Below are 57,671 nucleotides of genomic sequence, written 5' to 3' on the forward strand. Positions count from 1 at the left end.
ATTAATGAAGGTCGACACATAAGGACGATAGTCTTCAGCCAGCAGAAGGAGCAGCTCTTCCATATATTGATCGGCTGTCAGATCAGTCGGCAATTTGTCCAAGGCCTCCTGAACATTCTGTTCATCAAAGTCGGAACCGGCAAAACGCCCCGGCGGTTTCATTAATAATTGTTCATCCGTTAATACAATTTGCGGTTTGCTTTGTTTCGAATCCGGGTCATCCGGAATAGTTGAAATATTCTCTGCCTGTTTGTTATCCTGACCGGACTCTGCCGGCTTCTGAGTGTTTGGATTATTTTTTGGCGATTCGTTACTCTGACTCGAATCCGACGAGTTCTGAGTGTTTGCATTATTCTTTTCTGGTTCGTTGCTGCAACCGGCAAGGAATACGATCATGATTAAAACGATGAAGGTCGAACTTCTTATCATTAACTTACCTCCGATTAGCCTTTGATGGCTGCTAGCATACCTTACATTTCTTGAAATATTTTAATGAGTTCTTCAATAGCAATCTTACCGTCTCCCTTGTAAGAAGAGCCGTGCATAACAGCAAGTGTTTTAGGGTTTAGATCTGCTAGTTTACGCAGCATCTGCTCTGTGTGCAAGGTATAGGGAATATAGTTGGAAAACGGACCTTGTGAGTTTTGTAACACTACTTTAAACCGATCAATTAAACTAGCCTCAGTGACTGGTTCCACATCGCCGTTTTGATGGAACAAGTCAGACGTGAAGAGCGTCCGCGTGGTCTCTTCAAACAGGAATCCTGCATCCCACCCATGCGGGAGATGGGGTGTGCGCAAGTAAAGGAAGCTTTTCTTCCCCGTACTGAATACCTCGTTGTCCTGAAGCGGACGAATAGGTCTGATAGCGAACTCCCCATTTACCGCCGCCCCAACAATCCCGATTATAGCCTCAGCTTGAGGTGCAATTGTGAGCCATTCATTGAGTGAGCCACACTCATCCGACTCGAAATGACTGTAACTAATCCAGCGTAATTGATTAAGATCAATTAGACTAGCAACTGCTTGACTGAACTGAGAAAAAAGTGATTTAGGGCCTGTATGGTACAAAAGAGGCTCCTCGTCTCGGACTAAAAATGCATTGTACTGGAATCCGGATTCCGTTGAGAAGATTGAAAGACGAAATACATCAGACTCAATTTCATCGATACGCACCATAAGAGTTCTCCTTTTTTCTTACAGATTATTTTACTGGTTTGTTTATGTTCATTCGTACCTTAGGACGGTAAAAGGCCGCGGTCGGCTGGATGAAGTACGACCTTGCTGGTGATTAAACTATCGTACTTAAGAGCTCCGCAGTAAAAGATTGTTTACTAATTGTTCTGGAGCTTCACTTTCAATTACGATTTTGTTAAATTCATGCTCTTTCAAACCAAGAATGACTACTTTACTGGCATCACGATAAGATAACAAATATTTCTTTCCATCAATGACGAAAACCCCAGCTTTATAATTTAACGCAGAAATGCCGGTTTTTCTTATAGCGGTCAAGGGAAACTCGAAAGCTCCCACTTGCAATTCATCGATCGAAGTGTAAGGAATTTCTATTCTGCTTCTCAAATTAGTAACTGCTGCCCAACTTGAAAAATTCAAGATTAAGGCGCGATCACCTAATATAACTTGAATACTCATTTTTCGTATCCTCCTCTTATGCTTTTATGTCCGTGTTAATACCAAAATCATCAATGACGCCTCCTTATTCCTGTGATTTTTGTGGAATGAACATACCTGCAAAGATGCGGGTAGTACGCTGTGGCGTCGGTTCGTTATTGATCGCCTTTTCAATATATTTATTAATCGAGTCAACGAGCTCTTGAAATTCTTCATCCGTCAGATGCATAGGCGAAAACCAATAACTGAATCCATCTTCCTTGTATTGTTTCGGAGGATTCTCTGTGAGATAAGAGGTCGCAAGCTGAAGCAAATTAGCATGGTATACGGAAAAATATCGCAAATGATCTTCCTGTGAAGTCACGTCGACTTCCTTTTCAGGAACCTGTAAATTATCCTTCTTTACCGAAAATACCCGTTCTGCCGTTCCCTTCACTTTTTTCGTATCGACGACTTCGATCATATCCGCCTCGATCAAAAGATTTATGTGACGATATAGTGTTGCTTGAGGAACATCGCCAAGCTCTTCTAAAAGTTGTGCGGTCGTCAGCGGTTTGCCCAGCAGTAATTGTTGTATAATCCGCATTCGTATCGGGTGAAGCAGTAGATCCGCCCTTTTTGACATTGTATTATCCCCTATATTATCATTTTATATAACGATAATAATATAGGTTCTTTAAAATTTCAACATTTTGCACATGATTATGGGAAATTGCTCATTGAGCCGCTGGAGCTGATCATACAGTTGCTGCGCCTCCCGCTAGCACAGCCGCGCCGGCCGGGATACCTTCTATTCTTGATCGGCTCTTCTTTCCTGTGCATGGAGCGCTATTCAATTTTTGCTGAATCATGCTGCTTTTGCTTTCCCTGTAATGCAGCGCACCGAAAAAAGCCTGCTCCATGCAGTATTACACTGCTAAAGCAGGCTTCTTTTTATTGAACAGCGGGAACTATTTTACAAACACGACATTTTGCTCGCGCAAACGGCTGTGCAACTGCTCGATCTCTACTTCCTTCATGGCGCATTCATCTTTAATGGCAATTGCCGCCGCAATGCCGGCCGCTTGGCCGAGCGCATAACAGGTCGGCTGGACGCGCATGGAGGACATGGCGACATGCGTTGCCGAAATTGCCCTTCCAGCTACAAGCAAATTGTCCACTTTATCCGTCAGCATACAGCGATACGGAATATCATAGCCGCTTACGGCACGCTCATCGGTCGTCCCTTTGCCGTCCGGGCTGTGAATGTCAATCTCGTAGTTGGTCTGCGCCACGACATCGGCAAACCGTCTGCCCCCGACGACGTCCTCCTCTGTCAAGGTATACAACCCTTCAATCTGGTTCGTCTCCCGTACGCCGACTTGCCCTGCAATATGGGAGATAGTATAGGTTTCAAAGCCGTTGTTTTGCAGGTAATACGCGATGGAAAACACCTGGCGGAGCGACTCCGTCTCGGCATAGTTAATATCTTCAATCCTGGCCCCGTTCCCCTTTACGCGGGACATATTGACAAGCAGGGTGCCATCCTGATTTTTCTCCCAAAACAGGTGCCGGCCCTGCGGCAAATCGGCCTTTTCCTTATATTCGTAGCAGCCCTCCGGCAGGACAGCCTTTACCTTGCGCCCTGTATTTTGCATCATAAACATGAGCGTCATCGGCTGTGTCATCCCGTCGCCCTCGCGCCCGGAATGGTACGGCACTCCCGCATCAATGGCCGCCTTGGCATCGCCCGTACAATCGATAAACTGCTTCGCCTCAAAGGCTCGCAGCCCTTCGCGGGTCGAGACAATGACCGCTTTAATCCGGTTGCCCTCTTTAACCGTCCCGGCAAAATCAGCATGAAAGCAAACGTGTACATTTTCCTTTTTCATCTTTTCATTCAAATAATACCGAAGCGCAAACGGCGAATATTGCGGCGCAATCGACTCGTCATGATGCTCAGGCAAATATTCGGCCAAAACTTCGCCTATCATCTCGCGGTAAATGCCCGTCACATTACCGATCGGCATAAAAATACTGACATTGCCCAGCGTTCCCATCCCGCCCAACTGGCCGGATTTCTCCAGCAAAATCACCTTTTGGCCGCTGCGCGCCGCGCTGATGGCCGCCGCCGTCCCCGCCGGTCCGCCGCCAATGACAACAATATCTGCCGATGCGTGCACCTTCACTTGGCGCTCAAACGAATACTCTGCGTGCTGCATCATATGCGTTCCTCCTCCAGCTGTTGAAATTAGCTTTATTCTAGCTTAAAATACAAGTAATTTTTAGTTTCAAATTACTTCAAAATTAAAATGAAGAGGATTAAAAAGATGCGCAAGAAGAAGGAAGTCACTCTGCACCATATTGCTGAAGAGCTGAAGCTTAGCCTGCATACCGTGTCCAAAGCATTAAGAGGACTGCCCGGGATGTCCGAGTCCACCCGGCGGCAGGTGTTCGAAACAGCACGCAGGCTGGGCTACAAAACAAAGGAACAGGAGCTGAGCGTCGGTTATGAAAAGCTGCCCCTGCTGTCTACGAAGCAAAGGCGCTTCACCATGATTATGACGCAAGAGACGCCGTTTTTTCGAGTTCAATTTCAAGGGCTTCAGGAAAGAATGCAGGAATGGGGACATACAATGACCGCCACTTTCCTTCCTCCGCTAAACACGGAGATGCAAAGCTGGCTTGCCGGCATTGATCTGGAATACTACGACGGCGTAATTATTCCCCCCGCAATTCAGGAGGAAATTGAACGGCTTTTGCTGCAGCTGCCGTTACCGAAGGTGTTGATCAATTATCCGCCCCCGCTCGCGAATGTAGACAGCGTCATCTGGGATGTGCTGACAGCCGTTCACCAATCTGTCCACTACCTGCATGCCATGGGGCATGAACGCATTTTATATATTGGGGATATTTATCGGCACCGCGGATTCCGGCTGCGCTGGCAAGCTTTTTGTGAAGCAATGGGGAGAATCGGTATCGTACCGCAGCCGGAACAGCACATGACCGTCTACGCGCTCCCGTCGGAGCAATGGATGAGCGAACTTCAGCATAAGCTGATCCACGGCAAATACAGCGCTATCCTGTGTGCCGTACAGCAGGATTTAAGCGCCGTCATGTACGCCTTGCAAAAGATCAATCTGAACATTCCCGAGCATATCTCGCTTGTTAGTGTGGAGGATATGGAAAACAAGCGCTTCCCTCAGCTTTCCCGCCCCCTGCTCCTTATGCAGGAAGCTGGCAGACGGGCAGCGGAAAGGTTGCTTTGGCGAATCGCCAATCCGCACGAGCCGTTCGAGTATACTCGTCTGCAGGGCACCTTTTTCCCGGGATCAACGGTGCAGCCGTATCGGTAAAGTTACGGAGCGCTTCGTGATGGTTGTTGCGCATCCACGACCGCCGCGGAGGTCCTAACATTCGGAAAAGCCGCCGTACAGGGACATCGGTCCCAGCATGGCGGCTTCTGGCTTTTATTGCTTATTCAAATAGTTATAAATGGCTTGCGCTGCTTCAGCACGATTAACAGAGACTTTCGGCACAAAATTGTTATTGCCTCGTCCGGCCATAATGCCCATCTCCGTCAAAACTTGGGTCGCTTCTTTTGCCCATGAGGAAATTTGCGCGTCATCGGCATAGCTATATGATAAAGCGGACTGAAGAGGTTGCTTTCTCTGCCATTCCAAAGCTCTCCTCAGCATAACCGCCATCTCCTCGCGCGTAATTGCAGCATGAGGAGCAAAGTGATCGTTTCCTTGACCCTTGACCAATCCGGCCTGAGCAACAGCATTGACTGCGCCTGCAAACCACGCATCAGAGCTTACGTCTGTAAATCTGCTGCTTCCTTTCTCTTCAAGCCCCAGCACTCTTGCAAGCATCGCCGCGAATTCAGCGCGTGTAATCTCACGTGCAGGCGCAAACGCTGTGGCTGAAGTGCCTTTAATAATCTGTCTGGCAGCAAGCTCTCGAATAGCTTCCACCGCCCATTGGACCTTGGATAGATCATCGAATTTCTTCACAAATATCAACCCCGCAATCTGTCCTCCCTCGAACAATTGGACAGAGAGCCGCTCGTCAGATACCTCTTCATTCAAGTAGACAAGCTCACCATCTGGTCCAAAGCGATAAATATGATAGTTGGCCAGCTTCTCCTGTGCGACTGGCAATGAAAGCACCAGCGGAGCTTTAAACGGCGTCGCCGCCGCTTGCTCTTTATCGCCATTAGTCCATTTTACCAGCACTTCCCACACTTGTTCCGGTAATGAAATATCGGCGTTTTGCTTGTTGGCGGCAAGCGAAACAAGACTTTGGCCTTCCTCCTTCGCCGCTGCTCTCAGTTCGACCGTCAGATTATCGGAATCGGCTGCCTCGCCGGACTTCAGCAACTCATCTATCCATTTCTGACTAAGCGTCAGCTGCGCATCGCCCTGCTCAATTGTAAGCGGCGTATTCTGCTGTCGCAACTGCTGAAGAAGCTCAAGCGCGATGATTGCCTTTTCCTGCCCTTCTGCAAACGTAATTTTGGGCTGCTTCGACGCAATATCCTGCGCCTTTACCACATATTCGCTTGCTGTCGATCCTGTTCCTTGACTGTTTCCCGCAATCCCGCCGTTAGTCGACGTTGGCGGTACATCGACCGGGTCTACTGTAACAGCCCACTTCGCATGCGCCGTCATGTTGCCCATGATCGCCGCTTCAAAGTCGAACGCGGTGGCATATGTTCCGTCCGTGAACCAGCCCTGGAACGTATAGCCCGCTTTCGTCGGGTCGGCTGGCTTCTTTACTTTGCTACCGTGGATTACAATTTGATCCGGAACCGCCGTGCCGCCATGTGTAACAAAGCTCACCTTATAGCTCGCAGGGCTGTTTGCTTCCCACTTCGCATGCGCCGTCGCGTTACCCATGATCGCCGCTTCAAAGTCGAAGGCGGTGGCATACGTTCCGTCCGTGTACCAGCCCTGGAATGTATAGCCCGCTTTCGTCGGGTCGGCTGGCTTCGTTGCTTTGCTGCCATGGCTAACGGTTTGATCCGGCACCGCCGTGCCGCCATAGGTAACAAAGCTCACCTTATAGCTCGCAGGGCTATTTCCTTCCCACTTCGCATGCGCTGTCGCATTGCCTGTGATCGCCGCATCAAAGTCGAACGCGGCGGCATATGTTCCGTCCGTGAACCAGCCCTGGAACGTATAGCCCGCTTTTGTCGGGTCGGCTGGCTTTGTTGCTTTGCTGCCGTGGCTTACGATTTGATCCGGAACCGCCGTGCCGCCGTCGGAATTGAAGCTGACTGTATAGCTGTTCACTACGGGCAGCCCCTTCATCTCAAAGGCAACATAGTTGGCTGTCGAAGCGCCGTCCATAATACCGTTGTCTGTCAAGCTTAATGCCGCCCCGCTGGTCCGTTCTACCAGGTTGAGATGGACCGTAATACCAATCTTTTTGCCCGCTTCAGCAGTTATGCCTATTGTTGTCCAAGGAATAGCCATCTCGACCTGATAACCATCTGCCGTACGCGTGCTTTTTTGAATAATGCCTTGTGTCAGGTCAGCATCCGGCAAGCCATTATAATAAATTTCAGGATCGTCAACCCGAATCGTATATTGATGCGTTCTGCTATCGCGCACCCCCTGAACAAATTCACTATCCACAAACAATTCGACGCTTGTTTCTTCCCATACCGGACGCGTCTTCGGCACATGAATATTGCCATCCTTCACGTCGAAGGCTGCATACAAATATTCAGGGCTCCACAGCAATCCCAATCTGCCGCCGCTGTTTTCATCCAGCAAATTGCCAAAGGCTTTATAGCCGATGTTCCAATTGGTATGCCAAGCTGTTTCATCAGCTTTACCATCGATATTCATTGCGTTGCTTTCAACAGCGTCAATCTGGTAAACCGTTTTTTGTTTAACGAATTTTTTTGGCAACCACGATGAGGAAGATACAGCATCCTGCGAGCTATCTTCTGTCAAAGCAAGCTTTCCTGCCGCCGGCAAGCTTGCATCATTGACATCCTTATCATTCACATGCGCAGTGAGACCAATGATATTGTCTAGTACCGGGTCAATATCCAGCGATCGCCAAGGAATCGCAATTTCCATGTTATAACCGTCTGCGGTTGCAGCATAGCTGTACTTGATCTTTTCATTCGCTCTCGGTGTCACCCGATAAATATGCACTTGCGGATCGTTCACTCTAAATACATATCTGACTGTGTGGTCATCGTAGGTTCCTTGTTTGCCTGTTCCATCCACATATATTTCCAAAGAATCGTCATCCCACGGATTGGCCGCACCGGAGTTCACAACATGGTTATCTTTAACTGATGCCGCTACAAATAAATACTCATCATTGTAGTGATATGAGATTGCAGCTTCATTATCAGTAACGCCCGTTTTATAGGTTAGCGGCGAGCGTGCTTTCCATATTTGTTCGTTCAAATTTCCATCCACATAAGGAATAACCTGAGTAAATGGAAGATCGTACTGCTTCATCGCTTCCGTATCAACGCCTAGCAAATGCAGGTCACTAATGTACAATTCCGCTTCCTGACTACCCGGTAATGTATAAACGACTATAGAAGCTATATGGTGAATATCATTTTTTACTTCCGACAAATTAAACGATAAATGATTCTCCCCGGGTGCTATGGTTCTAATCCGATGATCGGAAGCGGCACCGTTCTGGTCATAAAATTTAATAAACATATCTTTAGGTTCATTGGCCGCATTGTAAACGTCCAGTTCAATTGTCTCTGCCCATTTGAAATCTTTCAGATCTTCCCTTACAGGAATGCGAATGCCAGGATAGCTATCCGGAATGTTCGCAGGGATCTTCACTTTCAGCGCATTGCCGTCTCCTGTTGCATGATCCTCTGTAATACCTAATATCGAAGCGCCATACACAGTCGTGATGCCGCTGATCGACTGCTGATCCGGGAAATCGTGAATGACCTGTTTCCGCATAATCGGCTGCAGTACGCGAGATTTTACAAAGACCCGCTTCGTGATAGCAAGCTCGTGCGTCCCTTGCTTCAGTTGAATCTGCACCTCATTCGTACCCAAACCGAAATCCATCGTGTAACTATAACGATCGCTCACTTGATTACCAGATATTTCCATCCCAGTAATTACTTCCTGATTAATGGAAACTTCTGTCCCTTTAGCCGCATATACAACAACTTCTTTTTTAGACAGTTCGTTGGGCTGATCCTTAATAACGACTAGCGCTTGCGGGTCCTTCGCCAGTTCTTCGATAAAATCCGCGATTTCACTTCTTACCTGCTGCAAATCCTGTGCACTCTTTGTAAATGATTTAACATTTGTGAATAAGCGGTCATAATAAGGCTGGATCAGCTCTTTAGCCGATACCGTTACCCCTAATTGCTGCGCTGCCTCATTAATGCGTTCCTCCAACAGCCACAAATATTCATAGTCCTGATTGCCGTCGCGTATCGTCTGCAGCCGTAATGTAGCAATTGGGCTGTCCATGCCGTATTTAAATCCTGGATATAACAAAAATCCGTCCCCATTGGCTCCCGGGAAGGCCAACGGATCGTTCCATACATCGCGCGACTTATAAGGCCAGGAGCCGGTCCATTTTCCATAAATATTAACCGACCAATATAAATTCCCCTCAATATTGTAAGAATGCTGCATCCAAGGTACAAGTCTTGCACTGATAAGATCATCGTCAATATGATAGGTCGGGTATGGATTAGCCGGCAAGACACAGCCATACCACCATATATTGCCCCCGTTTGCTTTAAACTGTTGTACCTGCTGCAAATAATCCTGACTTTCAAAATCGCGGAATAAAGGCGTGAATGTATTAACGTCATCCATTAATTCAGGGGTAAGACCAGTCGTTACCAAATGTCTAAGTGCAGGATCGATAGCTTTAATTTGCTGGCTGCGCAGCTTTACCTTAGGGAACATTGCTGCCGAGGGCTCATCGATTTCCGCTCCCAAATAATAATAAGCTTTGTCCAGCAGTCCCTTAGCCTTCAATCCGTCGACAAGTTGCTTCGCTCTGCCGCTTTCAAAATCGCCTATCGTATAAGGAAGGTTATAGGCAGAAACACGCGGATCATTGATATAGGGCTCAGCATCCGTAATGTATTGGTCGTAATCGTCTGCCGGGATCGGCAGGCTCGTTGGAGTCACATGATAGTTTAATAGAAACTCATAGTAGTTTTTCATGACATCCCAATATGCTGATGATCCCTCTGCCAATCCCGGGTAGCCGTAAGAAAGCATCCCGCCCCATATCGCAAATGCCGTTTGTGCATGATTCTGTTCCGGAAGCGCGAAATCTCTAACTTTTACGTTAATAGGCACCTGATCCGTATTGCCATTAGCCGTAATCGAGATGGTTCCTGAATACAGTCCGGCAGGCGTATTCTCTTCTGTTTTAACCGTAAACCAAATCGCCTGATTGTTGCCGCTTTGTACTTGAATGGACCCATGCACGTTCATATAAGGCCCAATCGGAATTAAAGCATCCGGATACCAGCCAGGCTCATGCGCGTTGTTAGACTTAGTAGTCGTTTTGATATAATGCTGCACAAGCACCTCAACTTGGCTGGCAGGTATCGTTGCACTGCCGGAGGTTAAATCCGAAATTACAGCTTCCGTTATGTCGACAAATCCGCCGTTGGCTGTGAGCAGAACCTGGCCGCTTTGATATTCGCGCTTCGCCATCTCCAAATTTACGGTATTCGAAGAAAGAGGTACGGCATCGCGCATAATATTCATTGTGCTAGGTGCTGTCCAAATGCGGTATGTCCCTTCTGTCGGCTCGGGATCAGCGTTTAACTGAACGAACGACGCATCATCAAAATAAACCTTCCCGGTTCCGTACGCCACCATTAAATAGGGTTTTACATGAACAACTCCTTGTGCAGGCTGGAAGCGGTAAACAAAGCGCTGCCAATCGCCGGTAAACTCTTCCTTCTCCATCTTGATACTTGGACCGTTAATCCATGCATTGTTGCTATCATAACAGTCCAATGCCAGCACCGGACGACCGGTCATTTCCAAATCAGCTACTTTAAGCCAGACAGAGAACTCATACTCTTCCGCATCGCTAACCGATTCTCCTTGCGTATACTCCCAGTTCGGCCAACCTTCTCCTGTTGAATGATCAATAAAAGCACTATACGTGCCTGAATGCTTTTCTTGATCGCTCACGCCAAAATCTGTTCCAAGTTGGCCGGCTGAATGTGTCCATCCAGCAGGCTGGCCCCCAAACACCATTTCGAAGCCTGCATTACTAAACCCATTTTCAGTTGGTGCCGCTGCCGCTGCCGTCGTCTCCCCAATTCCGAAAATAACCGGCATGAATAAACATAAAATAAGCAATTGCAAAGCCCGCCGTTTGCTTACACTTCTCCATTTTTTCATTCAGGTTCACATCTCCTTTAATTTATATAAAGCGCTTACAGAATCTTCGCAAAGCAACTGAAAAGTTGCTTTTTGTCATTCTCTGTTCATCCCTTCGTCGCCCCCATCGTAGCGCCTTCCATGATCCTTCTCTGGAACAGGATATAGAATATAATGGAAGGGACCATGACGATCATCACGCCTGCAAACATCGTCACCCAATCCGACGTATATTGCATCTTCATATTCGCCTGATACATATTGACCCCGATCGTGTACTTTGCAGGATCGGACAAATAAATAAACGGGCCGAGGAAGTTATTGTACAGACCGAGAAACTTAAAAATCGCCACCGTTACGATTCCCGGCGTGGACAGCGGTACAATGATTTTCCAGAACGTCTGGAACAGCGTTGCACCGTCTATGTGAGCACTTTCCTCCAGGTCCTTGGGCAAAGAAGACATAAAACCGCCGAGCAGCATGAGGAAAAATACGTTCTCCCCGAAACTGTCCAGTATGACTAGCCCTGTCAGGCTGTTCGTCAGACTGAGGGACTTCATCAGCACATATTGCGGCACAAGCGCGTTAATGCCCGGCAGGAACAGCGACAGCATGATAAGCCCCCAGATGAATTGCCTGCCCTTGAACTTCATGCGGGTCAGTGCATAGGCGTTAAGTGTAGTAAGAAACGTACCCAGCACCAAGCTTGCGCCTACGTAGTAGAGGGTGTTTAACAAGGATTGGCCGATGTCGTATTCGTTCCAAGCTTTCGTGTAATTGCTCCAGTTCATCTTTGATGGCAGCGCCCAAATGTTTTGGAAAAAGTCTGCGTTCGTCCTAAACGATTGATATAAAATCCATACAACCGGAAACAAAATGGATAGCGCCCATAAAAATAAGATCAGTCTCCATAAACTGTCCGCCAGTGTTCTCTTTTCCGTCATTCCACCCCTCCTCCTTTCTCATGCTAGAACTCTATGTCCTTCTCCGGGTAAATTTTATCGATGATCAGTTTCGAGCCAACCAGGATGACGAACAGCAGCATGCCTATAGCGGACGCATACCCGTAGCTGTGCGATTCCTTGCCAAAAGCAAGATTGAACATGTACAATCCTGCGACGTCCGTCGAGCCTTCCGGGCCGCCATTTGTCAGAATCATGATGATCTCGAAGCCCTTCAGCGTGCCAAGAACGACGAACACGACACATACCCTTATGACATTGCGAATAAGCGGGATCGTAATCCGGAACAGAATGGTCATCGGTCTGGCGCCTTCAAGGTGCGCCGCTTCGTATAGCGATTTTGGAATCGCGCTCATCGCATTAATGAAGATAACGACGTAGAGGCCAACCCCGCCCCATACCATCGGTATGACGAGCGCCCAGATTGCCGTTCTCGAATCGCCCAACCAGTAAAAATCATTCATATTCAACCCGAACAGCTCAAGAAAGCCGTTCAGCAAACCAAATGTACCGTCGAAGATGAACGACCACAGTAACGCTACGACGACCGTGGAAAGCACGTTCGTAAAAAAGTAAACGACTTTATAGAAGGCGTTCTCCCGATACGATTTGTTGTTAAGCAAATAGGCAAGCAACAGCGATACGAACATCGTCAAAGCGGGCACAACAACGATATAAATCAGATTGTGATACAGTGCGCGCCAGATGAAATGATCCTTAAACAAGTAAGCATAGTTATCGAGGCCGGCAAATTTAGCATCCGTCAATCCATCCCATTCCAAAAAGGAGTAGTACACAGACATCACATTCGGGTACAAGGTAAACAAAATATATCCCAGCAAAGACGGCGCAATCGCGATAAGCAGAAACATAGCCTTCTGCCTAGCGGCTTTTCCGGATCCTTGCCCATTCCGCGAAAGCGGTGTTTGACTGGCATTCAACTCGCATAATCCCCCTTCAAGATAAAATCAAATGAACGGGAGGAATAATGCTTCCTCCCGAACGCACTTCTCCTCCGCGTATCAATCGCGGCAAGCTTGAGCTTTGCCTACGGCTTTGGACGATCCTTCGCGATCGCGGCTTGCTTCAGTTTCTCAGCCTCTTCCAAGACGGGAGCCGGATCTTTCTTGCCTGTAGCCACAGCTGTAATTAGCTCGCTTAGCATCTTGTCGGCGGCACCGCTCTCCGTACTGGTAAGACCGAAGTTGCGGCGATAGGAAATGTATTGAACGTTATGCTTCGAAGAATAGTCCATGACGGCCGATTGAGCCGGCTGAAGCTTCGCTGTACGAGCCGGATCGTCTCCGAAATCAAGACGTGCAGGGTAAGCTCCCGCATCAGATGCGATCGTCGTCTGAATTTCGAAATCGTACAAGCTTATCAGAAATTCTTTTGCCCATTTCTTATTGAGATCAGGTTTGTTTTTCCATATCATGAAGCCGAAGTCCCCGACTCCGGAGTTGACGAAGATCGTCTGGTCAGCATCATTCGTGGCCGGCACAGCCATGAATCCCCAGGTGAAGCCTTCCGGCGTCGCATCCTTCATCTCGTTTCCTACCCAGTCTCCGGTCGAAACAAGCGCAGCCTTATGCTGAAGCACCTGCATTTGCGATTGTGTATGGTTGAGGGCTGCTACTCCGGCAGGAAAATAACCTTTCTTGCCGAAGTCGAAAATCCGGTTCCAAGCCTCTTTGTTTTCCGGTGTCGTGAACTGCGGCCCGGTATAGCTGCGGAAGTTTTGGATATACTCGTCGAGTTTGCCCTCCGACTTCGCCAGGCCGAATTGCAGGGTGTTAAATACATAGTCGGTCAAATATCCTGCATAAACCCCGGGAAACGTAATCGGGATCACACCGTCAGCTTTGATCTGATCAAGCAGCCCGACGAACTCATCCCACGTTGCCGGGCTTTTGTTCCACCCCTTCTCGTCAAACAACTTCTGATCGAAGAACAGTCCTGCTGTAAAGCCGGCAACCGGCAATATGGACGTATAACTGAGGGTGGCGGCCGATTCATACGCATCGTCCGAGATGACGGAACGCAACGTCTTGCCGGGTTCCCCCGGAAGCTCGCGATTCCATAAATCGTCCAGCGGTTCTACTTTGCCTGTCGCGACCATTCTTTCCCGCTGTCCTGCGCCGGAAAAACGCGGAAAGAAGAGATCGAACATGTCATTATCGTCGCCCGCAGCGATCTTCGGCTCAAGAATTGTCTCCAATGCAGGGGACGCCATGATATCGAAGGTGACATTCGGATATTTTTCCGTAAACTTCTTGACCGCAAAATCCATCCAGGCACGTCCTGAACCAGCTTCCCAGAAGCCTACCTTAAGCGTCACTTTCTCATCCTTTGGCAAACCATTTTCAGGATAGACGCCGTCTGATTCTGGGGAAGCGTTTACCGAGTTGTCCGGACTTGGCGGCGGCGTGTCTGTGCCTTCCGACGGTTTGCTGACGTTGCTTCCGCATCCAGCTAACATCGAGACAACCATAATTGAAGAAACCAACAATCCATGTACCTTTTTCATTGCCATTGACCCTCCTTAATGATTTCTTTCAGTTGAAGCTATATAAACTGCAAAATAGCTCAGTTCAACTGCCAATGGGACTGATACCCCAAGTCCAGCACGCTCGAAATCTCGACGGAGCGGCCGCCTTCCAGCCTCGAACGCTCCGCTGCGAAGGCCATCAAATGGCTTTGTACGGAAGCTTCGGCTGAGGTCAATCCTTGTCCTTCAGAGCGTTGTCCGTTTCGCACGTCGTTCAGGAATTCCCGGATGAGGCCTTCATCCCCGCCGCCATGCCCGCCTTCTCCAACAGTGACCGGAACCAGGATTTGTTCTTGCCCGAATGGGTACAACCGGATTTCGTTATTCTCCATATGCCCGCGGATTTCACCCAACGTGCCCATAATTTGCACCGTCCGGGATATTTCATGTGTGAAACCCGACATTGTAAACGAGGCCGTGACGCCTCCCTCGAACTCCATGTTGACAACCTGGTGGTCGACAACATTGTTATCGCACCGATAGACACAGCGGCCGAACGGCCCTTCTCGCAGTGCATGCCGGACGGCTTCCGGAGTCGGTTCGCTGGCAATAAAGCGCCTCCATTCATCCGTATCGGCTTCTTCATAAATTCGGACCGCTGAATATGGGCAGCTTCTCTCGACCGCGCAATTGTCTATGCAGCGAAATGCCGAACCTGCCGGGGCGTTATCCGGACGAAAATGCAGCAACGATCCATAAGAACCCACTTTCAGACATCGTCTGTCGATCAACCAGGATAAAAGGTCCATATCGTGGCAGGACTTTTGCAGAATCATCGGGCTCGTATCATCCGACCTTCTCCAGTTGCCGCGTACAAAGCTGTGCGCCATATGATAAAAACCGACGTTCTCGCTTAATTGCACGGATACGATTTGTCCAATCCTGCCGGAGGCGATCAACGCTTTGATCTTGGACCAGAAAGGCGTATAGCGCAGAACATGGCATACGGTAAGCAGCCTGCCATGAAGCTTCGCAGCCCGGGCCATCTCAATCACTTCACCAATGTCCGGGGCCATCGGTTTCTCTAGCAGGATGTTATATCCTAACGCTAATGCTCGCAGCGTAGGTTCGTAATGCATACGATCCTGTGTCGAGATGATCGCTGCATCCGCGATTTGCCCTACAGCCAGCGCTTGTTCCCAACTCGTGTAAAGTTGTTCAGACGAAAGACCATACTCGGCCGCCGCGATTTTTCTTCGTTCCTCGTCTGGCTCGGCCACCGCGACGATCTTCAACTGTTCAGGGTACTTTCTGGCGTAAGCGCCATAGACGAATCTTCCCCTCGCTCCTGCGCCTAGGAGTACCGCCGTAATCTGTCGTGTAATGCTGCATGCCCCCTTGTATGTATTCGGATATAACTTGCTAACAGCAATAATAACGCCCGCTATATTTTTCTGTCAATACTCCGTTTGAAATTATTTTTTAAGCATGTAATCGCATTCATCTCAAAAAAACCACCTTAAGCAAGCGCTTATAGTGATGAAAAATTGACAAAATTGAATTGTCAAACTTATAATATTACTATCGTTATTTTTTCACTTTGCACGTGAAGGAGATTGACATTGGCTTATGGTTACGAAAAAGGAAATCGCGGACTACCTTGGCATTTCGCGCGCGGCTGTGTCCCTCGTGCTGAATAATACACCCAGCAGCACCATTTCGAGCAAAACCCGCAACAAAATTTTGCAGGCAGCCAGGGAACTGGGTTACAGAGACGTGGACAGTTCCCCCAAGATTTGCTTTATTCTTTACGAGCGGGATGCGGATGACCCGCGCTACATGAGAGAACTTCACCTCGTCGAACATGCAGCCAGCCAAGCCGGCTACGGGTTGATGTTCATGAACGTCACGAAAGCTCCCGAATCCATCGACAAGCTAAGAAAAGCCTTGGAGAGCAAGGAAATTGACGGGTCTTACGTTTCCGGCGATGTTGACGAGTGTTTGGTTCAGGTGCTCCGCAGCTATGACACGCCTTTTCTCTTATTCGGGTTGCCCCTAAGCGGAAATATCGACGATCTAAACTATGCGATTTCCGACAATCGGAAGTGGGCTTTCGAAGCGGTAAACCACCTTATTTCTCTCGGCCATACGCGCATCGCGCTGTTTTCGGGGAGTTTGGATTACGAGATCCACCAGTTATGCTTGAAAGGGTACTGCGATGCCCTAGAAGCTAACGAAATTCCGCTCGATCGTTCGCTGATCCAGATCAGCGACGACGAAAACGGCTATGAATTATGCAAGCGTGCCGAGATGCTTCAGCTGGATTACTCTGCCGTGTTCTGCGTCAATAATGTTATTCAATTCGGCGTCCTTCAACGGCTTCAAAGTATAGGTGTTTCTGTTCCAGACGACATCAGCCTGATTGGGGTTGGCCTTATCGACTTAGTGAAAATAAGCGTTCCTCAACTGACCACCTACTATATGGCAGATGCTATAATAGCCGAATCCGTCTCACTGCTGATCGATCTGATTCATGATCCCGGAACAGGGAGAAGGGCTTGCAGCATTACTGAATTTTCCCTTTTCGAAGGCGGCACGGTTGCCCCCAAAAAATCTTGATTGCTCAATCGTCAAAAAAAAACTGTTCCGTGAAAGCACAAAATGACAGGAGTGTAGGGTGCATCAGTGATACGATCATTAACGAAGACGAGGTGATGCTAGTGGAATGGTTAAACCGCATGAAGGATGCGATCGATCTGATCGAGAGTAAAATGGAGGAGCCGCTGAATATCGAGGAAATTGCCACGGCTGCGTATTCGTCGCCGTTTCATTTTCAACGGATGTTCCATATGTTGACCGGCATGACGGTAGCAGAATATATACGCAAGCGCAGATTGACTTTAGCGGTGCAGGAGTTGGCCTTGACACCGAGCAAAGTTATTGAAGTCGCGCTAAAGTATGGCTATGATTCCCCTGAATCGTTCTCGAAGGCTTTTCGGAAAATCCATGGCATCTCTCCTTCGGAAGCGCGTCATCCTGGCGTTCAACTTAAAGCCTTTCCGCGCATTTCCTTTCACATTTCACTTAAAGGAGATAAAGACATGGACTATCGTATTGTAGACAAAGAAGCCTTTACCGTAATCGGGAAAACAGCCCGATTGACCTGCCAAAACAATGAGCAACAAAGCAAAATTCCGAAACTGTGGGCGGAATACAACCGGAACGGCACAGTCAACAAGCTAGGCTCGCTCAGCACTGACGGCAACGTGCTCGGGATCATTATGGATATGGTGCCAGGCCGAGATGAATTTAATTATATGATTGCCGCTGAGGCAGACAGCTCCTCAGCCGGTGCAGCCGCAGAGCAGCACGGCTTTGTCACTAGCGTCATCCCGGCCTCCACTTGGGCGATCTTTACTTCTGTCGGCTCGCTTCCTGATGCCATCCAGACGTTAACTGCCCGCATTTATCAGGAATGGTTCCCTGGAACCGGATATGAGCATTCCGGCGCGCCGGAGCTGGAGGTCTATCCGCTTGGCAATACCACTGCGGCAGACTACCGCTGCGAAGTATGGGTACCTATCGTGAAAAAATAACGACCTTTGCGGACACCGTTTGAAACGAAGCACCTGGCGGCGGTGTCCGCTATTCGCTCATTCACGCCCTGTTCAAGCTGCGTTGCGCACGTGTTACAATCCGTTTCGTTTCCTTCGTATTTGACGTCAGCTGCCACGCCTCGCATACTTGCCTCACCCATTCCGGCCTCATCTTGCTCGCATCGTTCAACCAGTTGCTTACAGAATCCTGAACATATTTGGCCGGATCGGACTTGACCAACTCCAGCAGGGAAAGAGCCTTCTCCGGCGCTTCCTTCAATTGCGGAATATGCTTGGCCCATACCCCCTGCGGGCGTATCGATTCGATCGCAAATCTGCGGATATTGGCGTCCTCATCCTGCGCCCAGCTGTGCAGCATCCGGATCGCAGCGTCAATCTCGCCGGAAACGGATTCGCGTACCGCCATCCAGGCAATTTCACGTACGCCAAAATGACCGTCGGCAGCGAACGGCCGAATGCGCTGCAGCTTCTGTTCAAGGCTGAGCCGCTCATCAAGCCCGACTATATAGGCAGCCCAGCAGCGTACACTGTCTGAAGGGTGCGACGCCAGCCCCGCAAAGACATGCTCTGCATCCTTGGGCGGAAGCTCGTTCAGCAGCGTGAGCCACTCCTTGGCGATCGCCGGTATGATCTTCATTATTTTATTTTCGGCTGCTTTCTCCAGATTGGCGCGCATCCGCTCATAACGGGCTTGCAATTCCAGCTCCTCTACGATATGACGGAGCAAGCTGAAATGATTGACCGCAAGCCATTCCGCCAAGTTGACAGTCGGTATTTGCCCGCTTTGCAACAAGATCATGACTTCATCGGGAATTTGCGCTGCTTTGCGGGCTCCCTTGCGGTTGATTATGTCTGTATTCAGCTTTTATCACTCCCTGGCGGCATCGTTTCTCTCCTCATAGCTTATAACATACTTCCTGAGCAGCGAAAAAGATGTAATGCAGCTTACAGCTTTGCTACAACAAATTTCTCGCGTTTAATGCCTCCCGGTGGATATAAACCGTTCTGAATCCGGTCTTGATCACTTTTGCTTCTGCCAGCTCCTGCAATGCTACCGCCACCGCTTCCCGGGTTGCTCCGACTAAATGGGCAAGCTCCTGCTGCGACAATGGGAGATCGATCCGATAATAGTCATTATCCTCCTGCAATCCGAATTGACCGGATAATTTGATGACAGCATGCAAAATTTTATCATGCAGCTTTCCGAGCGCCAAATTTTGAGCAAGACTGCTCATTAAAGCCAGCCGCTCACTTATTACATGCATCATCGTCATCATAAATCGCGGCCGCTCCAGAAGAAAACGCTCGAATCTGTTTGTATCCATGATACAAATATCGCATTCCTCAATCGTTTCGATATAGATCTCTCTTGTTCCCAAGGAAATGCCCTTCATTTCGCCAAATATATTTCCTTCACTCAATATATCGAGTGTAAACTGCTTTCCTTCTGCATTGAGCCGATACAGGCGCACCTTGCCCCTTTTCACAAAATACAGCCCTTCGGTAAAAGTGTCCGGCGTCTGGATGAAGGTATGCTTTGGCACTGTCGTAATGGAAGTCATTTCGTCCATCTCTGCCAGGTCCTCTTGCGATAACGCGTGAAGCAAATTAAATTGTGACAGGTATTGTATGTTATCCATATGGCCTCCCGCTTTTTCGTTGCTTATAGTGTACCACTATGAATAACCCCCTCACCAACATTTCGAGCATCAAAGCCCTTGTCAGGAGGGGTGCTGTGAGCGATTATGTTAAGAAGCGGCGCAAGACGTTATTACTAATTCGAGCCACATTATTATCGTAATGGTTCCAGGCCATGCTGCCTGCCCAGTTAATGGAGCCAACAGAGAAGACCGCACCGCCGCCAGCAATATCAAAATAGGTCATATCTGCACGCACGAGCGGACTGTCAAGCCCCCCTTGTCCAGGCGCTGTAAACAGCAAATCTTCATGTACGACTTGATAATAATCGTCCAGACCGGTTGAGGTCGCCAATCGCAGTGCATGTTTAGGCGTACCTAATTCATGATCAAAGCGGTCAATTTCATCGCCTACCGCTCCGCCCATAACGAGACCGAAATCGCCAATTATTTCATCCTCGCCGATCCCTTCGAAAATGAAAGCTGCCGCCGGATCATAACTGTCTTGAAGGCGTTTGTACCCGCAGCCGTTGATACCGCCAAGTGCAGAGAAACCGACACCGACAACGCTTTGCGGCACAAAACCGTAATGGCGCCATAAGCCCCCCGGCTCGCCGGTTGTACTATGATAGATTTGTCCTGGCAGCGTATCAGATGATCTTGTACCGGCATTGCCGCGTCGTACTTCAAGCAAGTAAGGACGATCCGCATCCAGACTCGTTACCCAATAAAATCCATTGCCGCCCAAATACATCAGCCGCCCGCCAGCAGCCAAATACTGCTTCAACGCAATAAGCATCGGACGTGTCCAATATTCAGGGTGACTGCCCGTAATGATCACTTTATAAGATGCCAAGAGTTCCTGCCCTTCCCGATGCAAATCTTCATCCGTAACGACATCATAGGACTGCTTTTGCTTTTCCAGCCAACCGGTTATATATAAATCCGCCGAAAAATGCCGTACTGACCGCCAATTGCGGTAATGAGGCCGTATATTCATAATCGGACGCAAGCGGGAGCTGTACTGTACACCGCTGCCGTCATGATGCAAGTCATAGATCGATTTGCCCAGCTCCGGATGCTCGGACAAAAACCTGTCCTGTTCGGGAAGAACATAATCGTCACCCATATAAGCTTGAGCCTGCTCATACAGTCGTTCATTAGCATAAGCCAGATACGTATTAGTAGGAGCTAAATAGACGGCCCCTGCCTTGGCAGCCTGCTTGCCCGGGCGTACAAACAATGGCACATAATCGACGCTAACGTCAGTCTCCAGACGAAAAGCATAGACTCCGCTCGGCAGTTTATCCGGCACTTTCCAGACAAAATCAGGATCCCAGCCCGCATCGCATACATCGTCATCGTGAAAATGAACAGCAGCATATTGGTCAGGCGCTTCTTTAAAGTTCGCATATTCACCTGTCCAATTGTGACTCGTCACCGCTCGTGCTGGTGCTTGATACAACCAGCCGTCATTTTGTCCGCTCGAACAGTCCATTAAACGGCTGGATGAAATATAATGACTAAAGTCATAGTATGCTGCGCAGTCTACTCTCATACTTGCCGGAACTGCTGGTGCTGCATATAGCTGCTCGAGCTGTTCATCATCCAGGGCAATACGAAAAAAACGCGGGTTTTCCAGCTTGCCGTTGTAGTAATGCCGTCTCCTGCTCATATCAAATTGGGCAGCCAGCATTACTGCACCCGTTAACAGATTTGAGAAATCCAGTGTTGCTTTTATTTTAATACACTGCCTATCCCGTGCAGGCATCCATTGATCATGGTGATCAATGAACAGCGATGCTTCTCCTGCCTCAGCCGAATAACGCACTGCGATAAAATACCACGATTTTGCAATAAGCGGCCGCTCCGTACGAACAACCGCCGATTGTCCCGCACAGTCAATTAGAGTCAGAGCGAGCAGACCATCTTGCTCCAGCACAAGCCGACCTCCGGACGCTCCGTTCATCGCCTCCACTGACCAGAGCGTCTGCGGATGCACAGCTCCTGTCGTCAAAGTCGGCCAAGCCCATAGTTGAACCGTGAACTCTCCGCCTTTCATCCAATCGGATGGTACTGGCAATTTGCCATATGAGCCTGCCTCGATTCCCTGTACGCGTCCTGGATAAACCTTATTGCAATCGGCTTGCAAAACCTCCACCGGCAAATCGTCACGCTCAGTATCCAGCAACCCGCCGCAAAGGCGAACAACGTTTACCTTATAACTTTTGCTTGTTGTACTGACCATAACCTTGACCTGTTCCCCCGGCATTACACTGAACTGATCTGCGTACCCGGCAATGTTAAGCGCTTCCTGTTTCATTGTATCTCCTCCAATGGTAAGGGATCACTGTTCAATTCCTCGCAGATATACTTTGGCTATATGGCGGATAAAGGTTTCTTTGCTCATTTGCTGTTGTTCCACCATCTTCAGATACAAATGCGGATCAAACATGTTTATAAACTGAAATGCCATCATTTCATTAGGAAGATCACGATCAAAGATGCCTGCTTCCTTCCCCTCATCCAAAATTTTCCCGATACCAGCAAATACCTGCCCAATCAATACATCGATCTGCTGCTGCTGTGCTTTAAATACAGAGGTCAAATCCGGATCGCTCCGCAGCATAAACTGAAAAAATGCGCCCGACATTTCTTTTTCCAGCAAATAAATCAGCTTCTCCTGTGCTGTACCGTTATAAGTCTGGGCATGTTGTACGCTTTCCAGAAACATATTGAGCTTCGGTTCTACCAAGGCATAAGCCAGCTCCTCTTTACGTGCGAAATGCAAGTAAAGCGTGCCCTTGGCAATTCCAACCTGCTCAGCGATTTCATCCATGCTCGTATGGTGGTAACCTTTCTCCAGCATGATTTGTTCCGCCGCCTGCAATATGTATTGCTCCCGCTCTTGACGCTGCCGTTCCTTCAATGTTCCTTTGCTTTGTACCATACAGTTGTAAGCGCCTCCAAAAAGTAAAAGAATTCAATATTCAAATAATGACTTAATAGTCATAATATTAACGCATGCTGGTGTTTTTTTCAACTCCGCTTTTTAAATGAAATGAGATAATGGGCCGTTATTCTGCTAACAAACAGAATTGGACAGGTCAATTAGGGCTAACGAACCTGAGACACGCTATTGATGGAAAAAAGGCCGGGAAGCGGCCGATTTTCGGTGAATAACGATCGGTAGATTCGTTACAGCCCACAAGGCCCCATTTTGAGCCGAATAAGGGTTGTCAGGTTCGTTAGCGGCTGCCAACAATAGTTCTGAGGGTTACCTAGCTACATCCAGGGATACCTGTCTTTTTCCGTTCTGCGAAAATGGATACGGAATCAGCTCCCTCTGAAATAACTGACGATTCGAGAGCTGATCCATGAGATGGCGAATGAGGATTTACGAAGCAGCAGACCAGCTGATAATTCACGCTCAGCGCAGCCGGAATCCTTGCTTCTCGAGATGGGCATACATATGCTCCCGGAGCTTGTCCTTCTCCATCCGAGAGGCCATCTCCTTCGACCATTCCGTTAAGCGGCTGCCGCCTGTACGAGCGGAATAGTAGGCTTTCATCGTTTCGTCGTATTGACAAATCGCCTCAGACTGTCCGGCAGCGTCATAAGTCTCCTGATGATAGACGGCATCTAGCGGCAGCCGCGGCCGGATGTCCGGGCTATGATCCGGAATGCCGACACACATGCCGAATACCGGATAGACGAGCCGCGGCAGGCCGAGCAATTCCGCAACCCGATCCGGATTGTTGCGAATCCCGCCGATATAGACGATCCCGAGTCCGAGCGACTCAGCCGCGACTGCCGCATTTTGTGCCGCCAGAGCGGCATCAACGGATGCAAGCAGGAAGGTTTCAGTATTTTGATGGAGCTCGCCAGGCGCATGACGGTTCACGGCAAGCTCCAGCCTGTACATGTCTGCGCACCAAACGAGGAAAAGCGGGCATTGTGCCACATGCTTTTGATTGCCTGCCGCTTCTGCGAGCGATTGCTTCCGCTCCGGATCAGTCACGCCGATTACGCTGTAGGCTTGAATGTTTGATGATGTCGACGCTGCTTGCGCCGCCCCGATAATCCAACGTACCTGCTCGTCCGTTACCAGTCCCGGCTTAAACTTGCGGATAGAGCGGTGCTGCAGCAGTTGCTCGATTACACGATTCACAGTGATCTCCCCTTTTGAATGAGATACTCTTCTTTCAGTATTCCCATATGGACGATATCACTCCAGCTGCCATCCCGGTAAATCGCCTGCCGCGATATGCCCTCCTGCTGAAAACCCAGCTTCGTATATAATCTGACCGCTTTGTCATTAAACGAAAATACACGCAAAGAGACACGATGCAGGTTCATTTCCAGAAAGGCGTAATCAAGCAATAGCGTTAGCGCCTCTGTTCCGATTCCTTTCCCCCAATATTCCTTCTCGCCAATATCAAGAATACATTCCGCATTGCGGTTTTTATAATCCAACTGCACCAATGCGGTAATGCCAATCGCCTGATCATTATTTTTATCAACGATGATAAAATTTTTGGCACTGTCTCCCGCTCCAAAAATAACATGATTCACGAACGCTTCCGTTTCCGCATAGGTGTACAAATCAAGAGATGGATTCGTTGTCCGCATCACATCTATGTCATTTCTCCATTTATGATAGGTGGGAATATCCCCGATTACCATTTTGCGAAAACGAATTCTGGCTGTTTCTAGTCTCATCATTTTCCCGCACCTTTCTTTCCTTCTTTATCACTATCAAGCAATTGGCGCAACGCCAGTAAAAATACTTCCAGCTGTCGCACACTGCCAATCTGCTCTGTACCCAAATGGGCTGTGTCCAGCATCAAACCATCGATATAAGAAATAATAAATTGCGAAATGGCTGCTGCAGGTTTGCGAAGCTTGAAGTCGCCCTGCTCGGCTCCCGCTTGCAAAAAAGCGGACAATGCTTGGACTAAACGCTCATACCGCGCAGAAATATAAGGATATCGCTCTTTGTGCTTTCTATAATTTTCTGACAAGAAAAACTCCGAATTTGCGCGAACGATGGATTGGTCGGCCCGTTCTATACGTTCCTGCTGCAGCAATACCCATTTCTCGATTCGCGGCCAGGCGCTCTCTGCTGTCTCCATAGTAAAATAACTGGCGTCCTGCTCATCCTCATATTGCAATAATTCGATATAGACATGCTCAATATTGTCAAAATAACCGTAGAGCGCCCCCCTCGATATGCCTGCCTGATCCATAATATCCTGCATCGTCGCTGCCTGAAATCCCTTGGCAATAAAAACTTGCTTGGCTGCCTGCAATAATTCCAGCTTCTTGCGGCTTTTATAAGTCTCACTGACACGGGGAGAAATAATTGTCACCACCTAAAATAGACATGATTGTCGGTTTTATTTTTGATTATAACCGACAATCGTGTCGGTTTCAATCTTCAACAAAGAAAAAAACGAGCCGCGGGAAAATTCCCAGACTCGTTTTTTATCCCGGTCACACCTTGCCATGTATCGTGAGTGAAGCTTGCGCCGCTAGGTGAACTTCTTCCTTTCTTAGGGATGACTGCCGCCCTGTCCTTGCGCTGCTCCCTCTCCGCCTTCCCCGTCTTGCGGCGTAACCGTCACTCCGTTCTTGCCCGGCTGGATCGGCAACGATATATTCGGCGCTCCGGGCGCCGAATCCCCAACCGGGTTCCCTTTATTATCGTAATAATACATCGGCACATCGCCAACGACGAGCAAATATGAGATTGGAATTTCCGTTTCCACCAGCTCCGGGTGTGTGTCGAAAGGGATAATGATCGATACCTCTGCCGTGATCCGCATATAGACCTCAACTAAAATCATATTGATGCCGGCATCCTTCTGCCTTGTATTCAAATCGACCTTTGCCGCTCCAAGCGGCTCAAATTTAACGGGAACACGCGGCCCGAAGGAGGCAATGACAGCGCTGCCCAGCGCCTGCCCAATCGGAATATGTTCTGGAATATCGCCCAAGTCCGCCAATGTGTTTTGCACCGTCTGGATGGTTTGCGAGGTGATCCGCATATGCTCTGCATAGTTCAGCATAAAGGCCGTTATTTTCCCGCTTGAATTCGTTTTCCAATCAATCAATTTTTCGGTTACATCCGTCTGATGAGCGACCTGATCGGTGATTGATTTATTGATCGCTTGTGTAGCTACCTGCTTGACCCGCATGACAGCAACATGCATCAGCGGCTCCTTTAAATTCCGCTCGACAAATATAAAGGACTGAACGAGCAAAAAACCAAAAAGCAGCACAATGATAAGCGTCAGCTTGCGCCGGCTTAAGCTGCCCGGTCGTTGGCGGCGGCTAAAGCTGCCCCATTTTCTCTTCCCCCATCTCGGCATGAGCCGCCCCCCTTTGCCCCTTTATCTACTCTCCCTTCCCATTCATATGCAATGTCCGTCCAAAAAATGAAGTCAGGAAATCATTAAAAACCGGGAACGGCTGTTTTCAGCCGCCCCCGGTTTGGGATCGGTAACACTTTTTATACTCGTGACATGCTCTCTATTTTAAGTTAGATGGGGGCCGGCGTATTCGGTTTTGCACCGTCTGCCGTCGGCTTGCCGCCTTTGCCGGCCTTGCCTTCCCGCTTGAACACTTTGCGAATAAGCGGCAGCAGGTAGTAGTCTACACCGAACTTACCAGCATTGGCGCCTGCTATCATGACAATTCCGCCAATCAGCAGCATCCAAGGGTTAGTGCTTACAGTGCCGGCAAACATGAACATGAAGTTCATCAAAATTCCGAAGAAGGCTGCTGTCGCTGTCACTGCTCCAAGAATAAGACCAAGTCCAACCAATGTTTCGCCTATAGGAATTAGAACGTTAAAGATTTTCGCATTAGGTATCGCGAACCGCTCCAGGAAAGCGTTGAATGTCGGATAAACCAGCGTGCCTGTCGCTTTATCCGCCACTGGATTGGCAACCGCCCCTTTCAAATAACCCGTTGCGTCAAATCCGCCTGTCAGCTTGTGTATGCCGGCCGTCATCCATTCCCAGCCCAGGTAAACCCTCAGCAGAAGTAAAAATCCGGCTGCATATACGTTTTCTCTTAGAAATTTAATCATGATTGATACACTCCTTCTATTTGATCTTGCTCAAGTTCTCAGATTACGTGATTTTTTTCACAAACTTAGCTAAAATAAATCCGCGACTTTCATTTTGTCTCTGATGATGTATGGCGCTGTCGCATGCTGCCACTTCCTTTCTCGCTCTCGTCTTTATGTTGTTGTTTTTGTTGTGCTTTCCCTTTCCACACTCTTATAATAACCCGGATTTCAAAATAAGTATGTGATTTAAATCACATACTCAAAAAATTTTTTTGACCGATTACAATCGCTGGCGACGTGTTCAGGGAGGCGGAAATGATCAGCTGAGAGGCAAGCGGACACACGATCCGCTATTTGCTCAAAAAACGGGCGTTTGGAGGGGTTGGGCGGACAGAGGAGCCGTTATTTGCGGATTATTCCTGGTTTTCGCAGCGATTGGAGGCCATTAGCGGAACCACGGTCCGCAAGCCGGCCGTCTTAACTGGTTTGTTCACAAATAAGGGATCTACGGTCGGCTCGAGATGGCTCGGAGACGCTTAGGCTCGCTCGGCTAGGCGAGGCCGTGAGGCATCCGGACATACGATCCGTTATTTTATCGAAAAACAGGTGATTGGAGGTTTGGGCGGACAGAGAATCCGTTATTTGCGGATTTTGTCTGGTTTTCGCGGCAATTGGAGGCCATTAGCGGAACCACGGTCCGCAAGCCGGCCGTCTTAACTGGTTTGTTCACAAATAAGGGATCTACGGTCGGCTCGGAGGCGCTTAGATCGCTCAAGGTCCGTTTCACCCAACGCTACGGAACCGCGCCCGCCCGAGTCGGCCAGGCAGCCTCCTGTTTTTCGATTAGCCTTAATCAAAACAAGACGATTCCCGCCAAGCCGGAAGCGGCGATCACTGCCAGCGGATGCATTTTATACTTGATAATCCCGACTAATGCGCCGGCACAAATAAGCAGCGTTCCAATCGTTGTCCATGTAAGCAATTGATCGCCTTTCCCCATAAACCCAAAGTGGATGGCCGCATAGGTGATCAAAGCGGCTACGACCGGACGCAGGCCGTAGAAGGAGGACTTTACCCAATGATTATGATGAATACGATGCATAAAAGTCGCCAATAATACAATTAAAAATAAGGACGGAAATACGATGCCGATCGTAGCGGAAATGGCACCGCCGATGCCGCCGATATGATAGCCGATCAAGGTAGCGCTGTTAGCGGCAATCGGCCCCGGCGCCATCCCGGCCAGCGAGACGATTTGCTGAAATTCCGCATCCTGCAGCCAGCCGTGCGCGCTCACCTCATATTGAACGATGGGAATCACTGCATAGCCGCCGCCAAACGATATGAACCCTACTTTTAGAAATGTAAGAAACAGCTCCCACCACATCATTTTATCTCCCTCTTTTTCACTTGCAGCATATTCTAGATGCTAGATGTAATACTCCGGATAATAGGTTTCCTCCACCGGCTTTCCCTTCGCTTGCTTCTCGGTCTGCACTTTCCATCCAAGCAGCATTTTCACCTTTACGACCGCCATCCCGGCGACAATGCCGGCAAGAATGGCAAATAACGGATGAACCTTCGTAAACAGCAGTACGGTTAGTGCGATTAGCGCTATACTGACGGTTGCTTTATCAAATAGAGAAGATTTGCCCATACGGTAGGCCGCCACGAGAATAAGCGCAATAACTGCCCCTTGTATGCCCTGCAGCGCCGCGGCAAATTTCGCATTGTCAGAAAACTGGCCATATAAAAAGCTCAACACGAACACGATTAAAAAGGTTGGCAGCGTAATGCCGACAATTGCTGCTACAGCGCCTGCTATACCTGCCATCCTGAATCCGATATAGGCCGACGCATTAACGCCTACGCCGCCCGGCGCCGATCCCGAGATTGATAATATGTCGCCCATCTCTTCCTCTTGAATCCAGCCGCGCTTGGTTACAACCTCGCGCTCAATAAGCGGAATCATCGCATACCCGCCGCCGAAGGTCATAGGACTAATGCGAAAAAAAGTCCAAAACAACTGGAAAAGCAATGATAATTGCTTGTTCTTTGTCAATTTGGGCGACGATGACGTTGACGTTGATGTTGGTGTTGATGCAGCTGCTGCCGCCTGTATTTGTGCCACAATTGTCGCCTCCCAAGCATTATTTCTTTCTATTATACCACCTTTATTTCATTTTGGAATAAAGTATTCGAAAAACAATCAAAAACCTATTTTTTCCCGCAAAAAAATGAGTGAAATTGTATAAAACCCGCTTTTCCGAGCGGACTAGTTCAGTTATTTAAAATCATTTTGGTTTAAAGTCGTCTATCTCTACCTTGGATTTCGCAAAAAACTGGAGGTTCATGTATAATAAAATAGATTTTTTACATCTGAATTGTTGGTTAAACGGGGGATTGTGATGGATAAACGATTGAAGACAGTACCTTCGGCCAAGCGGCTTCTTTTTAACCATATTGCTGAGCTGGGCGTCGTATCCAAAGCGGAGCTGCTAACCTCCATGAGTTTGACAAGCAGCACATTAACGCGCTTGCTTGATGATATGGTAGCCGAAGGCTTGCTCCAATTGTCCGGCCTGGGGCATTCCAGCGGCGGCAGAAGACCCCTCCTCTATGAAGCGGCGCCCGACTACGGTTATATGTTCGGCATTGAAATTTCCCGGGTCTCCTCTTCGCTTGGCTTGTTTGATATGCAGCTGAACCCTCGTTCGCTTATCCATTGGCCGATGGATGAAGCGATGACGCCAGAGCGGTTCATTCAGCATGTTCATCTCAACATCAATGCTTTTTTGCGCGATCATCATATTGCCCGCGAGCAGGTTCGCGGAATCGGGATTGGAGCTGTCGGACCGCTGGACCGGGAACGAGGCATCATTGTACAGCCGCTTCACTTCCCTGCCAAAGGGTGGGTCGACCTGCCGATCTGTGAGCTTATGGAGCAGCTGACCGGCTTCAAAACCATTCTCGACAACGGAGCCAACGCCGCGCTGCTCGGGGAGCAGTGGGCGCTCCGGCACGAAAAAGTTCAGCATATGCTCTACGTGCATGCCGGGGTCGGCATTCGTTCGGCCATGATGTCGCATGGACAGATCATCCATGGCACGGTCGATATGGAAGGTGCGGTCGGCCAGATGATTATTCAGACCGATGGGCAGCGGCTTCACGAAACCGGCAACTATGGGGCACTGGAAGCATATGTATCTGTGCAAGCGCTTGAGAAGCAGGCGCGCGCCCAATTAAAAACAGGGCGCAGCGATTTGTCCCCTCTGCTGCTGGAACAGCCGGATCGCGTAAATTTCGCCGCATTAGTCAAAGCGCTGCACGCCGGCGATCCATTCGTGCGCGAATTATTTATGCAATCAGCCGCCTATTTTGGAATCGGACTTGCCAACTTGATCAACGTCCTTCACCCGGAAAAAATTATTTTGGGCGGCGCGCTCATCAATGCGCACGAACTGTTTTATCAGACAGCCATCGAGGTCGCGCGCAAGAACAGCTATTACTATCCCCAATATGAACCGCTCTTTTCCAAAGGCGAATTGAAGGAAGATGCAGTGGCGACCGGAGCTGCCATGATGATGTGGAGAGAGCTTGAAATATAGTTTCAAGGACTGGCTGACGCGATTTACACCTGCAGCGGCTTGCCTGGGCCGGAGGCGCCGCAGCTCCTCCGGACGACAAGCTCTGAAGGAATGATGAGATTTTGCGGCGGCCTCTCCTTTTTGCGGTTAAGCATCTTCAATATCAGCTTGGCGCCTTCTTTGCCGATTTCGTACAGATCAGTCGAGATTGATGTGATCCCGTATTTTTCGGCGATATGTGTATTCTCAAAACTGACTAACGCCAGGTCTTCCGGCGCTGACAATCCATGCGCGCGCATATACTCGAGCACGCCAGCCGCCTGAATGTCGCGGCCAGCGACGACCGCCGTCGGCGGCTCCTTCAGCGACAGCAAGCAATCGGCCGCCTGATAGCCGCTCGCCTCTTTCTCATCTCCAATATACATATAGTCATCGCGAAATTTAATCCCATTGTCCGCCAGCGCATCCGCAAAGCCTTCCAGCCGGTCTTCGCACACGAGGTAATTCAGCGGCCCCGGGCTAATAAAGGCAATCCGTTTATGCCCAAGCTCGATCAGATGCATCGTATTGCGGTAAGAAATTTCATAATTGTCTACGTCGACGGAATTGATCGCTCCCTTCTGATCATTGCTGCCGATAATGACAACCGGAAAATGATGCTCGGACAGCTCATGAATAATCGAGGAATCTTGACTTGGCAGTGCAATCAGCACGGCATCCATCGCCCGCTCCCGCATCAGCTTGATCAGCTTCGGCGTCTTGGCTTTATGGCCTTGATTTTCCCAGGCGATAAGCAAGTTGTAGTCTCGCTGGTCCAATACATCCCCTATCCCCTGCAGCAAAATCGAAAACGTCTGGCTTCCCGAAAAAGAAAAGAAATCCGATCCCGGATGCGGCGTAAACAGACAAATATTGTTCGTCTTTCGCGTTACTAACCCCTTGGCCGCGGAATTCGGCTGATAGTTCAGCCGCTTGATCACTTCAAAAATCCGTTCTCTCGTCTCAGGCGCGACAGGCCCTGTGCCATTGAAAGCAAACGAGACAGTCGAAATCGAAACTCCCGCCTCACGGGCGATATCTTTAATCGTAACCATGCTGCCACCCTCTACAAAAACGTTTTAATAAACAAAACGTACCATATCGCCATGCAAATGGTCAACCGGACAATTCAGCTCCTTTTTTACGCTGTTTTTATTGAAAATAACGAATGAAAGCGTATATTATCAAGGTTTTTATCGCTATTTTTATTCAATCATTTTTATATTGATCTCCATTTCGAATCAATGTTATCATTGAAGCAAAGGAGACTTTAAAGCGTTTTCATCACATTTCACTACCTGTTTACCCCTATTTTGTCCCTCAAATATGAGGGTATAGGGAAATTTTTGAAAGAAATAAAAACGTTTTAATCGCTATTTTCACTCAATTGCAACCATCTCCAACAACTTCGTTAACCATGAACAAGGGGGAATCTACACGATGAAAAAAACGACAACACTGATGCTGGCGGCTGCTCTTCTGCTCGGTAACGTTGCAGGCTGCAGCTCGGGCAAAGAGTCGGGCAGTCAGACAGATGAGACACCCGTTACAGGCAATGCCGGAGACAAGCGGACCATTACCTTTTCCACCATTACGAATTACTATACGGACGGGCTGAAGCAGGCCGCCGAGGACTACTCCAAGCTCCATCCGGAAACGACGGTCAAGATCGACATCGTTACCGACAACTCGACCTATCAAACCTCCTTCCAGGCAAAAATGGCTGCAGGCGGCAAAGACGCTCCAGACATCGTCCATGCGAATTTGCTTGGCGATTCGAGCGGCAACAACATCAAAAAAGGCTGGCTGCTGCCGCTGAACGATTTCGTCAAACAGCCTAACCCTTATAACAATAAGACCGCGCTGTGGGATGGAATCGACGAAAACTACCACCCTTACGCTTACACGGAAAACGGCGACATCTTCATGCTTCCCTTCGATCTTGTAGGCACCGGATTTTACTACAATAAAACGATTTTTGACAAGCTCGGCCTGGAAGTGCCGACGTCCTGGGAAGATTTGCTAGCCACACTGCAAAAGCTGAAGGACGCCAATTATATCCCGCTCTCGATGTCATTCACTGTCGCGGCGGATTATACAGGCTGGATGAAGGGCACGTTCATGGATTGGACGGCAAGACAGTATATCCCTGACATACTCGTGCAGAAGGGCGATGCCCGCAATACGCCTGAAATTGAGAAAGTGAACAGCAAAGTTCATTACGCGGCTGACGACCCGTTCTTCGATGTAGGCGCGATCCGCGATCCCGAACGCATTATGGCCCTGTGGAAAAGCGGCAAATACGACGCCCAAGGCCCTGCCGAGCAAAAATATTGGCAATTGCTGAAGGATCTGTCCAAGTTTTATCAGCCTGGCTATACGACGATGAGCGATCCGGACTGCTATAAACTATTTATCTCCGGAAAAGCGGCCATTTACTGGAACGGCAGCTGGCAAGTCGGTCAGTTGGTGAAGGATCAGCAAAAGCTGGGCGATAAAGGCTTTGAATGGGGGACATTCAAGTTTCCGAATTTCAAGACCCCTGATCCGAACTTCCCGGGCGAGCCGCGCGGCATTCTCGTGCCCGGCCACCAGCTTAGCATTGTCAATAAACAGGACGACGAGCAAAAGAAACGCGCTGAAGACTTCATGATGTATCTCTACTCTCCTGAAATCGCACAAAAGGTGTACGAAACAACGCTCAATGCCGGCCAATTCGTGCAAGGCCCGAGCCTGGTGAAGGGCGTCAAGCTGTCCGATGAAATTAACGGTTATTTGAAAGGCTTCCTGACTGCAGGCAACATGATCGGCGATCTGGGCATGATTGCCAATGGCAACCCGACAGGCAATACGACGCTAAGCACCGAATTCAAGACGCTTGAGCTGCAGTTTTTCGATGACAAGGTTACACTGGAAGAGTTTCTGAAGAAAAAAGCGGAGTTTACGAAGAAAACCAATGAGCAATATATCGCAGACAACAAATTCGACCTGGATCCTGCAACGAATCCCTAAGGTTAGACAATAAGGCGCAGGAGGGATGGCTTCTGCCATCCCCCTCTCCTGTTTATTCGCGCCATTTGGAAAAAGGAGAGTCAAACAATGCGTGCCATACAATGGAAAAAATATAGCATATCCTATTTATTTCTCATTCCTTCTTTTTTGTTTATCGCGACATTTTTGTATTACCCGGTACTACTTGCCATGTTTCATTCCTTTACGAAATGGAATCTCGTAGAATCGGAATGGATCGGTTTCGACAATTTTACGAATATGTTCAATGATCCGATGTTCGTCAAAGGTGCGCTCAACCAGCTCATCTATACGGTAACCGATATACTGAAAGCGATTATTTTTCCTCTACTCGCAGCCGAGCTGATTCATATGCTTGGGGGAAAAAAATTGAAATATATGTTCCGCACAGGCTTCATATTGCCAATGCTGCTGCCCGGAATCGTGACCGTGCTGTTATGGCAAAATATGTACGATCCCAGCAACGGCCTGATCAACCAGCTGCTGTCGGTGCTTGGCCTGGAAAGCTGGGCAATGCCCTGGCTCGGCGATGAGAAGACAGCCATCTGGTCGCTAATTATGATGGGCTTCCCGTTTATTGCCGGGCTGCCGTTTCTTATTTTCTACGCGGCGATCGGCAATATGAGCCAGGATCAGCTTGAAGCCGCGCGCATCGACGGCGCGACCGGCTGGCATATTTTTACCAAGCTGCATCTGCCTTTTCTCGTTCCGCAGTTCAAGGTTGTCATTATTTTGACGATCATTGGCAGCCTGCAGGATTTCGTGAAAATTCTCGTTATGACCCAGGGCGGGCCGGGCGATGCTACGATCAATCCGGCCATGCTGATGTATAACGCCGCATTCGGCGCTTCGCAATACGGATACGGCTCGGCGATCGGCATTGCTTTGTTTCTGATCATTCTTGTCATTACGCTGTTCAACATGAAATTTTTGAAAACAGATTACTAATTTTAAGGAGGTCGCCATGGCCGCTCGCTTAAGTAAATGGACGGGAGGCGCCGTTCTTTTGGCCCTTCTTGTTGCTACGCTTGTTCCATTTGTACTGCTTATTTTCTTTTCTTTTAAGGATCATCTTGATATCTTGATCGACTTTTGGGGCTTTCCTTCGGCGATTAAGTGGGAAAATTATACGGTTGCATGGGAGGCAGTCCAATCAAGCATCGGCAACTCGCTGTTCGTCTGCATTGTGACTGTGCTCGGGGCCGTCGTTCTCGGCTCGCTGTCAGGCTATGTATTTGCCCGTCACCGCTTTCCGCTGAAAGGGCTGCTGTATATTTTGCTGATCGGGGTCATGATGATTCCATCCTTGCTCAACACCGTTCCTTTGTACGCGATTATTGTCAAGCTCGGCATGACCAAGAGCTTCTGGGGGCTGATCCTGCCTTACATTGCAGGTACGCAGCTGCTCGGCATTTTGCTTTGCCGGACCTTTTTCGAATCGCTGCCCGAGGAGTTGTTCGAAGCGGCCAGAATCGATGGCGGCAATGAATTTTATATTTACGCCCGCATCGCTCTGCCGCTGTGCTTGCCGATTTTAATTACGATCGGGATTGTCACATTTCTGTCGGTATATAGCGACTATTTGTGGCCGTTTATTGTGCTCGACCAGGATCACCAGACCTTCACCATGGCCGCCGTCAGCCTGAACCGTTCAGGAAGCTCGGATATCGGGCTGTCGTTCGCCGGCTATATCATCGGCAGTATCCCTACCATTGTCGTCATTTTGTTTGGCATGAAATATTATATCGAGGGCATGGTCGCAGGGGCAGTAAAATCATGACAGGCCATTTGCCTGAATCTACACAGGCTCCAGCAAGCCATTTTCCAAACAAGCGGCGAGCGACAGCTGCTTTACTTTGGGGCCGAATTGCAGCTCGATCCGCTCGCTGTTCAGCCCGGTAATCTTCCCTGTACCGAACACGCGATGCTTTACCATCAGCCCTGCCTTCAGCTCCGAACGATCGCGCAAAGCATTAGGGCTTATGGGCAGCTTTACCCCCTCGGCAGTCACAGTTGTGACAACACGCGCTGCAGCAGGGCGCGCCCCCCGCTGCGGCGGTGCGGCCTTTTCCTGCTGCGGCGGGTTAATAATCGCCCTGACCGCAGTCACAAATTGCGACTCCTTCACCTTCTCGCCATCGCGCTTTTTGTACACAAACAGCTCAAGCTGCCGCTTCGCCCTCGTCATCCCGACATAGAACAAGCGGGCCGCCTCCTCCAGCGCTTCATTGTCACGCTCCTCCGCTTTCACATCCTCCTTCGACGGAATGATTCCCTCGATCAGATCGAGCATAAACACCCGCTCGAACTCCAATCCCTTGGCGCTATGGAAGGTCGAGAATGTGACGGCATTTTGCCCTTTGCGCCTTTTTGCGCTCTTCAGCACCGCTTCCAGATGCTTCAGTCTCGCCGCGAACTCTTCCATCGTCTCCAGCGTATCGGCAATTTCCTCCAGCGTATTCAAGATTCCGATCAAATAATCTTTGCGAAAGCCGAGCCGCTCGCACATCCGTTCAATCGCCTTCTCGTAGCCGAGCCGCTGCCGGATCACTTGAATCGCCGGGCGCGGCGGCATGCCGCGCATTTGCTCGAACGTTTCCTTCGTCGCTTGCAGCGCTTTAATCTGATAGTCCTGCAGCGGAACATGCTGCAGCAAATTATCAAAGACGGATTCCTGATTTTGAACCGCTTTAAGCGCCGCCATCTGCTGCTTGCTAACATAGCCGTTCATTTTTAGATGAATTTTCTCCAGCAGGTCCGGCCGGCGGTCCGTAAAGGTCATCCGCATAAAATTCAAAATATCCTCCACAACCCAGTGCGAGAAAAAGCGGTTATCCGCGTCCTTCATATAGAAAGGGATGCCTGCCCGGTCAAACGCATTAATGAGCGCAATCGAGGATGAATTGTTGCGGTACAGCACCGCAATTTCCTCCAGCTTTTCTTCCTTCTGAATCGCCTTGATCACATATGCGGCTTGGGCGTTATAATCCTCAAGACTGCGAATCTTCACCGGCCTTCCGGCCGGGTTATGCGTGAACATATTTTTTTCATATCGGTTCTTGTTGCGCTTAATAAACAAATTCGCCACATGGACGATCTCTTTGCTGGATCGGTAATTTTGCTCCATAAACAGCGTTTTTGCCGCCGGGTACTTTTGCTTAAAGTCAAGCAAATACGACGGCTCCGCCCCGCGCCAGCTGTAGATCGACTGATCGTCATCGGCTACGACGCACAAATTTTTGTGAGGACGCGCCAGCTTTTCAATGATCGCATGCTGAATAAGCGAAGTATCCTGACTTTCATCGGTCAAAATATAACGGTAGCGCTGCTGATATTTGAAGAGCAAGCCCGGCATCTCTTCCAGTGCCCGTTCCGCAATAACGAGCATATCGTCAAAGTCGAGCAGCAGTTTGCTGTGCCCGAATTGCTTGAACCTTTCATATTCGCGCAGCACGCGCTCCGCCTGCGGCACGTCAGTTTTAACGAGCGCCCATTCCTCAGCCGGAATCATTTTATTTTTTATATAGCTAATATAGGTCGTCAGCTCTTCCAGCTGGTCATCCGTAATGTTGTCCCCTGTCACCGTCTTGAACAAATTCCGCAAAACAATCTTCTTATGCAGCGGCAGCTCCGTCTGATCTGCTTGCTCCTCGTGCTCAACATCGCCTTCTATAATTTGAAAGCTGGTGCCGCTGTGGTAGAAATAATCCCGCGCCACTTGAAAGGCAAAGCTATGAATCGTCGAAAAATCAATCGGCGGCAGCTGCGGAAAAAAACGCCGGAACCGTTCCTTCATATCCGCTGCCGAGGCGCGGCTGAACGTAACCGCCTTTATGGTTGACGGATCGACACCCTTTTCTTCTATTAAATATCCGATGCGCATAATAAGGGTCGTCGTTTTTCCCGAACCCGGCGAAGCCAGCAGCAGCATCGGCCCTTCGGTATATCGCACAGCCTTATGCTGGACCTGATTTAAGGACACGCCGATTTCCGCCTTTTTGCGCTCAAAAAAATCTGCTTGTTCGTTCATCGCTCATTACCCTTTCGTTCCCCCGGTAGAAATGATTTTCCTACTATTATTATAGCAATATATCCCGTCATGCAACCGCCCAAAATCCTACATCTCTACATATTTCGGCTCGTTTCCTCCATAGAAAACGCATTTTGTTCTGCTATTATGGAAGGGCTAATCGATGAAAACGATAATTTGAAAGATTGAGGTGTATTTCATCCATGTCTATTATCTATGATGCCGAACAACGCCTGTTTTATTTGCACGCCGGCCGTACGAGCTACGTTCTGCATGTTTATAAATCAGGACATCTGACACATTTATATTGGGGCGACCGCATTCGCGAGCTGCAGCCTGACCGCATGATCCGCACAATGGACCGGGCTTTTTCCCCGAATCCCAATCCGGACGACCGTTCCTATTCTTTGGACATGCTCCCGCTGGAGTTTCCGGGCTACGGCAACTCCGACTATCGTCAGCCGGCCTACCAGGCACAGCTTGCGAACGGCACGACAGTGACCGATTTGCAATATATCTCGCATACGATTACACAAGGAAAAGCCAAGCTTGCCGGTCTGCCCGCCACTTACACGGAAGATGCGTCTGAGGCGCAAACGCTGGAAATCGTCTTGGAGGACAAGCTGAGCGGACTGCAGGCTATTCTCAGTTACACGGCATTTGCAGCGCTTGATGCGATTGCCCGCAGCGTTCGCTTCGTCAATCACGGCCAGCAATCGCTCAAGCTGCTGCGCGCGCTCAGCATGAATGTAGACTTTGCGCACGACAAGTTTGACCTGCTGCATTTGTCCGGCGCTTGGGCAAGAGAGCGCTACATCGAGAGAAGAGCGCTCAAGCCGGGAACGCAGTCGATCGAAAGCCGCCGGGGAGCGAGCAGCCACCAGCATAATCCGTTTTTGGCGCTGGTCTCGCATGACGCGACTGAAGATCACGGCAGCGTATATGGCTTCAGCCTTGTCTACAGCGGCAATTTCCTCGCTTCCGTAGAAGTCGATCAAATGTATACGACACGTCTGTCCATGGGAATTAACCCGTTCGACTTCGATTGGCTGCTGGAGCCTGGTGAAACATTCCAAACACCGGAAGCGGTAATGGTTTATTCCAAGCAAGGGCTGACCGGCATGTCGCAAACCTTCCACGAGCTGTACCGGACAAGACTTTGCCGTGGAGAGTTCCGCGATAAGGCGCGCCCAGTGCTGATCAATAACTGGGAAGCCACTTATTTTAACTTCAATGCTGAAAAAATCGAGCAGATCGCCAAGGCCGGCAAGGAGCTTGGTATCGAGCTGTTCGTGCTTGACGACGGCTGGTTCGGCAAGCGCAACGATGATACAACCTCGCTCGGGGACTGGTCCGTAGACCGAAACAAGCTGGAGAACGGTTTGGAGGATTTGGTGAAACGGGTCAACGATCTCGGCATGCAATTCGGCATCTGGTTTGAGCCGGAAATGATCTCCCGCGACAGCGAGCTTTACCGCGCGCATCCGGACTGGTGCCTGCATGTGCCGAACCGCACACGCTCGGAAGGCCGCAATCAGCTCATTCTCGATTTGACACGTCCCGAGGTGTGCGATTACATCGTAGCGTCAGTTTCCAGCGTGCTGGCCAGCGCTCCTATTGCCTACGTAAAATGGGACATGAACCGCCATATGACAGAAATCGGCTCGGCAGCCTTGCCGCCGGAGCGGCAAAGAGAGACGGCTCACAGATATATGCTCGGCTTGTACGATGTCATGGAGCGGATTACATCTGCCTTCCCGCATGTTCTATTTGAAAGCTGCTCCGGCGGCGGCGGCCGTTTTGACCCGGGCATTCTGCACTATATGCCGCAAACGTGGACAAGCGATAATACGGATGCGGTCGTGCGCCTGAAAATTCAGTACGGCACAAGTCTCGTCTATCCGATCAGCGCGATGGGCGCTCACGTCTCCGCTGTGCCGAATCATCAAGTGCACCGCACCACTTCGCTGCAAATGCGCGGCGATGTAGCGATGTCCGGCAATTTCGGCTATGAGCTTGATTTGACGAAGTTCACGCCGGAGGAGCGGGAACTGGCGGCACAGCAAGTTGCCCTGTATAAAGAGCTGCGCGAGTTTGTCCAATTCGGGCGCTTCTACCGGCTGGCCAGCCCGTTCGAAGGCATGCAGGCCGCGTGGATGTTCGTCTCGGCAAATGGACAGGATGTGCTGGCCTGCAGCTTCAACATTCTGGCTGAGCCCAACGCGCCTTTCAGCCGCCTGAAGCTCAAAGGGCTCGATCCTCAGCAAAATTACCACAATGTTGAGACCGGAGAAGTATACGGCGGCGACGAGCTGATGTATGCGGGCATTTCTTTGCCGCTGCCGCACGGCGATTTCCAAAGCCAGCTGTTCCGTTTCCGCGCGGAATAGGAAACAGCGCCCATGGACACCAATTCCATGGGCGCTGTTTCGTCCAAGCGGACACCAGATCCGTTATTTGTGAACAAATGTACCCAAACGATTGGTCCGCGGACCGTGGTTCCGTTATTGGCCTCAAATCGCCGCTAAGCCCCAGCAAAATCGGCAAATAACGGATCCTGTGTCCGCGAAACCTCCGAATGACTCGTTTACGGCAAAATAACGGATCGTCTGTCCGCTCCGTTAGTTCACGGCTGTCTGCATAAATCTTTTGAATCTTAGCCATGCCACGAGCAGTCCGGCTGAGGCGAACGCCAGCAGAATGACGATGGACGGCCATACACCGCCAATATTCGCGCCGCGTATCATAACATCCTGCAGCCCCTTTTGCGCCCAGAATTGCGGCAGAAACCGGCCGATCTGCTGGACAATGTCGGGCATCAGCTCGATCGGGAACCATAGGCCGCCCAGTACAGCGCCGCCCATCGCGATAATTTGTGTGAAGGCTACGCCCTGATTCTCGCTATTGACGAGCAGGGACAGCGCCAATCCGAAGCTTGTGCCGCATAGCGCCAGGCTGACGACAAGGACGAGAATGGCACTCAAATCGCCCAAATGCAAGCCGTAGACAAAATGGCCGAAAGTAAGCAGAACTGCTGATTGAACGAGCACGACAATAATATGGGGAATCCACATCCCGATCAAATAATGCAGCGGATGCATCGATGTGCTGCGAAGACGGGCCGTCGATCCCGATTCTTTCTCTTTAATAAAGCGAGTGACCATCGTAATCATAATGAAGAAGACGAACATGACGGTATATCCTGGAACAACCTGAGCGATCATATCCACCTTGACGGCGCTCTCCTTGCTCTGGTTGATCTGAATCGGCGGCAGCAAAATTTGGTTGATCTTGGCGGCATCCACTCCCGCTTCGGCCAAACCGCCTGCAAGCTTGCCTTCGCGATAACCGGCTGCGATATTTTCCATCACCGCCTGAATCGGCGCTGCCGCGGCATCAGCTGTTGCATCCTGATAGAACATCAGCTCCGCCGTTTTCGTCCCCGCATGCAGTGTTTCACCAAATCCTTGCGGAATGACAAGCAGCGATGACAGCTTGCCATTGCGGATTTTTTCAATTTGCTCCGCCGCTCCCGCCTGCTCGTCCTGCTTGAGCGCAAAACCTTGCAAAGCCGATATCGACTCGAGAAATTTCCGAGAGCCGTCCGATTTATCCTCATCAATATAATGGACCGTAATCTTCGTGTTTGCCGTACCGCCAAAAATGGAAGCAAATAGTACAATAAACAAGATCGGCAGGACAAACATCCAGAAGAACAGGCCTTTTTCCTTAAGCATAACCTTCAGTTCTTTACGTGCGATGCTTTTAATCATTTTCCGTTCCCTCCCAAGCAGAAATTCCGTCTACTCATCGCGCAGCTTCGTCCCTGTTAATGCAAGAAACACTTGTTCAAGCGACGGTCTGACGATTTGCAGTTGATCGACGGACATGCCGCGCTCCAGGCAAAGCTGCGCAACGGTCTGGATCGTCTCCAGTACGGTATCCGTCTCAATCCGCCACCCCCGGCCTTCCTTCGCAATTTTGTTCATTCCGGGAGCTTGCGGAAGGTCATCCATTCCAGCCGCCTCCACATAGACGGCATTGCTGCCATAACGGCTCAGCAACGATCCCAGCTCTCCCTGGGCGATGACTTTTCCGTGATCGATGATGGCGATATCGTCGCATAGCGCCTCGACTTCTTCCATATAGTGCGTGGAGTAGACAATCGTAACCCCTTCCTTCTTAAGCTCCCGAATCAGGCCAAAAATATGGTTCCGCGATTGCGGATCGATGCCGACCGTCGGCTCATCCAAAATAATCATCGCCGGCTTGTGCAGCAGCGAGGCAGCAATATTAATGCGTCGTTTCATTCCGCCGGAGAATGTGCCCACCACATCCTTGCGACGCTCCGCCAAGCCTACGCGTTCAAGTATTTCGTCAATGCGCTGCTTGAGCAGCGCGCCGCGCACGCCGTTCATTTCGCCGAAGAAGACGAGGTTATCGTAGGCGCTAAGCTTTTCATAAAGGGTGATCGATTGGGGAACATAACCGATTTTTCGCAAAATCTCGCTGCGCTGCTGCTGTATGGACATGCCAAAAATATTGGCCGAGCCTCCATCGGCTGAAATTATGCCCGCCAATATTTTCATCGTGGTTGATTTGCCGGCGCCGTTCGGACCGAGCAATCCGAAGCAGGAGCCCTGCTGGGCCGCAAAAGATACTTCCTCCAACGCTTTTTTGTTTCCGTACGATTTCGTCAATTGCTGCACTTGCAAAGCGTCGCTCATTCATAAACCCTCCAACTAATAAGATTAGTGCTAGTTCCTATGTACTGAGAGCATTGTACCATTTCGCGCATATGGATACACTTCTTCTTCACTAAAGATTTATTAAAAAACAAGCCACCGCCCAAGCAGCTATCTGGCGTGTAATATAAAAAAAGGCGGGCAGAATTCAATCTGCCCGGCCTTTTTTCGACTATGCTTAATAGTAATCTTCTTTAAATACAGGGTTAATCGTCAAGCCAAACTCAAATTCCTTCTCGCTCAACCGGTACGGCTCCAGCAGCTCGGGACCGCAGGAATTCGAGCCTACGCCGCTCATCTTGTAATCAAGATGGACGATCGTTTCCTTCCGCTTGACCAGCTCATAGGAATGAGATGCCTGCGTCAGATCCTCTGGCGCATAATGTGCTGCATTGAACGAAAAATGCTCATCTGCCTCGAAAGCCAGTCCCATCCCAAGCGCATTCGAGACAACCGCCCGCTCCGTATCAAAGCGCGACCCGTTTTCTTGCGGCATAATATAGTCCTCGAACATTTCGTCAACCGTTAATTGATAGCGTCCTTTCCTCACACTATGATGTTTATCAATATAGCTTTCATGCGGGCCGCCTCCCACATAATCAACTTCTTCCATCCCTTGCGGCATCGTCAGGCGCAGCCCGAAACGCGGCAGGAACTCTAGATCTTCCCTGACCTTCACTTTCACCTTCAGCCTGATCGCGCCCATTCCGTCAATCTGCCAAACCGCTTGACCGTGCAAATAAGGGTAACGGATATAGCCGGACAATGAAAAGTCGACTTCAATCACTACGCCGCTCTCCTCCAGCATTTTCCATTCGGAGCGATATGTTTTGCTGCGGGCCCGGTCAAAGCCCTGCTCGATCCACTTTTTCTTCACTTGCATATCGTTATCGACCGGAGCGCGCCAAATACTAAAGGCTGTAGGTGCGGCAATCATCGGAACGCCATGCCTGCTGATAGCGATGAACGCCCCTGCATTTAAATCAAAGACATGACGAAAATCAAATCCTTCCACCGTAAGCAGCCCGTCGTGCTCGGAAGCCTGAATGGCGGACGTCTTTGGCGCCTGAGAAGCAGCAGAAACAGGCTTATCCAGCACCAGCGCAAATTGCTTGAACATAATCTCATGCCCGATGTCCGCCCAGCGCGTCTCTTCCTTCTGCCAGCACGTCAGCGTCAAATAAGCGGTTCCTGCTCTCTGCGCCGCAAGCGGCCATTCGTACGTCAGCTTAACCTCTTGCGTTTGCTGCGGTTCTGCATCCAACTGATATACGGCGCCCTGCTGGACGATTTCGCCCTCCTGTTCAATTTTCCAGCTGAGGCCGATATGCGCTAAATTGATAAAATCGTACAAATTCGTAATTTTGATCCGGCCAGAGGCAAGCTCCACAGCTTCAATGCGAATCGGAGCAATCACCTGCATCAGCTCAAGCAGCCCGGTATGCGGCTTGCGGTCAGGCGAAACAAGGCCGTCGATGCAAAAATTGCCGTCATTCGGCTTGTCGCCAAAATCGCCGCCATAAGCAAAATAGGCCGTGCCGTCCGCTTTGGCCGTTTTGATGCCATGGTCGCACCATTCCCATACACAGCCGCCCATCAGCTTCGGATAGCGGTAGATGACATCCCAGTAATCCTTCAAGTCTCCCGGACCGTTCCCCATGGCATGGCTGTACTCGCACAAAAACAGCGGCTTGTCATTGTCCTCGTTCCGGGCATAGCTTTCAATATCGGCTATTGCCGCATACATCCGGCTTTCGACATCGAGGCATTCAACGTGCGGATTTCCCCGGTTTACCGGCGCCGCACCTTCATAATGAACAGGCCTTGAGTTGTCCCTTGCCCGTGTCCATTCTGCCATCGCAATATGATTTTCCCCATACCCGGATTCGTTGCCCATCGACCACATGATGACGCATGGCTGGTTTTTATCCCGTTCGACCATACGGACGGCCCGCTCTACAAATGCAGCTTTCCACTCCGGATTGACCGACAGCTTGTGCAAGGCCCCTTCCGCCCAATTTTCTGCGATCCCGATGCCGTGGCATTCCAGATCAGCCTCGTCGATCACATAAAATCCGTATTGGCTGCACAGCTCAAGAAAGCGCGGATCGTTCGGATAATGCGCCGTACGAATCGTATTGATATTGTGCCGCTTCATTAAATGCAGATCTTTGATCATATGCGCAAGCGGGATCGTCTGCCCCAATTCCGGATGAGAGTCGTGGCGGTTCACCCCTTTCAGCTTGACCGGCCGGCCGTTAACGGTAAATACACCGCCCGCAATTTCAATGCGCCTGAAGCCTACTGAAAACCGGATGACCTCGTCGCCGCCGGACACATACAGCTGGTACAAATACGGCCGCTCCGCATTCCAGAGCTGCGGATTGACCACGACAATTTCTATGGCCCCTGCCCCATCTACAACTGCGGCTCCCTCGCCGATCCGCTTCCCTGCGGCATCCTGCAGCTCCGCCTTTACCTCCATACGGCCTGTCGTTTCTATTTCAACTTTCAACTTGGCCTCATCGAAATGAGCCGACAACTGCTGTCTGGCAAACACATCGCGAATATGCGACCGCTCCCGCGCAAGCAAATAGACGTCCCGGAAAATACCGGAGTACCGCCATGCGTCCTGATCCTCCAAATAAGTGCCATCGCACCATTTGAGCACCATTACGGCGATCCGGTTGCGGCCTGGGCGTAAATAGGAGGAAAGATCGAATTCGGCCGGAACCCGGCTCCCTTGGCTGTAGCCGGCAAAGCTGCCGTTAACCCATAAATAGAAGCAGGAGTTTACGCCTTCGAAAACGATATATTTGTCCTTGCTTTCCCACTCTTGCCGCATATTGAATTCGCGCACATACAGACCGGCCGGATTTTCATCGGGAACGTACGGCGGGTCGCAAGGAATCGGATAATTGACATTGGTATAATGCAGCTGATCATAGCCATTGATTTGCCAGCAGGATGGGACCAGCAAGCTATCCCAGTCGCTGACATCGGTATTTTCCTTATAAAAGCCGTCCTGTACCTGATTGACGCTGGCATAGTAGCGAAATTTCCAGCTGCCGTTTAAAGTTTCATAAAAAGGCGACTGTCCCCGCTTATTGGCCCTGGCGCTGGCCTGGTCAGCATAAGGAATATAGGCGGCTCGCGCCGCTTGCCGGTTAATCTGCAGCATATTCGGATTTTGCCAGTACTTCTCGAACTCAGCCATGATGTTCTCCCCTTCTTTGTCTGATCTACTCACTTGTGAGCGTAATGCTTCCTGCTTCCGGTACTTGGAGAAGATGAAGACCGGCCTGCATGGAGATCGTGCCTTGTTCGACAATTATGCCCATGCAATCTTTTATTTTGAAGCTGCGCTTTCCGCAGTTCCTGTCCGCTTCGACTGCGATCCCCTTCGTTCTCGTCCCGTTTACGAGGATGACAGTCTCAGGCAAATCGCGATTCAATGCGACGACCGTACGCAAATAGGTGACAGCGATTACTTTATTGGCGCTGCTGGCCACTACGAGCGGATACAGCAATTCCGGCTGATACGGCTCCAGGCGCCCGTCCAGCAGCACATCGCGATGCTCGCTCCAGAAGGAGAGCCAGTAGCTGACCATCTGTTGATGCCCGGCAGGCAGCCGATCGAGCAGGACGGAGATTTGCGGTACGGCAAACAGTACGTTGATCAGCTGCAGAGCCGCACTTTCCGCCGGTTCCTGCGGATGCCACATGAGCATATCGGCATGGGCCGCCGTATCGCCGCACAGCAGCCGGATGTCGATCGTCCGCACCCGGTTCTCAATCGCATCGTTCGGACAATCCGCCGCGCGGAACATATTGCCGTACTTGCGCATATACGGCCCTACATAGTTCTGCCGGAATTCGATCATCACCTCAGGGTTGATCGCCCGCAGCCTTTCCATTACATCGGTCATCAGCCGGTCAACCGCTTCCGGAACCGATACATAGTCCCGTCCGCCGCCCAGCTCATGCTTTTTCTCCTCAGGCAAATAGAAGCTGTCTACAAAATCCAGCTTTAAGCCGTCCAGCCCCCACTCGCGCATTGCGGTTTCGTAAATGTTCAACAGATATTCCCTGACTTCCGGGAAGCGCGGATCGACAACTCCCCAGCCGCGCGCGTCGATGGTGTAAAGCATTTTATCGCGAAAACGATCCCATGCCTTCGAATGGATGCCGACATACGGCACAGAGTACCAGAGCATATATTTCATGCCAAGCGCATGAACCCGATCCACATGAGCCTTCATATCCGGAATTCTGTCCGCGCTAACCTCCCAGTCGCCGCAGTAAGCATAGCCGCGCTCATTGTTCGCGGTTTGCCAGCCGTCGTCGACGATAACCGTCCCGCAGCCGAGCGCTTTCGCCAGACGGGACTGCTCCTCAATCGCTTCCGGCTTCAGCTCCTGATGAAAGCTGTACCATGTCGAATACATCGGCTCGCGTGCGGATGCAGGCACATGCGAAGGCTGCAAGCCAGCCAAGCCGCTCCACCACTGCTGCACATCATGCAAGCTGTCGAAATAAGCCTGTCCGCGCGTATCGACCCGTAAAACAGCTTCATAGCTGTCCAGCGGCGAGGCCGGCTCGGCAAATAAGGTGACCGAGCAGTGAAACACTGCCGTTTCTTCATGAACCCCCGCTTTGCACACAACCGGATTAAGCGTATCCGAAAAAGCGAAGGTCATTCGGTTCTGCCCCGCTCCGTTAAACAGACATACAACCGGCGCCGAATTGGTCGCTTTACTCGTATAGCCGCCCGTCCAATCGGGCTTCAGCCCGCGATCCCGGCAGCCGCCGGGATGCCATACCCCGTGAATATCGACGATCGGATGCTCCCAGGACAATTGAAATACGGGAGGCGTCTCTGGCTGTTCCGCTTTCAGCCGGATATGAACAAGCTCGATTCCTTCTTCCGGGGAGTGTACGGTTAAGCTAGCTTGGAAATTACCGCCATCTCCGGTTAATTGATAACCATGGCTGGATTTCGTGCAATGCATTTCTTTCTATTACCTCCTGCTATATGATCTTGATTTTCCTCGCAAAATTCACTGAAAGGGTTTACATTTTAAGGTTACATCAAGCCCGAGTAAATGAATACCCGATAGAAGGAGTTTCTTACCGGGGAAAAGAGCAGAGTTTAGAGATAGGAAGTCAATTTCATAATATAGACGTATGCGCGGTCGAAGCGGGCCGCACACGGAACGTGGTTCCGTTATCTGTGAACAAACGTGCCAAAACGGCAGGCTCGCGGACCGTGGTTCCGTTATTGGCCTGCAAGCGCCGCGAAATGCTGGCAAACTCTGCAAATAACGGATCGTGTGTCCGCGAAACTCCGAATGAGCCGGGTTTCGACCAAATAACGGATCGTATGTCCGCGTGACTCACAGTTGCCGGCTTCTGCGGCAACAAATCGTTGACTGTCGCCGCAGCTCCATTCGTAACGTCATTGCGTTCACACAAATTTAGTCGCCCCCATAAAATTCCAAAATCTCATCAACTGCCTGGCGATACCCGCCCGACTTTTGAAAGGATTCCCTAATATTCGATACAGCTTTTCGGAAAGAGGGGTCGTTTAATAGGCGATCTACGGCTTCACGCAGTTGATTGGCAGTCAAGCTTTGGGCTGGTAATTTCATACCTGCTCCGATAGCGGCAACTTGCCCGGCAATGATCGGCTGATCCGCACTTTGCGGGATTACGATCAGCGGCACCCCGTGATAGAGGCCTTCATTCGTACTGTTCATTCCGCCATGGGTAATAAATAATTTAGCGTATTTCAGCACCTCAGTTTGCGGAACATAATTTTTTACAAGGAAGTTTTTAGGAATCTCCCCCAAATCAGCTATTTGAGTTTTTTCCCCAACAGACATGACTACGGTATGATCAGTGTCCCCAAATGCCTCGAAACAAAGCTTATAGAAATCAATTGCTTGGTTAAAGACAGTACCCAGTGAAATGTAAATCGGGCTTTTATCCTTGATTGTACTAAGGTCGAAGTCTTCTGGCATTAATCGTGAAGCGATGGACGGACCTACAAATTTGTACGTTTGGTCGAATGCTTCTCCAAAAGGTTGAAACTCCCTAGTTGTATAAACGATCGTAAGTGGCGCGGGATTACAAAACACTTCATAAGGAGAGTGGATCTCGACATCATATTTATCCTTCACCATTACCGTCAAGCGGTGAAATTCATCGTTGATAGGTTGAATTATTTCAGCCGGTATTTTTTTAGAATGCTGTTCCAGCATTTCATCAAATGACGCTTTTGTTTGCGCAAAAGAAGTACAAGAATTGATCGCTGGAAGTTTAAGAATTTGGGCAAGCAAACGCCCGCAACCAAACATGGAATCGTGGATGATGTAATCAAAACGCTCTCCTTTGATCTGTTCAAGAACGCCAGGGATGACAACATCTGCCGTATGTAAAAGACCGTTAATTCTTTCGGGCAAATAATTTCTTCCACCTGAAAGAAAGGCATTGACAAATTTTTGACCGTCCAATGTCCGCACAGTTGCCCCCGTCTGCTCAATTCGCTCCCGAAAAGCTTCTATCGTAAAGTACACTACTTCTTCGCCGCGCGAAACAAGCTCTTGCACTACTCCAATAGTTGGATTGATATGTCCTTCCGATCCGCTGTTCATAAATAAAGCACGTGCCATTTCTATCACCCCTTAAGTAAATTGTACCCTAAATTGTGTCAGAGTATGGCACAGCTCAACGAACCATGTTCGTTCAAAAAACTCGTTCAGCCCAAGGAAAAGCTACGGATAAGCAGATTTAAAAAAGATACTAGACAATTTCACAATCCGCGTTTCAGTTGGCTGGAAGCACACACGGCCAAGCAATAGCCGCTCTAAGGACACTAAAGGGATTTTTTGCATTTACTTTACCTGTATATCAGGAATCACGAGGACCTACATGCATTTTCTCACTTTAGTTTGCAGTAAAATCACGAATCCCGTTCATATTGGCTAAACGAAGTACAGGTTTTCCATTTAGATCGCGAATCATCTGCTAATCCCCAGTAACTAACGACATAAAATGCAGTTTGTTGCTACTCCATGCTTCATCCTCCGTATGTTGACGGTTAGGGCTAACGAACCTGAGACACGCTATTGGCCGAAAAATCGGCTTGCTCCGCGCGTAACGAACCTCAGACACGCTATTGACCGAAAAAAGGCGGGGAAGCGGCCGATTTTCGGTGAATAACGATTGGTAGATTCGTTACAGCCTACAAGGCCCCATTTTGAGCCGAATAAGGGTTGTCCGGTTCGTTAGCGGCCCCTCCAAATCAAATCGGCCAAGCAAACAGGCAAAAAAATCACAAAATTAATAAAGCAGCAACTCCAACATTGGTTCTCGGGTTTACCTGGCTACATCAAGGGATAACTGTCTTTTTCGTGCTGCGAAAGTTGATTTATAAATTCTCATGTGGTAAGAAAAAAGACTGGATATGGGGTCGGGGGATAATAACCCTTTCGATCATTTTCCAGTCTTGAGTGAGTTGATGGCAGTGATTTTTTATGTCTTATCAATCATATACTCCCGCTGCCGCAGCGCCTCATACAGCACCACCGTCGCCGCCATCGCTACGTTAAGCGACTCCGACTTGCCCCGCATCGGGATGATGACATTGTCATCGACCAGCTGCAGCGCCTGCTCGGATAACCCGGTCGATTCATTGCCCAGCAGAAGCCAGCGTGCGCCGCGCCAGTCATAGCTGTAGCAGGTATCGCTTGCCTGCAGGCTTGTACCGACCAGCTTTACGCCCCGCTGCCGCGCCGCGGGCAGCAGTTCGCGCAAATCTGCCTCCAGCACAGGCAAATGAAACAGCGATCCCATCGTTGAGCGCACCGTTTTCGGATTGTACAGGTCGACGCAGCCTTTGCCCAATATGACCGCATCCGCTCCGACTGCATCGGCGCTGCGAATAATGGTACCGACATTGCCGGGATCGCGCACGCCGTCCAGCACAACGACGAGCACCTGCTCATGATACAGCGCGGCTGCATCCGCCCTCGGCTTGGCAACTACGCCGAATACCGGGGGAGGCGTGTCCGTTCCGGTACATTTGGCCATAACGGCAGAAGAAGCTTCGGCATATTGCCCGCCATATTGAACGCCTCCAGCCAGTAACGAAGCCAACTCCTCCGGCATGCCCCGCTCCATATCGTAGACGATCATCTCTACTTCCGCGCCGGCAAGCAGCGCTTCCTGGATCAAATGAACGCCTTCGATCAAAAACTTGCCGCTGCGATCGCGGTGCTTTTTCTCCAGCAATGCCGCCATTGCCTTAACCTTCTCATTTTGCAGAGAGGAATAAACCGCCGCTTGGCGCTGTTGATTATGAAATTGCACGACCGCTTAACCCTCCGCGTATACAAACTCTAAATGTGCCAGATCATCGTTTTTGCCGACGATAACCAGTACATCGTCTTCTTTAATCAAATCTTCCGCATATGGTGAAATATTCATCACATCGCCTGTTTTGATCGCCAGCACGTTGCACTTGAATTTGGCACGAATATCGAGCTGCTTCAAGTTCCGGCCGACAACCTTGGCAGGCGCCTTCATCTCGACGATGCTATAATCATCTGAAAGCTCGATATAATCCAAAATATTAGGCGAAATGAGATGATGCGCCACCCGCAGCCCCATATCCCGCTCAGGGAAAATGACTTTATCGGCGCCAATTTTGTTCAGCACTTTGCCGTGCAGCTCATTTTGCGCCTTGACGATGAGTCTAGGTACGCCAAGATCTTTCAAAATAAGTGTCGTCAAAATACTGGATTGAATATCTGCGCCAATCGCCACGACGACTACGTCAAAATTTCGCAAGCCCAAAGCCCGCAGCGCTTCTTCATCTGTCGTATCCGCCGTCACCGCATGAGTAACGATCCCGGAAATATCTTGAATTTTTTGTTCGTTTTGGTCAATCGCCAATACTTCAAATCCAAGATTCGACAAAGCCCCCGCTACACTGGAGCCGAATCGTCCCATTCCGATGACCGCAAACTGCTTTTTCGCCATGGCTGTTGCACTTCCTTTTTAAGTTAATTGCCTCGCTGTCCATTATACCATAACCTGTCCGTCCATTTCGCAGCCGCTCAAGGATGAAAGGCCCGAGGCAAGGACATATTAACAACAAGAACGAGCACATATGGAGGGATTTCATTTGCAAAATCTTAATTTACGGGAAGCGATTCTACAGATCGTACAAAATAAATCCAATGAAGAGCTGACCGATGTTATCGCTGATTCCATTGGAGGAGATGAACGAGCCTTGCCGGGTCTTGGCGTTTTGTTCGAACTTATTTGGCAGCATAGCGATGCCAGCGAGCAAAGCAAAATGGTGGCAACTTTGCACAGTCACTTGCATGACGGAATAGCAAGTACTGAGACAGAAGCTGGAGCTGGAGCAAACCCAAGCCCTAGCTAAATTGACTGCGTACTGCAGCCTTGTATACAGAAGAGCCGCCAACAATTGTTTGCACGATCCACGGGTGGCCTTCATAGCGATCAACAAACAGTAAATCCGCTTCGCATCCGACGGCGATCGATCCAATGCGGTCGGCAATGCCCAGCGCTTGCGCAGGATGCAGTGTCGCCATACGTACAGCTTCATGCAAAGGAACAATTTGCTCATCAGCAAGTTTAAATAGTGCGAGCAGCAGCGAGGCCGGATGATAATCCGAGCATAAAATATTGGCCGCGCCGGCAGCGATGGCATCTGCTGCTCGCATATTTTTGTCATGAGACGCGCCCCGCACGACATTGGGGGCTCCAACACATACATACATGCCCTTATCCGCCGCATAGCCGGCGCTTTCCAGATTAATCGGAAATTCGGAAACCGTGCACCCGAGCGCCCGGGACTGCTCTACCCGCTCAATTGTATCGTCATCATGCGAGGCTATGGCAATACCGCGCGACGCCGCCAGCCCGGCCAACTGCTTCAGCTCTTCCCAGTCCACCCGCTGCCTGCGCTCATTCAACTCGTCAACAATTTGCTGAACCTCATAGACATCGACGCCCTGGTTCTTCATCACATAGCGTTCAAAAGACCCCGGTTCCCTGTATTGCCCTTGCCCAGGCGAATGATCCATAAATGACAGAAAATCGATCAAGCCTTCCTCTATGTAGCGTTGAATTAGCGGCAGGCCGGTCAAATGCGAGACTTCATAGCGCAAATGGATGCCATTGCGGATGACGGAGCGCTTGCTTTTGTAAGCGTGAATCAGGTCCACCATCTCTGAAACGAGATGCTCGCCGCGCAGGCTCAGGCCCACACCAAGCGAGAGCGAATGATACATGGAGGTGATGCCATGCAGCGGCAGCTTGCGTTCAAATTCGAGCAGTGCCATCTGCAGCGGAAACAATGTATTCGGCCGCGGCTGCACCTCCTTCTCAATCGCGTCACAGTGCAAATCGATCAGCCCAGGCAGTACATAGCAGCCCGATGCATCAACAATTTCGCCATCCAGCTTCGCCCTCTGCTTTTCACTACCAGCTACAATTGCGGTTATCCGCCCATTTTCAATTTCTATATCGGCCGCTACTGTCTGCTCCGGTAGCACAACTTGTCCGCCTGTGATCCATTGTTTCATTATGAACCCCCGTCTCTTGCGATATTCATAACTTTAATTGTAGCAGAATCCGTTTACAGTTGCTTAACACAATTGCAGCTCATCGCCATACATGACAAAAAGAAGCGGAACGCAACCGTTCCGCCTCACCTCTTTGATCCTATAAAGCCGGCATCGGCTCCGGACGCTCACATTTGCTTCGCATCGTGTAATGCCTGTCATCGCGGGAGGCATCATGGAAGCCGTGCATCGCCTCCAGCACATGATAAGCCATCTCCCCGCTTGCCCGGTGCTGCCGCCCCTCCGCGATCGCCCGCGCCATATCCGCTACGCCGATACCGCGATTGTTGTCTGTATAGCCGTGCGTAAGCGGCACCTCCTCCCATTCGCCGCCGTGCCGGCGCAGCTTTACAACGCCGCCAAAGCCATTCGGGTCCGGAACGAGCAGGCTGCCCGCACTGCCGTGCACTTCAATATTCGGCAAGGATGTGCCTGCCATCGTATCAAAGCTTGTAATGAGCGTGCCGACCGCGCCGCTGGCAAAGTCCAGCACACCGGCAATATGTGTCGGCGTTTCGACCTTTATTTTTTGGCCGCGCTTCTTCTCGCTCGTTATCGTTCGCTCCGGGTAAGTGACGACAGCTGAGCCGGTCACCCGGCGGATCGGGCCAAGCAGCGTAACAAAGGCGGTCAAATAATACGGTCCCATATCGAACATCGGCCCGCCGCCCGCAGCATAGTAAAACTCCGGGTCGGGATGCCAGCTTTCATGTCCCCCGCACAGCATAAATCCCGAAACAGAAACCGGCTTGCCGATCGCGCCGTCATCGATCAGCTTGCGGCAGGTCTGAATCCCGCCGCCAAGGAAGGTTTCCGGCGCGCTTGCGACGCGCAGCCCCTTCTCGGCCGCCAATTCGAGCACCCGCTGCCCTTCCTCGCGGGTAACAGCGAGCGGCTTCTCCACATAAACATGCTTGCCAGCAGCAAGCGCTTGCATGCATACCGGGGCATGAGCCTGCGGAATCGTCAAATTGACGACAATTTCAATTTCCGGATCTGCCAGCAATTGCTCAACCGTGTATGCTTTAGCCAGACCATATTCTCTGGCCCGCTCCTCCGCACGCGCCAGCTCCAGGTCAGCCGCGGCGACCAGATCGATTTCCGGATATTTTTGCAGGTTTGAAAAATAAATGCGGCTAATGTTGCCGCAGCCGATAATGCCCGCTTTAATCGGTCTCATCGCAGGATTTCCTCCCCGTCCCTGTAAAATGAATCATGCGCGGCTTCTTGCAGCCCACAGAAATCCCCGGCGCATCAGCTCTCGCATTTGCGGCATATTTACAATATCCGCCTGATGGCCGAGCGAATTATAATAGACTTTGCCCTGCCCCCACCTTTTCGTCCAGACGACCGGCATTTTGACTCCATCGAAATCCGTCGTGGCATGAACCTTGATCGCCGGATCGACATGCATATAATATTGCTCAGAGCAAACTTCAAAATCGCCAATGCCGCTCGTTAACGGATCATCCGCTGCGGCCATATTGACATCGTAGCGCACACCGTCATTGCCTGGATGCGCCACCCACTGTCCGCCTACCATATGCTGATACTCCACCTCATTGCGGAACGAATCTCCCATCCCGCCATGACAGCCCGCTATTCCGCAGCCTGCATGGACCATGTCCAGCAGCGGCTGCAGCTGCTCGCGCTCAATCGTTCCCATCGTCCAGACCGGAACAATTAGATCGAGATCGGCCATTAATTCGGCATCTTTATAACAATCCAGCGTATCAGATACGGTTACGTCAAACTGTTCGCCGCGCAGCAGCTCTGCGAAGATCGCTGCCACCTCCCGCGGCTGGTGACCGTCCCATCCGCCCCATACGATTAACGCTTTTTTCCTGGTCATGGTCATGCCAGTCTCCGCCCTTTCTCACTCGCTCATATTAGTTCAATTCACCGACCGGCACCCATCTGCGCTCTGCAATCGACCGCTCCACCGCTTCCAGCACAGCCTGGCACTTCACGCCGTCAACGAAGCTAGGCGAAGGCTGGCGATCGTTCTTGATCGCCTGCAGCAGCTCATGGACTTCATGGGTAAAAGTATGCTCGTAACCGATTGTATGACCGGCAGGCCACCAGGCATCCATATACGCATGCGCCGGATCAGTGGCAAGCACGCGGCGGAAGCCCTGCACATCTTCGGCATCGTCAGTAAAGTAGACCTGCAGCTCATTCATCCGCTCGAAATCAAATTTAATGCTGCCTTTGCTGCCATTGATTTCGAACGCATTCGTACAGCGATGTCCCGGCGCAAAGCGGGTCGCCTCTATACTGCCTAGCGCGCCGCTTGCAAACCGCGCCATAAACAGCGTCGCATCGTCGACCGTAACAGCGCCGCGCGGCGCGTCTTTATCCCCTTTGGCGCTGAGCCCGGTCATGGCCGAGGGCAAGGGCCGATCCTTAATAAAAGTTTCACTCATGCCGATAACTTCGGAAAACTCTCCGATCAAAAAACGCGCCATATCGATAAGATGCGCTCCCAGATCGCCGTGCGAGCCGGAGCCGGCAATTTCCTTCTGCAGCCGCCAGACGAGCGGAAAGTCCGGATCAACGATCCAGTCCTGCAAGAACCAGCCGCGAAAATGATAGATCTGCCCGAGACGCCCGTCTGCAATCAGCTTGCGGGCCAGCTGCACTGCAGGCGCGAAGCGGTAGTTAAACCCGACCATATGCTTCACGCCAGCCTGCTCGGCCGCCGCCAGCATTTCCTTCGCATCGGCCAGCGACAAGGCGAGCGGCTTCTCGCAGAATACATGCTTGCCGGCAGCAGCGGCCGCCAGCGCAATTTCTTTATGCGCATCGCTCGGCGCATTAATGTCAATCAAATCAATGTCGTCTCGCGCCACCAGCTCACGCCAATCGGTTGCCGCTTCCTCCCAGCCGAATTGTGCCCGGGCTTGCTCGACACCCGCCTGATCGCGGCCGCATATCACTTTCATCAAGGGCCTCATCGTATCCGGAAAAAACATGGGCAATGCCCGGTATGCGTTGCTATGCGCCTTCCCCATAAATTTATAGCCGACCATGCCAATACGTAATGTGTTCATCAAATCGATTTCCACCTTTCGCATGATTATGACGAGGCCCGCACGACGAGCTTCACAGCAAGTCTAATATCGAAAGCCTCCTGCCGTTCCTCCTGCTCCAAACCGGCGAGCAGCCTGGACGCCGCCTCGCGTCCCATCTCAAAGAAAGGGACGGCCAGCGAAGTCAGCGGCGGATTCATCAGCCGCGCGCCTTCCGAATCGTCGCCGCCTGCAAGCGCGTAATCTGTGCCTGCCCGCAGCCCGCATTCCTCCAGGCCCTGCTGCAAGCCAATCGCCATCCGGTCATTGGCGGCAATAATCGCATCCGCTTCCCCAGCGCGGATCATGGCGGCGCAGCGTGCCGCGAGCGCATAGCCGCTCTTGCGGCTGTAGTTGCCTGTCATGACGGCCGCTGCCTCGCGTCCCGCTTCGGCCAGCGCCTGTCGAAAGCCGGCAAGCCGATCCACGCTGTTGGAGTAAACGTCCGGCCCATTCAAAAATATAATGCGGCTGCGGCCCCGCTCCAGCAAATGAGCGGTCACCTTAAAGCTGCCCAGCCGGTGGTCTGCATCGACACTGTTCACCTGCAGCCCGTCGAATCGCTGGTTAATCAGACAAAAGGGATGCTCCGCCGCCTGCAATTCCGCAATCGCCGCACGCTCTTCCGGCACATCCTGCGCACCTAAAATAATGCAGACATCGACCTTCTGCGTCTGAAACAAACGGCTATATTCACGTGGCTCATCCGGCTCCCGGAACAGCAGCAGCAAGTCGTAACCGCATTGCTTCGCGGTGTAACCAATTCCGCTCAAAATTTCCGAAAAATAATAGGTGGAAAACACGTTCACCTTCGGCAGCAAAGGCAGTACGACACCCAAATTCCCGCTCTTGCTGCGGGCAAACTGTCTTGCCAGTGCACTAGGGACATAATTAAGCTGACGCGCGGCTTCCAGCACCCGCTGGCGCGTAGCCTCTTTAATCGGCCCAACGCCGTTCAGCACGCGAGAGACCGTCGCTTCCGATACGCCCGCCAATTCTGCCACTGCTTTTCTGCGAATCGCCTTTCCCCTCCTTCCCTTCAAAATGTACACGCGTACATTTTCTCATGAGCTTCCCTTTCTGTCAACCTGCTCCATATCTCATTAAAGATTGAACAAAATTGTGCAAGAAATAGTTGTCGAAATTTGCTGCTTCCTTTATACTAAATACGCAAATATGGATATATTATGTCAAAAGGAGACTGTTCCCACGATGAGTTATAACATTGGTCTTAAAAGCCAACTCGACGCCCGTGAACTGCTCATTCTTGAACAGGAAGTGAGAAACCAGGGCAAGAACATGGTCGTTGCTTACATTCTCTGGTATTTCCTCGGCATGTTCGGCGGACATCGGTTTTACATGAAAAAAACAGGCAGCGCCGTTGCCCAGCTCATTCTTACAATTACACTGATCGGTTCCATTATAACCTTTATTTGGTGGTTGATTGATGCCTTCTTGCTGCACACCTGGGTCAAGGATCATAACCGCGACGTGGAGGGCTACTTGCTGAATCAACTGCTGTCGCAGCGTCATTTCGAAAATGCGATGAATCGCTAGGGATATCGTTATGCATTCTAAACAGGAACTAACCCTCAATGAGCTAATGGTGCTTTCGTCTGAAATGCGGCAAGTGGAAAAATCGACGGCAATCGCCTATTTAATGCTGCTTGGCGGCCATCTGGGCCTGCACCGCTTTTATTTGAAGAAAAACAATTCAGGCCTTCTTCAGCTGCTACTCT

46 protein-coding genes and 1 pseudogene (1 of these 47 running past the window's edge) are annotated in these 57,671 nt (G+C 50.3%); 11 read left to right on the plus strand and 36 right to left on the minus strand.

Going from position 1 to position 57,671, the window contains the following annotated elements:
* The 5 genes and pseudogenes from ACFQ0N_RS20940 to ACFQ0N_RS20960 all read right to left on the minus strand — a co-directional run.
* Positions 1-429, minus strand: a pseudogene (locus ACFQ0N_RS20940) (vWA domain-containing protein); the annotation flags it as partial.
* Between the two features lie 41 nt (positions 430-470).
* On the minus strand, positions 471-1,178 hold the full coding sequence (locus ACFQ0N_RS20945; RefSeq protein ID WP_379329799.1) for an oxygen-binding di-iron domain-containing protein: 708 nt from the start codon (positions 1,176-1,178) through the stop codon (positions 471-473).
* Positions 1,179-1,304: 126 nt separating this feature from the next.
* The gene (locus ACFQ0N_RS20950; RefSeq protein WP_379329801.1) at positions 1,305-1,652 is read right to left on the minus strand and encodes a PH domain-containing protein; all 348 of its coding nucleotides are present in this window, start codon (positions 1,650-1,652) and stop codon (positions 1,305-1,307) included.
* Positions 1,653-1,716: 64 nt separating this feature from the next.
* Positions 1,717-2,256 carry a helix-turn-helix domain-containing protein gene (locus ACFQ0N_RS20955; RefSeq protein ID WP_379329803.1) on the minus strand — a complete coding sequence of 180 codons (540 nt, stop codon included), beginning with the start codon at positions 2,254-2,256 and terminating at the stop codon, positions 1,717-1,719.
* 325 nt (positions 2,257-2,581) lie between these two features.
* Positions 2,582-3,835: an FAD-dependent oxidoreductase gene (locus tag ACFQ0N_RS20960; protein WP_379329805.1), complete on the minus strand. Its 1,254-nt coding sequence runs from the start codon at positions 3,833-3,835 to the stop codon at positions 2,582-2,584.
* A gap of 105 nt (positions 3,836-3,940) precedes the next feature.
* Here ACFQ0N_RS20960 and ACFQ0N_RS20965 point away from each other — a divergent pair, with 105 nt between their 5' ends.
* The gene (locus ACFQ0N_RS20965; RefSeq protein ID WP_379329807.1) at positions 3,941-4,966 is read left to right on the plus strand and encodes a LacI family DNA-binding transcriptional regulator; all 1,026 of its coding nucleotides are present in this window, start codon (positions 3,941-3,943) and stop codon (positions 4,964-4,966) included.
* Between the two features lie 114 nt (positions 4,967-5,080).
* Here ACFQ0N_RS20965 and ACFQ0N_RS20970 read toward each other — a convergent pair whose 3' ends face one another.
* The 5 genes from ACFQ0N_RS20970 to ACFQ0N_RS20990 form a co-directional block, all read right to left on the minus strand.
* Positions 5,081-11,008, minus strand: a complete 5,928-nt coding sequence (locus tag ACFQ0N_RS20970; RefSeq protein WP_379329809.1) for a glycoside hydrolase domain-containing protein — start codon at positions 11,006-11,008, stop codon at positions 5,081-5,083.
* Positions 11,009-11,094: 86 nt separating this feature from the next.
* Positions 11,095-11,931, minus strand: coding sequence for a carbohydrate ABC transporter permease (locus ACFQ0N_RS20975; RefSeq protein ID WP_379329812.1), 837 nt, complete (start codon positions 11,929-11,931; stop codon positions 11,095-11,097).
* A gap of 23 nt (positions 11,932-11,954) precedes the next feature.
* Positions 11,955-12,890 (minus strand): carbohydrate ABC transporter permease, encoded by a 936-nt coding sequence (locus ACFQ0N_RS20980; protein WP_379329814.1) that lies wholly within the window; start codon positions 12,888-12,890, stop codon positions 11,955-11,957.
* Positions 12,891-12,997: 107 nt separating this feature from the next.
* A complete protein-coding gene (locus ACFQ0N_RS20985) occupies positions 12,998-14,476 on the minus strand; it encodes an ABC transporter substrate-binding protein (RefSeq protein ID WP_379329816.1) in 1,479 nt (492 codons plus the stop codon).
* 59 nt (positions 14,477-14,535) lie between these two features.
* On the minus strand, positions 14,536-15,822 hold the full coding sequence (locus ACFQ0N_RS20990; protein ID WP_379330177.1) for a Gfo/Idh/MocA family protein: 1,287 nt from the start codon (positions 15,820-15,822) through the stop codon (positions 14,536-14,538).
* 244 nt (positions 15,823-16,066) lie between these two features.
* Between ACFQ0N_RS20990 and ACFQ0N_RS20995 the strand changes: the two genes are divergently transcribed.
* Entirely contained in the window at positions 16,067-17,056 is a 990-nt protein-coding gene (locus ACFQ0N_RS20995; protein WP_379329818.1) for a LacI family DNA-binding transcriptional regulator, read from the plus strand.
* Positions 17,057-17,151: 95 nt separating this feature from the next.
* The gene (locus ACFQ0N_RS21000; RefSeq protein WP_379330179.1) at positions 17,152-18,033 is read left to right on the plus strand and encodes an AraC family transcriptional regulator; all 882 of its coding nucleotides are present in this window, start codon (positions 17,152-17,154) and stop codon (positions 18,031-18,033) included.
* 61 nt (positions 18,034-18,094) lie between these two features.
* Here ACFQ0N_RS21000 and ACFQ0N_RS21005 read toward each other — a convergent pair whose 3' ends face one another.
* The 11 genes from ACFQ0N_RS21005 to ACFQ0N_RS21055 form a co-directional block, all read right to left on the minus strand.
* Positions 18,095-18,904, minus strand: coding sequence for a DNA alkylation repair protein (locus ACFQ0N_RS21005; protein ID WP_379330181.1), 810 nt, complete (start codon positions 18,902-18,904; stop codon positions 18,095-18,097).
* Positions 18,905-19,010: 106 nt separating this feature from the next.
* Positions 19,011-19,694 (minus strand): Crp/Fnr family transcriptional regulator, encoded by a 684-nt coding sequence (locus tag ACFQ0N_RS21010; protein ID WP_379329820.1) that lies wholly within the window; start codon positions 19,692-19,694, stop codon positions 19,011-19,013.
* Between the two features lie 103 nt (positions 19,695-19,797).
* The gene (locus ACFQ0N_RS21015; RefSeq protein ID WP_379329822.1) at positions 19,798-22,014 is read right to left on the minus strand and encodes a N,N-dimethylformamidase beta subunit family domain-containing protein; all 2,217 of its coding nucleotides are present in this window, start codon (positions 22,012-22,014) and stop codon (positions 19,798-19,800) included.
* Between the two features lie 24 nt (positions 22,015-22,038).
* Positions 22,039-22,641, minus strand: coding sequence for a TetR/AcrR family transcriptional regulator (locus ACFQ0N_RS21020; RefSeq protein ID WP_379329824.1), 603 nt, complete (start codon positions 22,639-22,641; stop codon positions 22,039-22,041).
* Positions 22,642-23,121: 480 nt separating this feature from the next.
* Positions 23,122-23,862: an oxygen-insensitive NADPH nitroreductase gene (gene nfsA / locus ACFQ0N_RS21025; RefSeq protein ID WP_379329826.1), complete on the minus strand. Its 741-nt coding sequence runs from the start codon at positions 23,860-23,862 to the stop codon at positions 23,122-23,124.
* On the minus strand, positions 23,859-24,413 hold the full coding sequence (locus ACFQ0N_RS21030; RefSeq protein ID WP_379330183.1) for a GNAT family N-acetyltransferase: 555 nt from the start codon (positions 24,411-24,413) through the stop codon (positions 23,859-23,861). The genes nfsA and ACFQ0N_RS21030 overlap by 4 nt, the downstream gene beginning before the upstream one ends.
* A complete protein-coding gene (locus ACFQ0N_RS21035) occupies positions 24,413-25,066 on the minus strand; it encodes a TetR/AcrR family transcriptional regulator (protein WP_379329828.1) in 654 nt (217 codons plus the stop codon). The genes ACFQ0N_RS21030 and ACFQ0N_RS21035 overlap by 1 nt, the downstream gene beginning before the upstream one ends.
* Positions 25,067-25,246: 180 nt before the next feature.
* Positions 25,247-26,065 (minus strand): sporulation protein YunB, encoded by an 819-nt coding sequence (gene yunB / locus ACFQ0N_RS21040; protein ID WP_379329830.1) that lies wholly within the window; start codon positions 26,063-26,065, stop codon positions 25,247-25,249.
* A gap of 170 nt (positions 26,066-26,235) precedes the next feature.
* Positions 26,236-26,787, minus strand: coding sequence for a DoxX family protein (locus tag ACFQ0N_RS21045; protein WP_379329832.1), 552 nt, complete (start codon positions 26,785-26,787; stop codon positions 26,236-26,238).
* A gap of 835 nt (positions 26,788-27,622) precedes the next feature.
* Complete coding sequence (locus ACFQ0N_RS21050; protein WP_379329834.1) at positions 27,623-28,159, minus strand: chromate transporter; 537 nt, start codon at positions 28,157-28,159, stop codon at positions 27,623-27,625.
* 39 nt (positions 28,160-28,198) lie between these two features.
* A complete protein-coding gene (locus ACFQ0N_RS21055) occupies positions 28,199-28,900 on the minus strand; it encodes a chromate transporter (protein WP_379329836.1) in 702 nt (233 codons plus the stop codon).
* A gap of 277 nt (positions 28,901-29,177) precedes the next feature.
* Between ACFQ0N_RS21055 and ACFQ0N_RS21060 the strand changes: the two genes are divergently transcribed.
* The gene (locus tag ACFQ0N_RS21060; protein ID WP_379329838.1) at positions 29,178-30,377 is read left to right on the plus strand and encodes an ROK family protein; all 1,200 of its coding nucleotides are present in this window, start codon (positions 29,178-29,180) and stop codon (positions 30,375-30,377) included.
* A gap of 23 nt (positions 30,378-30,400) precedes the next feature.
* On the opposite strand, the gene ACFQ0N_RS21065 is transcribed toward ACFQ0N_RS21060, so the two are convergent.
* Positions 30,401-31,450, minus strand: a complete 1,050-nt coding sequence (locus ACFQ0N_RS21065; protein ID WP_379329841.1) for a LacI family DNA-binding transcriptional regulator — start codon at positions 31,448-31,450, stop codon at positions 30,401-30,403.
* A gap of 385 nt (positions 31,451-31,835) precedes the next feature.
* On the opposite strand from ACFQ0N_RS21065, the gene ACFQ0N_RS21070 reads away from it, so the two are divergent.
* The 3 genes from ACFQ0N_RS21070 (at position 31,836) to ACFQ0N_RS21080 (ending at position 35,205) form a co-directional block, all read left to right on the plus strand.
* Positions 31,836-33,407 carry an ABC transporter substrate-binding protein gene (locus tag ACFQ0N_RS21070; protein ID WP_379329843.1) on the plus strand — a complete coding sequence of 524 codons (1,572 nt, stop codon included), beginning with the start codon at positions 31,836-31,838 and terminating at the stop codon, positions 33,405-33,407.
* A gap of 87 nt (positions 33,408-33,494) precedes the next feature.
* Positions 33,495-34,373 carry a carbohydrate ABC transporter permease gene (locus tag ACFQ0N_RS21075; RefSeq protein WP_379329845.1) on the plus strand — a complete coding sequence of 293 codons (879 nt, stop codon included), beginning with the start codon at positions 33,495-33,497 and terminating at the stop codon, positions 34,371-34,373.
* A gap of 16 nt (positions 34,374-34,389) precedes the next feature.
* A complete protein-coding gene (locus tag ACFQ0N_RS21080) occupies positions 34,390-35,205 on the plus strand; it encodes a carbohydrate ABC transporter permease (RefSeq protein WP_379329847.1) in 816 nt (271 codons plus the stop codon).
* An 18-nt stretch (positions 35,206-35,223) separates the two neighbouring features.
* Here the strand turns inward: ACFQ0N_RS21080 and ACFQ0N_RS21085 are convergent, their stop codons facing one another.
* A complete protein-coding gene (locus ACFQ0N_RS21085; RefSeq protein WP_379329849.1) occupies positions 35,224-37,455 on the minus strand; it encodes an ATP-dependent helicase in 2,232 nt (743 codons plus the stop codon).
* Positions 37,456-37,658: 203 nt separating this feature from the next.
* On the opposite strand from ACFQ0N_RS21085, the gene ACFQ0N_RS21090 reads away from it, so the two are divergent.
* The gene (locus ACFQ0N_RS21090; protein ID WP_379329851.1) at positions 37,659-39,845 is read left to right on the plus strand and encodes an alpha-galactosidase; all 2,187 of its coding nucleotides are present in this window, start codon (positions 37,659-37,661) and stop codon (positions 39,843-39,845) included.
* A 231-nt stretch (positions 39,846-40,076) separates the two neighbouring features.
* Here the strand turns inward: ACFQ0N_RS21090 and ACFQ0N_RS21095 are convergent, their stop codons facing one another.
* From ACFQ0N_RS21095 to ACFQ0N_RS21130, 8 genes are all read right to left on the minus strand, one after another.
* Entirely contained in the window at positions 40,077-41,228 is a 1,152-nt protein-coding gene (locus tag ACFQ0N_RS21095) for an ABC transporter permease (RefSeq protein WP_379329853.1), read from the minus strand.
* A 30-nt stretch (positions 41,229-41,258) separates the two neighbouring features.
* The gene (locus ACFQ0N_RS21100) at positions 41,259-42,182 is read right to left on the minus strand and encodes an ABC transporter ATP-binding protein (RefSeq protein WP_379329855.1); all 924 of its coding nucleotides are present in this window, start codon (positions 42,180-42,182) and stop codon (positions 41,259-41,261) included.
* A 196-nt stretch (positions 42,183-42,378) separates the two neighbouring features.
* A complete protein-coding gene (locus ACFQ0N_RS21105) occupies positions 42,379-45,417 on the minus strand; it encodes a glycoside hydrolase family 2 TIM barrel-domain containing protein (protein WP_379329857.1) in 3,039 nt (1,012 codons plus the stop codon).
* A 25-nt stretch (positions 45,418-45,442) separates the two neighbouring features.
* Complete coding sequence (locus tag ACFQ0N_RS21110; protein WP_379329859.1) at positions 45,443-47,212, minus strand: glycoside hydrolase family 36 protein; 1,770 nt, start codon at positions 47,210-47,212, stop codon at positions 45,443-45,445.
* 160 nt (positions 47,213-47,372) lie between these two features.
* Positions 47,373-47,675 (minus strand): hypothetical protein, encoded by a 303-nt coding sequence (locus tag ACFQ0N_RS21115; RefSeq protein WP_379329861.1) that lies wholly within the window; start codon positions 47,673-47,675, stop codon positions 47,373-47,375.
* Between the two features lie 2 nt (positions 47,676-47,677).
* Positions 47,678-48,874 (minus strand): macrolide family glycosyltransferase, encoded by a 1,197-nt coding sequence (locus ACFQ0N_RS21120; RefSeq protein WP_379329863.1) that lies wholly within the window; start codon positions 48,872-48,874, stop codon positions 47,678-47,680.
* A gap of 862 nt (positions 48,875-49,736) precedes the next feature.
* On the minus strand, positions 49,737-50,573 hold the full coding sequence (locus ACFQ0N_RS21125) for a TrmH family RNA methyltransferase (protein WP_379329865.1): 837 nt from the start codon (positions 50,571-50,573) through the stop codon (positions 49,737-49,739).
* Between the two features lie 6 nt (positions 50,574-50,579).
* A complete protein-coding gene (locus ACFQ0N_RS21130) occupies positions 50,580-51,245 on the minus strand; it encodes a potassium channel family protein (protein ID WP_379329867.1) in 666 nt (221 codons plus the stop codon).
* Positions 51,246-51,390: 145 nt separating this feature from the next.
* On the opposite strand from ACFQ0N_RS21130, the gene sspI reads away from it, so the two are divergent.
* Entirely contained in the window at positions 51,391-51,654 is a 264-nt protein-coding gene (gene sspI / locus ACFQ0N_RS21135) for a small acid-soluble spore protein SspI (RefSeq protein WP_379329869.1), read from the plus strand.
* Here sspI and ACFQ0N_RS21140 read toward each other — a convergent pair.
* From ACFQ0N_RS21140 to ACFQ0N_RS21160, 5 genes are all read right to left on the minus strand, one after another.
* Positions 51,647-52,822 carry an alpha-D-ribose 1-methylphosphonate 5-triphosphate diphosphatase gene (locus ACFQ0N_RS21140; protein WP_379329871.1) on the minus strand — a complete coding sequence of 392 codons (1,176 nt, stop codon included), beginning with the start codon at positions 52,820-52,822 and terminating at the stop codon, positions 51,647-51,649. The two genes, sspI and ACFQ0N_RS21140, sit on opposite strands and share 8 nt — an antisense overlap.
* 139 nt (positions 52,823-52,961) lie before the next feature.
* Positions 52,962-54,041, minus strand: a complete 1,080-nt coding sequence (locus tag ACFQ0N_RS21145) for a Gfo/Idh/MocA family protein (protein WP_379329873.1) — start codon at positions 54,039-54,041, stop codon at positions 52,962-52,964.
* A 33-nt stretch (positions 54,042-54,074) separates the two neighbouring features.
* Positions 54,075-54,719: a ThuA domain-containing protein gene (locus ACFQ0N_RS21150; RefSeq protein WP_379329875.1), complete on the minus strand. Its 645-nt coding sequence runs from the start codon at positions 54,717-54,719 to the stop codon at positions 54,075-54,077.
* A 31-nt stretch (positions 54,720-54,750) separates the two neighbouring features.
* On the minus strand, positions 54,751-55,914 hold the full coding sequence (locus ACFQ0N_RS21155) for a Gfo/Idh/MocA family protein (RefSeq protein WP_379329877.1): 1,164 nt from the start codon (positions 55,912-55,914) through the stop codon (positions 54,751-54,753).
* A 26-nt stretch (positions 55,915-55,940) separates the two neighbouring features.
* Positions 55,941-56,984, minus strand: coding sequence for a LacI family DNA-binding transcriptional regulator (locus ACFQ0N_RS21160; protein ID WP_379329879.1), 1,044 nt, complete (start codon positions 56,982-56,984; stop codon positions 55,941-55,943).
* Positions 56,985-57,144: 160 nt separating this feature from the next.
* Between ACFQ0N_RS21160 and ACFQ0N_RS21165 the strand changes: the two genes are divergently transcribed.
* Together ACFQ0N_RS21165 and ACFQ0N_RS21170 are read left to right on the plus strand one after the other, a co-directional pair.
* Entirely contained in the window at positions 57,145-57,489 is a 345-nt protein-coding gene (locus ACFQ0N_RS21165) for a TM2 domain-containing protein (protein WP_379329881.1), read from the plus strand.
* Between the two features lie 10 nt (positions 57,490-57,499).
* Positions 57,500-57,671, plus strand: the 5' end (the start) of a protein-coding gene (locus ACFQ0N_RS21170; protein WP_379329883.1) for an NINE protein. It continues 260 nt past the right edge of the window; the window shows 172 of its 432 coding nt (coding positions 1-172); it begins with the start codon at positions 57,500-57,502; the stop codon falls past the right edge of the window.

The organism is Paenibacillus sp. GCM10027626, from assembly GCF_042676285.1.
Taxonomy (GTDB): domain Bacteria; phylum Bacillota; class Bacilli; order Paenibacillales; family Paenibacillaceae; genus Paenibacillus_Z.

Excerpts from the sequence above, each read along its gene's own strand:
- ACFQ0N_RS21015 (WP_379329822.1), bottom strand. The coding sequence starts at position 22,014 with ATGAAACAGGAAGCGCTTAACATTGCCGGGTACGCAGATCAGTTCAGT.
- ACFQ0N_RS21130 (WP_379329867.1), bottom strand. The coding sequence starts at position 51,245 with ATGGCGAAAAAGCAGTTTGCGGTCATCGGAATGGGACGATTCGGCTCC.
- ACFQ0N_RS21145 (WP_379329873.1), bottom strand. The coding sequence starts at position 54,041 with ATGAGACCGATTAAAGCGGGCATTATCGGCTGCGGCAACATTAGCCGC.
- ACFQ0N_RS21050 (WP_379329834.1), bottom strand. The coding sequence starts at position 28,159 with ATGATGTGGTGGGAGCTGTTTCTTACATTTCTAAAAGTAGGGTTCATA.
- ACFQ0N_RS21155 (WP_379329877.1), bottom strand. The coding sequence starts at position 55,914 with ATGAACACATTACGTATTGGCATGGTCGGCTATAAATTTATGGGGAAG.
- ACFQ0N_RS20970 (WP_379329809.1), bottom strand. The coding sequence starts at position 11,008 with ATGAAAAAATGGAGAAGTGTAAGCAAACGGCGGGCTTTGCAATTGCTT.
- ACFQ0N_RS21065 (WP_379329841.1), bottom strand. The coding sequence starts at position 31,450 with ATGGTTACGATTAAAGATATCGCCCGTGAGGCGGGAGTTTCGATTTCG.
- ACFQ0N_RS21080 (WP_379329847.1), top strand. The coding sequence starts at position 34,390 with ATGGCCGCTCGCTTAAGTAAATGGACGGGAGGCGCCGTTCTTTTGGCC.
- ACFQ0N_RS21020 (WP_379329824.1), bottom strand. The coding sequence starts at position 22,641 with ATGGTACAAAGCAAAGGAACATTGAAGGAACGGCAGCGTCAAGAGCGG.
- ACFQ0N_RS21095 (WP_379329853.1), bottom strand. The coding sequence starts at position 41,228 with ATGATTAAAAGCATCGCACGTAAAGAACTGAAGGTTATGCTTAAGGAA.
- ACFQ0N_RS21150 (WP_379329875.1), bottom strand. The coding sequence starts at position 54,719 with ATGACCATGACCAGGAAAAAAGCGTTAATCGTATGGGGCGGATGGGAC.
- ACFQ0N_RS21140 (WP_379329871.1), bottom strand. The coding sequence starts at position 52,822 with ATGAAACAATGGATCACAGGCGGACAAGTTGTGCTACCGGAGCAGACA.
- ACFQ0N_RS21060 (WP_379329838.1), top strand. The coding sequence starts at position 29,178 with ATGGATAAACGATTGAAGACAGTACCTTCGGCCAAGCGGCTTCTTTTT.
- ACFQ0N_RS20950 (WP_379329801.1), bottom strand. The coding sequence starts at position 1,652 with ATGAGTATTCAAGTTATATTAGGTGATCGCGCCTTAATCTTGAATTTT.
- ACFQ0N_RS21100 (WP_379329855.1), bottom strand. The coding sequence starts at position 42,182 with ATGAGCGACGCTTTGCAAGTGCAGCAATTGACGAAATCGTACGGAAAC.
- ACFQ0N_RS21105 (WP_379329857.1), bottom strand. The coding sequence starts at position 45,417 with ATGGCTGAGTTCGAGAAGTACTGGCAAAATCCGAATATGCTGCAGATT.
- yunB (WP_379329830.1), bottom strand. The coding sequence starts at position 26,065 with ATGCCGAGATGGGGGAAGAGAAAATGGGGCAGCTTTAGCCGCCGCCAA.
- ACFQ0N_RS20985 (WP_379329816.1), bottom strand. The coding sequence starts at position 14,476 with ATGAAAAAGGTACATGGATTGTTGGTTTCTTCAATTATGGTTGTCTCG.
- ACFQ0N_RS20965 (WP_379329807.1), top strand. The coding sequence starts at position 3,941 with ATGCGCAAGAAGAAGGAAGTCACTCTGCACCATATTGCTGAAGAGCTG.
- ACFQ0N_RS20945 (WP_379329799.1), bottom strand. The coding sequence starts at position 1,178 with ATGGTGCGTATCGATGAAATTGAGTCTGATGTATTTCGTCTTTCAATC.
- ACFQ0N_RS21045 (WP_379329832.1), bottom strand. The coding sequence starts at position 26,787 with ATGATTAAATTTCTAAGAGAAAACGTATATGCAGCCGGATTTTTACTT.
- ACFQ0N_RS20960 (WP_379329805.1), bottom strand. The coding sequence starts at position 3,835 with ATGATGCAGCACGCAGAGTATTCGTTTGAGCGCCAAGTGAAGGTGCAC.
- ACFQ0N_RS21085 (WP_379329849.1), bottom strand. The coding sequence starts at position 37,455 with ATGAACGAACAAGCAGATTTTTTTGAGCGCAAAAAGGCGGAAATCGGC.
- ACFQ0N_RS20955 (WP_379329803.1), bottom strand. The coding sequence starts at position 2,256 with ATGTCAAAAAGGGCGGATCTACTGCTTCACCCGATACGAATGCGGATT.
- ACFQ0N_RS21010 (WP_379329820.1), bottom strand. The coding sequence starts at position 19,694 with ATGGATAACATACAATACCTGTCACAATTTAATTTGCTTCACGCGTTA.
- ACFQ0N_RS21000 (WP_379330179.1), top strand. The coding sequence starts at position 17,152 with ATGCTAGTGGAATGGTTAAACCGCATGAAGGATGCGATCGATCTGATC.
- ACFQ0N_RS21165 (WP_379329881.1), top strand. The coding sequence starts at position 57,145 with ATGAGTTATAACATTGGTCTTAAAAGCCAACTCGACGCCCGTGAACTG.
- ACFQ0N_RS21110 (WP_379329859.1), bottom strand. The coding sequence starts at position 47,212 with ATGCATTGCACGAAATCCAGCCATGGTTATCAATTAACCGGAGATGGC.
- ACFQ0N_RS21090 (WP_379329851.1), top strand. The coding sequence starts at position 37,659 with ATGTCTATTATCTATGATGCCGAACAACGCCTGTTTTATTTGCACGCC.
- ACFQ0N_RS21120 (WP_379329863.1), bottom strand. The coding sequence starts at position 48,874 with ATGGCACGTGCTTTATTTATGAACAGCGGATCGGAAGGACATATCAAT.
- ACFQ0N_RS21070 (WP_379329843.1), top strand. The coding sequence starts at position 31,836 with ATGAAAAAAACGACAACACTGATGCTGGCGGCTGCTCTTCTGCTCGGT.
- ACFQ0N_RS20975 (WP_379329812.1), bottom strand. The coding sequence starts at position 11,931 with ATGACGGAAAAGAGAACACTGGCGGACAGTTTATGGAGACTGATCTTA.
- ACFQ0N_RS21030 (WP_379330183.1), bottom strand. The coding sequence starts at position 24,413 with ATGAGACTAGAAACAGCCAGAATTCGTTTTCGCAAAATGGTAATCGGG.
- ACFQ0N_RS20995 (WP_379329818.1), top strand. The coding sequence starts at position 16,067 with ATGGTTACGAAAAAGGAAATCGCGGACTACCTTGGCATTTCGCGCGCG.
- ACFQ0N_RS21075 (WP_379329845.1), top strand. The coding sequence starts at position 33,495 with ATGCGTGCCATACAATGGAAAAAATATAGCATATCCTATTTATTTCTC.